This is a genomic window from uncultured Slackia sp. (assembly GCF_934630525.1).
Lineage (GTDB): Bacteria > Actinomycetota > Coriobacteriia > Coriobacteriales > Eggerthellaceae > Slackia.
Genome location: NZ_CAKTVX010000005.1, coordinates 1 through 57,671 on the forward strand (window position 1 = coordinate 1; position 57,671 = coordinate 57,671).

Consider the following 57,671-nt stretch of genomic DNA (forward strand, 5'->3'; position numbering starts at 1 on the left):
CGCCTTCGCCGAAAGTACTGCAGCGCCAGGCTGCGGGAGGACAGGGCGTCGCGCTCATGCAGGGCGCTTCCGCATATCCAGGGCCTTCGGGCCCTTTTTCCTTTTCTGGGGCCGCAAGGCCCCTTTCTGTATCGGGGGCGGCAGGGCCTCTCCCGTATCGCGGGCCGGACCCGAAGCGAGCCTCCGGCCCGTTGCGATTCGTCAAATGCTCGCAGCATTCAACAGGTGGCATTGCGCATGGGCTTCGGCACCTTCTCGAGGTCCTGTCCATTCTGGTCCTTGCCCGCCTTCCTTGGAACCTGCTGAACGCTACGAGCATTTAAGACGGTCGCTACCTCACGAGCTTATGGGCGCCGGTCCAGTTTTCGTGACTTGGAGCCATCTTGCTATGGCCTGTTTGGGCCGCTGGGAGCCTTGCTTGCGTGCTTTATGAGCCGCAGAGTGCTTCGAAAATGATTCTTTATCGCTCACAATTACAGTACGAAGCAAAGAGTGAGTTCTTTGCTCAAGCGAATTGCGCATCGTAATCGCGACGTGAAGGGGAGTGATGTAGATGATGAAATCCATGACGAAGAGAGTAGTGCTCGGCGTGCCGACGGTGGCATTGTCTGCGGCACTCGCGTGCACGTTGGCCGGTTGCGGCGGCGGCACAAATGACGCTGCGAAAAACGAGGCAAACGATACCGCTCCCGCTGCTCAAGAGGCGGAAAATTCCTCAAAAGGCGAGCCTGAGGCGGCTCCTGAGGCCGCGCCCGAAAAGGAAACGTCGATCGATTGCGAGTCGTTCAGCGCAACGGCCGCCGATGGGTGGGAGCTCGTAGACCCCGATAAGTTTGGTCAGGAAGCTAAGTTCTATCCAGAGGGGTCGCAGCACGTTCTGTCGGTTCGTACCGAGAATCGCGATATTCCGACTACGCTTGAATCGCTGCAAAGCGTTTTCGACAACAAGGGCGTTGTTGACGAGGTTGAGACCAATGGCACGACGTGGACCCGTTTCACCATGCCCGACAATAGCGTGCGCCTGCTTGGCGCGTCTTCGAACGGTCGAACGGTCAATGTGACGATTGCTTGGCAAATTGGGTGGGACGCCGCCGTTCCTATGGTTGAAAACATCGTTGTGAAGTAAGCAAACGCACAACCGAGGCTCTATCTGCCCGCGTCGAAAACGTTCGAAACGCGTTGGACGTCCAGGTGCCAAGGCTCTTTCCCATTATGAATTCAGGGTTGGATGGGTTGAGTTTAAGGGTGCCATTCTAGGCTGCAAAGCGAAGGGGAGTGATGGAAATGGTGAAGCCCATAACGAAGAAGGTACTGTTTGGCATGCCCGCGGTTGCGCTGTCTGCTGCGCTCGCATGCACAATGGTCGGATGCGGTGGGGGGCCGACCGACGGCACGCAGGGCGAGCCGGGCGGCGAGGCTCCTGCAGAGCAAAAGGCCTACGAATCTCAGCAGGTCGAGGTGATGGGGTTCACGATTGAATCCCTCGCAGATGGCACGTACTACCGCGGCGATGTTTACAAGCAGGATGGTTTCTATCTGCGCGTAAAGATCACGAACAATAACGAGAAGGCTAAGCAGAGGACTACCGTCGGGCCAATCGCCGCTTTCGGCGAGCTCGAGGCGACCGATCCTACGTTCCATGGCTCGGCTAAAGGCCTGCTTTCTTTCGAGCTCAATAAGCCCGAGGGACTGAGCGAGGGTGCCCAAATTGAGGGCAACCCGTATATCGAGCCTGGTGAAAGCATCGAGTGGGTCTATTTCTGGGAGACTAAAGACAATTATTACGGACCCATTTCTGTTGGATTCTTTGGCAATGTCGCTCCCAGCGAGAACTGTGGCGTGATGCATTTCGATACCACCGACGGCATGACCGACGAGATGAAGGCCGCAAACGCTGAAGCCGAAGCCATCGCGGCAAAGGGCGGCGTCGATTACAGCGCATATAGCGTGACGGCTGCCAAGGGTTGGGCGCTTGTCGAGACCAATGACGATCGCGGCTCCGCTGTATTCAATCCTGACGGGTCGACCAAGCGCTTCCAGACCAAGATTATGTCGCGCGAGCCTTTGGCTGAAGCCGAAGCCATTCAGGGCAACTACAACGGCAAGGGCGTTCTCGACGAAGTCGACGTCAAGGGCGTGACGTGGACGCGTTATACCGCGGAAACCGGTACCGTGTACATGTATGCGAAGGCTCCGTGCGGCAAGACCGTGCATATGTTCTTCGACAATGGCATCACGTGGGACGATGCTCTGCCCATGATGGAAAACGTTGTTCTGAAGTAGGGCGCTTCAGGACGAGTCCCTCGCAATGTTGATAAAGGGCTGGCATCGTGGCGTTTAGCTGGTCCTGACATCGGCCTATGGGGGCCAAAAAAGGAAAACCCGCGAAAGCGGGTTTTCCTTTGTTCTGGGTATTCGTTCGCGCAAAGCGGAAAGGCTAGTTGTCGAACGCGCCTTCGTTCCAAGCTTCGATGTTCTCGATGCGGATGATTGAAGAAACGGCTTTCACGGAATCGAGCGCCTCGAGGTCGGCGCGGGCCTTCTCGATATCGCTTTCCTTGGCAGCGTGCGTCATGTAAATGAGCGTGCAGGTTTCGTCGTCTTCCGATTTCGTCTGGTTGATGTCCGAAATGGAAATGTTGTCATCGGCGAGCACTTTTGTGGTTTCGGCAAGCACGCCGAGCTTGTCAGCCACGGTAAGGCGAATGTAGTAACGCGTCTCCAGGTCGGCGATGTCGCGAATGGCGAGGTTGTGACCGAAAGGCTCGCTTTCGGGAATGATTTCTTTGCCGTGCGCGATGTGGTCGGCAAGCGACATCACGTCGCCCACTACCGCGCTTGCGGTGGGGAAGGAACCAGCGCCCGCGCCGTAGAACATGGTCTCGCCCACGGCGTCGCCGACGATGAACACGGCGTTCATGGCGCCCGAGACGCTCGCGAGTTGATGCGTTGCCGGAATCATGGTGGGGTGCACGCGCACGTCGACGCCGCTTTCGGTGTTGCGCGCAATGGCGAGCAGCTTAATGGCGTAGCCGAATTGGCGCGCCATTTCGATATCGGTGGCGGAAACGTTGCGAATGCCTTGCATGAACACATCGTCGGTGTTCACGCGCGTGCGGAAGCCAATGGAGGCAAGAATCGCGATCTTCGAAGCAGCGTCGAAGCCGTCGACGTCGGCCGTGGGGTCGGCCTCAGCGTAACCCAGGCGCTGCGCGTCGGCGAGCACCTCATCAAAGCCCAGGCCTTCGTTGGCCATGCGCGAAAGAATGTAGTTCGTGGTGCCGTTCATAATGCCGGCAATGGTCAGAATTTCGTTGCCGACCAAGTCGTGCTCGAGCGCGCTCACCACGGGAATGCCGCCAGCTGCGGCCGCTTCGCACTTGATTTGCACGCCGTGGCTGTTCGCGAGTTTAGCCAGGTGCTCAACATGGCGGCCGAGCAGTGCCTTGTTCGCGGAAACCACGTGCTTGCCGTGCGCGAACGAGTCCTCGAAAATTTCCGTCGCGGGATGCTCGCCGCCAATGAGCTCGATCACGATGTCGATATTGGGGTCGCTCGTGACATCTTGCCAGTTGGTGGTGAAGATGTCTGCGATGCCGAGATTCTTCGCTTCTGCATCGTTGCGGCTGCATGCGCGCTTAATTTGAAGGTCGATGCCGTAGTGCTCCACGTAATCGTCGTGGTGGCGCTGAATAAGGCGCACTACGCCTCCACCGACAGTTCCCAAACCAATAATGCCAATGTTGACGCTGCGCATTCGCGCCTCCTTATCTTCGGAGTTCGTGTTCCGCCTATTGTCGCTCATATGCGCGTATTAGCGGCCCGCATTCGGCAAGTGCAAAAAACGAGCAGCTGAATGCATCGCGGTGACGAGTGCCAAAACAGCCGTGGCGTCGAGCACGCGGTCGATGAACGTTGCGATAACGTGCGCGCCTGCCTGGGGCATTCCAATGCCCATGAAATAACTTTCGTAGGCAATTTCGAATGGCGTGGTGATCACTCCGTAGGCGAGCATGTTGGTAAGGACGAGCGAAATCGCCGACTGCAGAACCGCGATGGTAAGTACGGCGCATACTGCCGCACGAAACGTGCCGAGTTTTGCTCGCCAGGCGCGCAGGAAAACGCCGTAGATAAGAACCACCACGGCGCATTCGCCATAGAACAGCAAGTTGCCCGCATTTCCGTTGATGAGCGCCAGAATAAGGCTGTCGATGAAGCCGACAATGAAGCCCGCCGCAGGTTCAAGCGCGAATGCCGCAAGCGCCGTGCCCGTGGTGTCGAGCCATACGGGAAAGCCCAGAAGCGACATCGTGCCATACAGGGCGCAATCGAGCAGAGCGAACGCCGTCATGCATGCGAGGTATTTCCCGACGCGCGGGTTCTTCTGGAAATAGGCTCGAATTGACGCGGGCGTCGCCTTGAGGCTGCTCGGCGCATGCATGCGCGCGAAGGAATTCGTCTCGAAATAGCGCTCGCTGTTCTCGCCAATTTGACGCAACTGGTCGAGGAAGCTGCCCGTGATAATGCCGGCGGGAAGCGCGATTACCAAAATGCCCACAATCGATGCTGCGATAACGATGATTTTGCCCGATTCCGTCGTGGGCGTAAGGTCGCCGTAGCCGATGGTCGTGAGGGTGACGGCTGCCCAATACAGAGCGTCGATGAATGTGTCGAACGTGTCGGGCTCGTTGCAAAACATGAGAAGCGCCACCATGAACACGTACAGGCCCACCAGCACGAGTGCGAGGGTGAGCGTGCGGCGCTCCGATGCGAACGTGTTGACGATAACGGCAAGACGGCGCGAATAGCGCATGATACGCACCACGCGCAGCGCGCGAAGGAACATGAAGCTCGCGGGCAAAACGCCAAGCGAGGGCAGAATGGCGGCGAGGTCGATGAGCGCGGTTACCGTGAACGGGTATTTCACGAAAGCTTTCCAATCGCCCCGGCGACCTTCTTTTATGTCATGGGTGATCCAACGCAGCAGGTAGTCGAAGAACAGGATGTATACCGTGACAAAATCGAGCGCGGTGAACGCGAACTGCCATGCGCTGGGAAGCCGGTCGACGTGGAACATGAGCGGAACGATGCTCGCAAACGCGACGGCGACCAGGAATATGTCGTAAAGACGGCTCGCGCGGTCGTCTTTTTGCGCGATTTGCACGATTTGGAAGATTCTGGTTCTCATAGGGCGCTTTCTTCGAATGGATGATTGAAGTGTAGCCTATGGTGAAGTGTTCGACTGACTTGATTAGGCTGGTCTTCTATAATCCGAGAGGTTTTGATTCTTTTTGCGGAAAGGGTGCGGCAATGGCAAACCATGCGGAATTCGATGCGTTCGTTGAAACGATTGCGAAGCTGCGCGCGCCCGATGGCTGTCCGTGGGATCGCGAGCAGACGCACGCGAGCATTGCGCACAACATGATCGAAGAGGCTTACGAGGCCGTCGACGCCATTGAGGCGCACGATACGGCCCATTTGCGCGAGGAGCTGGGCGACGTGTTGCTGCAGGTGGTGCTGCAAAGCCAAATCGCGGCCGATGCGGGCGAGTTCACGATCGATGACGTGTGCCGCGACATCAACGAGAAAATAGTGCGTCGACATCCTCATATTTTCGGGGAAGTGCAGGCTTCGACGCCTGAAGAGGTGACCGATATTTGGGATGCTGTGAAAATGCGCGAGCGCGAAGCGGCGATGGGCGAGGCGGCTGGTGCGGAAAAGCCCGATGGCCTTCTCGATGGCGTGCCCACGAGCTTTCCGGCGCTCATGCAGGCGCAAAAGATTTCGCGCAAGGCGGTCGCCGTGGGCTTTGAATGGCCCGACGAGGCGGGCGTGTGGGCGAAAGTCGCGGAGGAAATCGAGGAATTCAAGGAAGCCGAAACGTCCGAGGACCGCGAGCTTGAATTCGGCGACATTCTGTTCGCGCTCGTGAATGTGGCGCGCTGGAATGGCGTTGATGCCGAAAACGCGTTGCGCGCGACGTGCGCGAAATTCCGTCGTCGTTGGAGCTTTATGGAAGGTGCGGCATGGGCGCGTGGCGAGCGCCTCGAAGACCTTTCGACCGATGCTCAAGAGGAGTTGTGGCAGCAAGCGAAGGCACGTGAGCGCGAGGTGGCGGAGGCTCGCGAGGCTTAAACGAGTTTTGGGGTCGAGCGTGCCTTCTGACGCGGGGCCGACGGCGGCGCTGTTATGGCCGTGGGCGGTTGCGGAGCGTGGGCTCGCGCGCCGCTTGCGGATAAATAGTCCAGTTCGCACGTTTTCCGCATGTGAAATGGGATGAAGCCTGTAACAATTGCCCATAAGCCGCAATGGCGGCTGATGGGGGTTGCGGGAGAAAGGCTTCCCATGAAGGCGAAAATGATTCATCGGTGCATTCACGTGCTCGATTTGGAAAAATCGCTCGCGTTCTACAAACGCGCATTCGGGCTTGAGGTGGTTCGCGAGATTACTCGCGCAGAAGGCTCTCGCAAGATTGTCTACATAGGAAATGACACCACCGATTTCGAACTGGAGCTCGTGTGGGAAAGCGGCCGCACTGAAGCGTACGACAATGGGAGCAACGATACGCATTTGGCGTTTGCGGTCGACGACGTCGATGCCGCGCGTCTTCTGCATGATGAAATGGATTGCGTGTGCCACGAACTTGGCCGCGACGGCATTTATTTCATCGAAGACCCCGACGGCTGCTGCCTGGAAATCGTGCCCAGCGATTTGTGGGACTAGGCGATTTGCGAGAAGACTGGCCCTATCCGATAATGCATGAAGATAGTTGTTGGAGGGGGATATTCAATGGTTCAGTATCGCGTTCCTCGTGAGGAGCTTCCGTATGATCCCGCTAATCGGGAATCGATTGTCGAGTATGTGCAGAAGCTTGTTGGGCATACGTTGCGCGAATCGTGCGATGTCGATTCGTTTTCGAGCAAGAAGGGGAACAAGGGCAAGCTTGGTCAAGCGATTGAGTATTGCTATTTCGAATATGAACCGAACTCTGCGCAAGAGCCCGATTTCCCCGAAGTTGGTCTTGAATTAAAAACGAACCCAGTTAAACGGAAAAAGGATAAGACGCTTTCGGCGAAGGAGCGTCTTGTTCTGACTTTGATCGATTATTGTACGCTTGTGGATGAGACGTGGGAGAGCTCAACTGTTCGGAGCAAAATGGACGACATGTTGCTCATTACGTTTCTGCATGAGTCCGAAAAGGACGAATTCGATTATGAATTCGAGTTCGTTGGAACGCCGATGATTCCCCTGGAAGACATGGCGGTAATTCACGATGACTGGGAAACCATCGTCGCGAAAGTGAAAGCTGGCCTTGCCCATGAAATATCGGGCGGCGATACGAATTACTTGGAAGCGTGTACAAAAGGCGCAAGCGCTAAAACGGTTCGAAAGCAACCGTATTCGGACATTATGGCGAAACAGCGTGCGTTCGCGCTGAAATCGTCGTATATGACGGCGTTTTATGACAAGAATATTTGCCTCGAATCGATCATGCGTCGTCGCGGCGAAGAATCGATGGGCCTTGAAGACCTGGTGAAAGCTCGAATTGGGGAATATGTTGGTACGACCAATATCGAGCTTGGCAGCCGATTTGGCTTGAATCCTAGGAGCAAGAGCTTCAATGCTCTGCTGACAAAAGCGATGCTTGGAGTTGGTCAGGAAAATGAAATTGCCGAATTTTCGAAGGCGGGTATAACCGTTAGGACAATTCGTCTTGAGCAAAATGGGCGAATTCGCGAGCATATTTCTTTTCCTGCGTTCGAATTCGCCGATTTGCTTGCTGAGACGGAATGGGAAGATTCCGAATTCGGCAAGGTGTGCAACTCAAAATTCCTCTTTGTGGTGTTCAAGAAGAATGAACGGGGTGTCTACGAATTGCGTGGCTGCGAATTCTGGTCGATGCCTGCGGAAATGGTCGATGCTGCTGAGGCGACGTGGAAAGAGACAAGGCACGTGGTTGAAAGAGGCGTCGAGTTTATTCAATGCATGCCTTACTGCAAGGATGGCTATCCAACCATCGAAAATGATCTTCCTGGTTCCGATTTCAACCGCATTGCTCACGTTCGTCCGCACGCCTCTCAACGTGCATACCGTTTTGCGGATGGCACCGTGGTTGGAAACGTCGCAAGGGATGCGAGCGTGTTGCCCGATGGCCGCGCGATGACAAAACAGAGCTTCTGGCTCGATAAAGAAGTCATCGAAAAACTTCTCAAAGACCGTGGGTATTGATTTCGTTGAATGGTGATTTTCGATCTTGCTTCAACTCTGGTGACGCGAGGCTGCCGCTCCGCCTAAAATATTGATTTTTGAATTTGGGCTAAATTTGACCTAGATGCGGGGTTTCGATATGACTATTCGTGTTGCCGAGCTTTTCGCTGGCGTGGGTGGGTTTCGCCTTGCCTTGGATGGCTACGACGACGAGGGCCATGGTTGGCACCTTCCTGCCGCAGGCTCCTATGAAACGATTTGGGCTAATCAATGGGAACCCCCCGGAACCGCCACGAAGCAATTTGCTGCCGACTGCTACAAGCTCCGTTTCGGCGATGACTCAGTGGTAAACGAGGACATCGAAAAGGTTCTTGACCAGGTCGAAGCTGGTGAGATGGTGATTCCCGAGCACGATATGGTCGTGGGCGGTTTTCCGTGCCAGGACTATTCTGTCGCTCGTCCTTTGAGCCAGGCGAACGGAATCGAGGGCAAAAAAGGCGTTCTTTGGTGGCAGATTTATCGTTTTCTGTATCTATGCTCGCCGAAGTATGCCCTGTTCGAGAATGTTGACCGTTTGCTTAAATCGCCCGCCTCGCAGCGTGGCCGCGATTTCGCAATTATGCTTGCTTGTTTGAACGAGCAAGGCTATTCGGTTGAGTGGCGTGTGGTGAATTCAGCCGATTACGGCGCGCCGCAGCGCCGCCGTCGCGTGTACATCTTTGCGCAGAAAAACGCTGAGCCCTGGAACCTTGAAGAACGAGTTTTGCGAAATGGCGTCATGGCGAGCGCTTTGCCCATTGTGCCAGCCGCGACGAAGCAAAATACACTTCATATCGAAGGCGAGCCCTACGAGATTAGCGAGAATTTCGGCAAGGGCCTTAAAGTGTCGCCGTTCTATAAGGCTGGCGCCATGCAAGATGGCGAGGTGTATACGGCTGAGGTAACTGCCGATTATCACGGCCCATTTGAGACTCTGGGCGATGTGCTCGTTGATGATTCCGACGTTCCTGAGTCGTACTTTATTGACGGCAACAAGCTCGAGCGCTGGGAGTATTTCAAGGGCGGAAAGAAGGAAGAGCGCACCCACGCTTCCGGTTTTACCTATATGTACTCGGAAGGTGGAATGGCGTTTCCTGATCCGGTCGATAAACCCTCTCGCACCATTCTGACGAGCGAAGGCGGGGCTGGCGCGTCTCGCACAAAGCACGCGGTGCGCGCACAAGACGGACGCGTCCGCCGATTGGTTCCCGATGAGCTTGACCAGCTGCAGACTTTTCCGAAAGGATGGACGAATAGCGGTATGACCGATGGTCGCCGTGCGTTTTGCATGGGCAACGCCCTGGTGGTGAGCATTGTTCATCGAATCGCTGAGGAGATCGCTCGTCGTGCTGGCGAACAGGCCGTTTCGTAGGAGAGGCATGAAAACAATCAACGTCGTTGCGGCCGTCATTGTGCATGACGGCAAGGTGTTCGCGACTCAGCGCGGGTATGGCGAGTTTGCTGGCGGGTGGGAATTTCCCGGTGGCAAGGTCGAGCCGGGCGAGACCCCCGAGCAGGCGTTGATTCGCGAGATTCGCGAAGAGCTCGAAACGACGGTTTCGGTCGATTCATTCGTGTACCAGGTAGAATACGATTACCCTGCGTTCCATCTGTCCATGGGGTGCTACCTGTGCTCCATCGTGGAGGGGCATTTGCATTTGCTGGAGCATTCGGCGGCGAAGTGGCTCGATGCGGCGAATCTTCGCTCGGTCGATTGGCTGCCCGCCGATATTGAAGTCGTTCATGCCCTCGAGGCTAAAGGAGTGCTTTCCTAAGTTGGCTTTCCCTGGAGAAAAATATCCGCTCGACATGGGCGAGCAAAATTGCCTTATTTCGAACATGCTTGCGTCGGAGAGCCTGCTGCTGCTCATCGGCGTTGTTGGCTCCATGATCGCGAGCGGAATTGCTTCGGGCGATTGGTTCGGTTCGATCATCGGGTTTGGATGGGCGCACGAAATCGCGCTGTCGTGCATGAAACTTTCTGCCATTGACACCATCGTGGCGGCTATTGCCGTGACCGTGATCGCTCTCGCCGTTGCCCACGCCATCGAATTCGTCGCGTTGCACACGACGTCGGGCAGGTTGAGCATCATTGCGAGCCGCCGCGGCCTCAATGGTGAAATTCCGCGCATCGATTCGTACGCTGTGTTCGCGGGCATGGCCGCGGCGGGCTTTGCCGAGGAGCTTTTGTTCCGCTTCGTGCTGGTGGGCGGAGCGGCCGTGCTTTTGGGCCTGTTCATTCCTGCCAAAATCGCCGTTATTGCCTCAATCGTTATTTCCACCGCCGTTTTCGTATATGCGCACGAGGAATATCGCGATTGGTACACGCTGTTGGTGTGCGTGGCGATGTCTCTTGTGATGTGCGTTGCGTTTGCGGTTACCGGCAGCTATATGGTGGTCGCGCTTGCCCATGCGGCGTACGACATCATCGATATCGAAATCGAGGGCTCGCGCATGGTGAATGAGGATGACTACTTCTTTGGCGAGGTTCCGCAAAGCGTGATGCTCGATATGTATGAGGAAATTTGCCGTGAAGAAAACGAGCGCACCAATCGCAAAGAGTAGCGCGCATCGAAATAGGTCGAAAAAAGGAGGAGCCCGCAGAACGATTGTGGGCTCCTCCTCATATAGGGACCGTTTTCCCTTACGCCATAATCTTGCGGAAGAGCTCGACTACCTGGTCGTGGTCGGCTTCGCGCGGATTGCCGGGGAAGCATGCGTCGGCCATGGCGTCGCTGGCCAGCTGCTCGAGGTCGCCTTCGACCAGGCCCGCGCACGTCTTGGGAATTTCGACGTCTTCAGAAAGCTGGCGCACGGCGGCAATGGCGGCGTCGGCGGCTTCTTCGGCGCTCATGCCCGCGGTGTCAACGCCCATCGCGCGAGCTACATCGGCCAAGCGATCGACGACGACAGGCTTGTTGAATTCCATTGCAATAGGCAGAAGCATCGCGCAGGCAACGCCGTGCGGCGTGTCGTAGTGCGCCGAAAGCGTGTGCGCCATGGAGTGGTCGATGCCCAAACCCACGTTGGAGAAGCCCATGCCGGCGACGTATTGGGCGAGCGCCATGCCTTCGCGGCCGCTCGCGGGCACGCCGCTTTTCGCTTCGGCCACCGCGTCGCGCAGGTTTTTCGAGATGAGCTCGATCGCCTTCAGGTGGAACATGTCGGAAAGCTCCCACGCGCCCTTGGTGGTGTAACCCTCGATCGCGTGTGTGAGCGCGTCCATGCCGGTGGCGGCGGTGAGGCTTGCGGGCATGGTCGCCATCATTTCGGGGTCGACAACGGCAACTTCAGGAATGTCATTCACGTCGACGCAGACGAACTTGCGCTCCCTTTCCGTGTCGGTAATCACGTAATTGATGGTGACTTCGGCCGCGGTACCGGCGGTGGTGGGCACGGCAATGGTGAACACGGCATGCTTGGTGGTAGGCGCGACGCCTTCAAGGCTTACCACGTCGGCGAACTCGGGGTTCGTGGCAATGATGCCAATGCCTTTCGCGGTATCCATGGCGCTGCCGCCGCCCACGGCCACGATGCAATCGGCGCCGCTGGCCTTGAAAGCCGCCACGCCCGCCTGCACGTTTTCGATGGTGGGGTTGGGCTTGATGTCGCTGAACATCTCCCACGCGATGCCTGCTTCATCGAGCACGTCGGTTACCTTTTTCGTGACGCCGAAGCGCACCAGGTCGGCGTCGGTTGCTACAAACACTTTCGAGAACTCGCGGCGGGTGATTTCGCCGGGAATTTCCTGAATTGCGCCTGCTCCGTGATAGGAAATGTTGTTTAAAACGAAGCGATTTGCCATAGCTGCCTCCTTGTGTCGACGGGCTGCCGTTGCGCGTTGCGTTTGCGGCGCGTCCCCTTTGGCGTGCCCGATTGCTTGTAAAAACAAGATACTCGTTTGCTCGTTGAGCGAGGCCGAAAATGACGTCGTTTTCGAATTGCCCGCCCGATCGGGAAAGCCTTTTGCAACGAAACATCAACATCGCGTGGCGCTCGCGTGGGCTTGCTTGACACCTGCGTGCGGCGAACTACAATCCTGTTTTAGCACTCAGGCATGTTGAGTGCTAACAATCGCCGCTACCACGCGCGAACGCGGGCCCATCGCCTGCGCCGCCTTGCGCGATACGGCGATTACCAGGGTACAAGCCGCTGGGCGGCAGGAACATAGAAAGGCATGGCCCCAATGAAGAAGTTCAAGACAGAGAGTAAAAAGCTGCTCGACCTCATGATCAATTCGATTTACACGAATAAGGAAATCTTCCTGCGCGAGCTTATCTCCAACGCGTCCGACGCCGTGGACAAGCTCTATTTCAAGAGCCTCACCGACACCGACGTGAAGCTTTCTAAAGATGAGCTGGCTATTCATGTGTCGTTCGACAAAGATGTGCGCACCGTTACCGTGAGCGATTCGGGCATCGGCATGACCAAAGACGAGCTCGAGAAGAACCTGGGCACCATCGCCCATTCCGGCTCCCTCGAGTTCAAGACCGAAAACGACAAGGCCCAGGGCGACGACGTGGATATCATCGGCCAGTTCGGCGTGGGCTTCTATTCCGCATTCATGGTCGCCAAAGAGGTGCGTGTCGTGAGCCGCGCGTTCGGCAGCGATGAGGCGTGGGCATGGGTCAGCGACGGCGTTGAGGGCTACACCATCGAGGAAGCCGAGCGCGCCGGGAACGGCACCGATATCATCCTCACGCTGAAAGACGATACCGACGAGGAAAAATACGACACGTACCTTTCCGAGTGGGGTCTGAAGAACCTTATCAAGAAGTACAGCAACTACGTGCGCTATCCCATTACCATGGATTGCGACAAGACGCGCGAAAAGCCGAAGCCCGAAGACGCCGGCGACGATTACAAGCCCGAATTCGAGCACTACACCGAGCGCGAGACCATCAATTCCATGGTGCCCATTTGGAAGCGCAGCAAGTCCGACGTGACCGATGAGGAATACAACGAGTTCTACAAGTCGAACTTCCACGACTTTGCCGATCCTGCGCGTACGATCAAGGTGCACGCCGAGGGTGCCCTTACCTATGACGCGTTGCTGTTCATTCCGAGCCGCGCGCCGTTCGACCTGTATAGCAAGGACTACAAGAAGGGCTTGGCGCTCTACAGCTCCAACGTGCTCATCATGGATAAGTGCGAAGAGCTTCTGCCCGATTGCTTCAACTTCGTGCGCGGCGTTGTCGATTCGGCCGATCTGCAGCTGAACATTTCGCGCGAGACGCTGCAGCACAACAGCCAGCTGCGTGCCATCGCCAACAAGCTCGAGAAGAAGATTAAGAGCGAGCTCGAGAAAATGCGCGACAACCATCGCGACGATTACGAGAAGTTCTTCGAGCAGTTCGGTCGCGGCCTGAAGTTCGGCATTTACCAGAGCTACGGCATGCAGAAAGGCCTGCTCGGCGACCTGCTGCTGTTCTATTCGGCCAAGCAGCAGAAGATGGTGACGTTCGAGGAATACACCGCCGCCATGCCCACCGACCAGAAGGCGATTTACTATGCCGCCGGCGATTCGACCGACCGCTTGGCGAAGCTGCCTGTGGTGAATTCGGTGCTCGACCGTGGCTACGACGTGCTGTTGTGCACGCAGGACGTTGACGAGTTCACGTTCCAGACCATGCAAACCTGGGGCGAGGGCGAGTCGGCCAAGGAGTTGAAGAACGTCGCTTCGGGCGATTTGGGCCTGGAGACCGAGGACGAAAAGAAGGCCGCCGAAGACGCCACGAAGGAAAACGAAGGCCTGTTCGGCGCTATGAAGGATGCTCTGGGCGACGCCGTGACGAAGGTTGCGGTGTCCACGAAGCTTGCCACGGCCGAGGCCGCGCCGGCATGCATCACCGCCGAGGGCCCTGTGTCGCTCGAGATGGAGAAGATTCTCTCGCAGATGCCTGATATGGGCGAAGCTCCCAAGAGCGATCGCGTGCTCGAGATCAACGCTGCGCACCCCGTGTTCACCACGTTGAAGGCTGCGCAGGAAGCGGGTGACGCCGAAAAGGTGAAGACCTACGCGAGCCTGCTCTACAACCAGGCGCTGCTCGTCGAGGGCATGCCCCTGGAAGACCCGGTTGCCTTCGCGAACGCGGTTGCCTCGCTTATGAAATAGCCTGATCCACAACCTGTTACATGCTCGCAGCGTTTAACAGGTGGAGCGCTATGAGCGCATAACGCCTCTAAAACCCTTGCGATATCGCAAGGGTTTTTGTATTGTGGTGGCATTCTTGTTGGACGAGTTAAAAGGGAAACTCATGCTTTCTGTTTCGGAATGCGCGCAAATTTTGGGAGTGTCGACCGCCCGGGTCAGGCAGCTTATTGCCAACGGCTCGCTTGAAGCTACAAAGGTCGGGCGCTCATGGGTTTTACCGGAAGCTGCGGTCTACGATCGTCTATCGAAGAATCCGTCGTCGGGAAGGCCATCATCTTTGCCGGTCATACCTCACGATGAAGGAATGGCCGACCCCGCCAAAGATCATGCCGATTTGCCGCATCTCTTCGAAGAATGCAAGAAGGCCTTCTCCTTCTGCGTTCCGCTCGACGTTCTTCAGTCGGCCAAAACGCAAGAAGAGGCCGATTTCTACATGGAGCTATCTGATTTCTTTTTGCGTCAAAAACAGCGTGAGCTCGTGAAGCGCGGTGTGTACTGATGACGGACCGACCTACGCTCGTTGTGTTTGCCGGCGTGAATGGCGCAGGGAAATCGACGTTTTATCAATCGAGGCTTTGGTGCGAATGCGATGCCGATTCGCGCATGCCCCGTATCAATCCTGATGAAATAATTGTCGCTGCGGGAAAGGATTGGTCGTCGCCAACCGACCAACTTTGGGCGGGCAAGCAGGCGGTTGGCCGGGTTCGGGATAATTTCGCCCATATGAGGTCATTTAACCAGGAAACGACGCTTGCAGGGAAATCGGCGGTGGCGCGCATTCGGAAAGCGTATTCGCTGGGGTATAGGGTTCGGCTCTTTTATGTCGGCGTGGATTCCCCCGAAGTCGCTTTGGCCAGAATTCGCCATCGCGTGCAAGTTGGGGGTCATGACATTTCGCCTGAAGACGTCGAGCGGCGTTTCTCCGCGAGCATTTCCGCTCTGGGTGAGGTTTTGTCGTACACCCATGAGGCGGTGGTTCTTGACAATACCGACGGCTTCTCCCATCTTGCCGTTTGGAAGCATGGGACACTTTGTTGGTGGTCTTCCGAGAAAGCGAAGGCCCATCCGTGGTTTGCGCGTGCGATTCAACGCGAAGATTGGAGGGAATGAGTCCCCAATTGGAGCTCGCACCTGTCAAACGCTACGAGCGTGTAACAGGTGCGAGCATCGGCGGGCTTTCAGCATCGTTTCAGCATTGGCCGCTTTTCGTAGCGGTGCGTTAACGATTCGGGCTTGCGTGCGCCTTGTCGGGTAGTATGGCAGTTTGTACTGACATATGCGGCGTGTGCCGCATAGGCCGACTCTTGAAGGAGCCCCATGGAATCGTTCGAAATCGTTCTGCTGCTGCTTGGATGCGTTCTTGTTTCAAGCATTTTCGACCAGGTATTTTCCCGCTTGGCCATGCCGCTTGTACAAATCGCCCTTGGCGCGGTGGTCGGTTTCTTCATCGCCGAAGATCCGTCGGTGGTTATTTCCGATCCTGAGCTCTTCCTGCTCATCTTCATCGCACCGCTGCTTTTCGACGAGTCGCGCCACGCCGACAAGGGCGCCCTTTGGAAAAACAAGGGGCACATCATTTCGCTCGCTATTGGCTTGGTGTTCATCACGACGCTCGTGGTCGGCTTCGTGCTGAACCTCATTGTGCCGTCCATTCCTCTTGCTGCCGCCTTCGCGTTGGGTGCCGCGCTCGGTCCCACCGACGCCGCCGCCGTTGCTGCCATGGGCAAAGACGTCAAGCTCACCGATCGCCAAAAGTCGCTGCTTTCGGGCGAGGCCCTGTTCAACGACGCATCGGGCGTCGTGGCGTTCGAGTTCGCCATCGCGGCGGCCATTACGGGAACGTTCTCGCTGTTCAACGCGACGGCTACCTTCCTGTTCGACTTTGTTGGCGGCGTGGTCGTGGGCCTTGCGCTTGCCGCGATCGTCATGTTCGTGCTTGGCCGCGTGCGCGCGCTTGGCCTTGAAACGCCCACGGTGTTCTTGCTGTTTGAAGTGGTCATGCCATTTTTCGCATACCTCACTGCCGAGCACTTCGCCGTGAGCGGCATTTTGGCTGTGGTCGCGGCCGCGCTGTTCATGAAATTCTACCCGAGCTCGCTTACCATCGAGTCGTCTCGCTACGCTGTGGCCAGCGAAAACGTGTGGGAGCTTATCGTATTCGTGATTAATGGCGTCGTGTTCGTGCTGCTGGGCATGAAACTTCCCGAGGTTATTCTGCCTACATGGAACGCATCAGGCAGCCAGGGTGGCGCGTGGCTCCTTGTTCTTATCGTGCTTATCACGGCCATCGTGCTTGGCGTGCGTTTCGCGTGGGTCGTGGTCATGGAGAAGCTCACGCGCAACCGCGAGGGCATCCGTCCGAAAATCAACGCCGATTTCCTGCGCAACGCAGCCGTGGTCACGCTTGCTGGCCCGAAGGGCGCCGTGACGCTTTCGGTCGTTATGTCGCTTCCGTACTTCATTACCGCCACGACGCCGTTCCCCAACCGCGACTTGCTCATCTTCCTTGCGTCGGGCGTTATCGTGCTCACGTTGCTCATCGCGAATTTCGTGGTGCCGCTGCTGGCTCCCGCTGAAGAAAGCGAAGGCGCGTCGCCGCGCTCGAAGGTGGAAGTCGACATCCTGCAGAACGTTATTGACGAACTTCTTGAGAAAGAAACGCCCGAAACAGCGGTGCCTACGCGTGTTACCGTGCAGGCATATCGCGATCGTATGAATTTGGTGCGCGAGCGCGAGGTTTCCGACGACACGCTGCGCGGCATGCGCATTGATGTTCTGGGCGACCAGCTCGAATTCGTGCGCGAAAAAATGGCGTCGGGCGAGGTGAGCCGAGCGGCGGGCGAGCGCTATGCGAGTACGCTCCACCACGGCATTGACGTGCTTAAGCGCGGCTCGTATTCGAAGCTTGCTTCGACGCTTGGCTCGGGCGCTCCTATTGTGGCGGGCGCGGGCGTTGCGCCTGGCGCGGTTATCGCGCGGCCCGATTTGCGCAAGAAAGCCCCGTTCACATGGACGGTTCGCTTCATTGTGGACAAGGTTCGCGGTTCGAATATGACCGATGAATGCAAGCGCGAAATGTCGAAGCTCATCATTGCCGCCGAAGAGCACGCCTTGCAGTATTTGGAAAGCATGGAGCCCGCGCTCGATGCCGAAGGCCGCCATGCCGCGGGGCTCTTGAAGAGCGAATACAACGCTAACCTTGCGGCGTTGCGCTTGCGCGTGGCCCGCGTGGAGGCGGAAGCTGCCGCCGAAGCTCGCGAGGAAGCGCGCGAGGCCGCTGAAGAGAAGTGCGCCGTGGCGCCCGATTCCACGGCGAAGCTCGAGGCCATAACGGGCATCGACATTCCGAAGGTCACTCCCGAAAGCAAGCGCGTGCTCGATGCCGTCGAGGTGCGCAAGGCTCAATTGGAGGCTGTGATGGAGTCGCCTTCCGAAACAGGCACGATTCCGTTCGTCGCGCCCGATTCCGATGATGCCGACCTGGCGACCAAGATGACCTCCGCGGCAAATGCTGTGGCCGATGCGGCATCGGCGGCTTCCGCTGCGCTCGCCGGCGAAGAAACGCATACGGGTCGCAAGGTGCGCGGCACGTTTTTTGGCAAGCGTCGCGTGAAAGCGAAAACGCGCGACATCGAGGCCGAGGCGCTTTCGATGGAGCTCGAACAAATTCGGCTCATGCGCGAGGCCGGCCGCCTTACCAACGCAGATGCACGCGAGCTGCGCGAAGAGGTATATATGTTGCAGATGGGCCTCGAGGCCAGGTAACAAGTGAAGCTTTGCGCGCGCCAGCTGCCTCGCGCTTCGACAGCTCGGGCGCCCGGCAATCCAACGCCCCCCGCTTCGGACGCCGATGCGGGGGGCGTTGGCATTTTGTCGCTCGCGATGCCCGCGCTGTCCAGAGTGCCGCTTTGACCAGCGCCCTTCTGCGAGACGCTAGTTCTCGGTCGCTTCTTCCACCATGCTGATGAGCTCTTGCTGGGAATGCACGTCGAGCTTCGCGTAAATATGGCGCACGTGGGTTTTTACCGTGTTGTGCGACAGCACGAGCTTTTCCTGAATGACGGGGCTCGTGCGTCCGCGCGCAAGCAGCTCGAATACCTCGGTTTCGCGCGCGGTGAGGCGATGCTTCTCGGCAACGGCGGCGCAGGCGGTTTCGAACGCGGTGTCGTCCGATTTTTGCTGAAGGTCTTCCGCAGGTTCAGCTTCTTCAGCGAGCTGCGCTGCGGCTTCTTCGCCGTTCGCGTTCTTCATAAGGCTTTCTGTATGGGCGGGAGTAATGCCCTCGATGGTTTCGGCGAAGCTGTAATTGCGCATGCCGACATAGTTGTATGCGACGAACGCGAACGTAATGGCCATGGTAATCCATGCGGCGACGGTCGCGTTGCTTGCGGATATCCCATTAACGAGCTGCGCGATGGGCGCACCAATGCCAATGCCGAGCCACTGCGTGGCCAGAATCGAGGCGGAAACGGCGACTGCGCCCAGTTTGTTTCGCGCGCCAACGGCGGCGATGAAGCAGTACATGAGCACGTTGAACAGGTCGGACCCCGCGCCGAGAAGCGTGCCGTGAGCTTGCATGTTGAACGGGTCGGCGCCGCCGAAAAGCAGCAGCGGCGTCGTGAGGAAGCCGGCAAATACGAGCAGCATCGACCCCCGATAAAGCGCGTCGGTGGAAATCGAGCCTCGCGCCACAACGGTGATGAGCGCAATCGTCACGGGAACGAATGAGATGAGCGTTCCGGCGGCGGAAAGCTCGTTTTTCGCTCCGCCAAGCGCGAAGCCGCACGCGATGTTGAACAGCAGAATCGAGACGAACGCAAGGCTCGAGAACGACACATAGGAAGAAGGGCTCGTGATATTGAGCACGGTGGGGGCCGTGGAATCGTGGATGCTATTGAGAATTTCACGGGCGCCGCGACGAATGAACAAATAGCTTGCGACGAGCGCCGTGACGAAGGCTACGGTTGCCAGGCCCATGGAAGAGGGAAGTCCGAGCGCCATAAGACCGCAGCGAAACGCGTATTCCAAAACGAACCCTGCAGGAACGGCGATCATGGCGCGCGTCGCTCCTAAGTTGGCAAGCCCGATGCCGGTGAGCACGGCGAGCCATGCGCTGCCAAGGCCGCCAAAGGGAGCGCCAAGAAGGAGCAACGTCGTATTGTTGGTAAGAACGCCTATATAAAGAAGAATCGCCGCGCCGACGGTAGATGCCAGGCATGCTGCCGACCATACGCTCTCTCGCATGAGCGAAGGGCGCACGTAGGCCGCCACGGCAACAGCGATAGAAAATGCCGCACCGCAGTACGTCGATATTTCACGAGCGGGCGGCATAATGAGCGCCACGTTCGGAAAAAGCATCGAGTTGACGATGAATGACGAGAGCAACGCAAGCGTGAGTGCAGCGCATACGCGAAGTGTTGCTGGCGCGGCAACGCGTTCAGTAGTATCCATATCTATTTCCCTCCGCGCAAAAGTGTATAGCAAGACGCTTGATTAGTCTGCTGAAAATCTCACCCTCTGAAGGCTATTTTGAGGTGAGCGATATACGAAATGCCTGTTCAGAGGTGCCTTTATGAACTTCGCGGCCAAGGGGTGACGCAATGCGTCCGCTTCGAGCGTAATCTGCGAGCCACATTCGCAAATCAAACGAGGAGGGCGAAATAATGGAAGAGAAAATCACGAACAAGGGCGTTTCTCGCCGCAACTTCCTTGCGGGCGCTGCGCTGGCTGGCGTTGCTGCCGCAGGCGCGGGTCTTGCTGGTTGTGCTCCGGCGGGCAACTCCGCTAAGGGCGACGCTTCGAAGGGCGCCGCTGCTGCAGAGACCGACGCTCCCGCATGGCTGGGCGTTGAGCCTGAGGTTGCTGAGTCTGATATCAAGAAGACCGAGGAGACCGACTTCCTTATTATTGGCGCTGGCACCGCGGGCATGTGCGCCGCTGGTACGGCTGCCGACCTTGGCATGAAGTTCATCCTTGCCGACAAGAACGACAAGGTCACCGAGACCCGCGAGTACTGGGGCATCGTGAACTCCAAGGCCGCTGTTGCTCAGGGCGGCGAAGTTGACGGCATGAAGCTGCTCAACGAGCTCACCCGTTACGCTTCCGGCAAGTGCAACCAGGACGTTATCAAGATGTGGATCGACGAATCCGCCGAGCTGTTCGACTGGATCGATCCTCTGATGCAGGCAGCTGGCAAGCAGGCTGTTGTCGATATGCCTCCCGCGCACGCAACTGGCGGCACCGACTACATGCTGCCTGTTCTGCAGCACATCTACCTCACCCCGTACTCCGCCCCCATGCGCAACGACGTTCTGCTCTCCCATGTTCAGGAGAAGTCTGCCGACAGCGTTCGCTGGGGTTACGACCTGGTGAAGCTCGTTCACGAAGAGGGCAAAGTTTCCGGCGCTATCTTCAACACCTCTGAGGGCTATGTTCAGGTGAACGCCAAGAACACCCTGCTCGCCACAGGCGGCTACCCGGCCAACCCGACCATGATGAAGGCTCTGCAGCCTGCCGCTGTCGGTTGCTGTACCGCTTCGAGCTTCAACCCTGCCGACACCGGCACCGGCCTGAAGGCTGGCCTGTGGGCTGGCGGCGTCAAGGACCCCGATCCCGCGCCGATGGTCTTCGACCGCGGCGCTGTCGAGGTTGGCGTTGACTGCGGTTACATCGGCAAGGGCGATGAGGCTGCATTCCCTGGTACCATCTTCCAGGAGAACATTGGCAGCCAGCCGTTCATGAAGGTCAACCGCAACGGTGTGCGCTTCGCTAACGAGTCCACCCCGTACGACACGCTCTGCTTCCAGGCTGCTCAGCAGCCCGGCGGCGTGTGGTGCTCCATCTTCGACGCCAATGCGCCTGAGGACATCATCCGCTTCTCGACCATCGGCTGCTCCGCATTCGCCAACCAGATGATGGCCGCCGGCATGCCTCTCGAAGAGTTCGTCGCAACTTCCCGCGACGCTGGCTTCCTGAAGAAGGCCGACACCATCGAAGAGCTCGCTGACAAGCTGGGCTTCGAGGGCGAGTCCAAGAAGGCCTTCCTCGAGCAGGTCGAGCGCTACAACCAGCAGTTCGACGCTCAGGCCGACGACGACTACGGCAAAGAGGCTTATCGTCTGTCCGCCATTCGCACCGCTCCGTTCTACGGCCTGTGGTTCGGCGGCACGCTGCTCACCACCATCGACGGTCTGCGCATTAACTCTGAGTGCCAGGTTCTCGATGAGAAGGGCGCTGCTATCGAAGGCTTCTATGCTGCAGGCGACGTTTCCGGCAGCTTCTTCAGCGGCAACTACCCCGAGTACATCGTGGGCGTTGCTTCGGGCCGTTCTTCGACCCAGGGCCGTCACGTCGCTCGCAAGCTCGGCGGCGACCTGTAAGTCTCGGTATATGCCGGCGGTTTAATCGCCGCCGGCTCCGAGCCCAGATACCAAGCTTCGCTGGCCGCTTCTTTCGCCGACCCCTTCGGCTTAAGGCTCTCCTTGGCCAGCTTGGTTTTTGATATCTGGTTTCCGACGCCTGGCTTCCAATACCCGGTCCTGGCGTCTGGTTCCCTCCCTTTTTCCTCAAATAACTCGGGCGAGCCCCTTTCTTTCTCCCCAAGCTCGCCATTTCAATACCGTTGCCCGCACTCCCTCCCTCCCCGCGGGCAACGGCTTTTCTGTATTGTGCGGCCGTGAAAGCGCCGGTCTAACAACCCCTCACTGAGATTTAGAAAGCCTCATTCGATTACCGTCGAGTGGGGCTTTTGCTGTGTGGGGCGACCCAAAACCACAATATGTAGGTATCACTCGTACATCTTCCCTATATGGGGCATATAAATAATCATTCAAAGTGACAGTTAAGTAACGTGCAAAATAAATTGTCAGATAAGTTGACAATGAGGCACTTAGATTTTATATTGCCAAATGTACCAAGAAGGCTCCAAGGCCGCGGAAAGAAAAAGCCGTGGGCTTCGAGCCAAACAAGCAAGGTAAGAACAGTCGGTGGCAATGCCACCAGCGGGGCTGCTGGATGCGGCTTCGTCAACGAGAAAGGGCTGAATAGATATGGGCAAGATTCTGGGTATCGACCTGGGCACCACGAACTCCGCGATGGCGGTTATGGAGGGCAATGAGCCCACCATTCTGGTGAACGCCGAAGGCGATCGCACCACTCCGTCGGTCGAGGGCTTCCGCAAAGACGGCGAGCGTGTTGTCGGCAAGGCCGCCAAGAACCAGGCTGTCACCAACCCCGAGAACACCGTTGCGTCTGTGAAGCGCTTTATCGGCCGCAGCTATGACGAGACCTCCGAAGAGCGCAAGACCGTCGCCTACAACGTGGTGAAGGGCAAGGATGGCCGTTCCGTCGTCGATATCGATGGCAAGGAATACACCCCCGAGGAAATTTCGGCTATGGTTCTGCAGAAGCTGAAGGCCGACGCCGAGAAGCGCGTGGGCCAGCCGATTACCGAGGCCGTCATTACCGTTCCTGCATACTTCAACGACGCTCAGCGTCAGGCCACCAAAGACGCTGGCAAGATCGCTGGCCTCGACGTGAAGCGTATTATCAACGAGCCTACCGCTGCGGCTTTGGCTTACGGCCTCGACAAGGTGAACAAGGATCAGAAGATCCTCGTGTTTGACCTTGGCGGCGGCACGTTCGACGTTTCCGTGCTTGAGCTCGGCGACGGCGTGTTCGAAGTTCTGTCCACCGCTGGCGACAACCACCTGGGCGGCGACGACTGGGACCACCGCGTCATCGACTGGATGGCCGACAAGTTCGCTGCTGACAACGGCGGCATCGACCTGCGCAAAGACAAGATGGCTCTGCAGCGCCTGAAGGAAGCTGCCGAGAAGGCGAAGATGGAGCTTTCCTCCACCACGCAGGCTTCCATCAACCTGCCGTTCATCACGGCTGACGCTACCGGCCCGAAGCACCTCGACTACACGCTGACCCGCGCTGAGTTCGAGCGCATCACGAAAGACCTGCTCGACCGCTGCAAGCAGCCTGTTGAGCGTGCGCTGAAAGATGCCGATCTTGGCACGGGCGACATCGACGAGGTCATTCTCGTTGGCGGCTCCACCCGTATGCCGGCTGTTCAGCAGCTCGCTGAGACCATGACGGGCAAGAAGCCGAACATGTCGGTGAACCCCGACGAGGTCGTCGCTATTGGCGCAGCTGTTCAGGGCGGCGTGCTTTCCGGCGATGTCGAAGGCATTCTGCTTCTCGATGTCACCCCACTTTCCCTGGGCGTTGAGACCATGGGCGGCGTGATGACCAAGATGATTGACCGCAACACCACCATCCCGACCCGCAAGACCGAGATTTACTCCACGGCTGCCGACAACCAGACGTCCGTCGAAATTCACGTTCTGCAAGGCGAGCGCCAGATGGCCAACGACAACAAGACCCTTGGCCGCTTCCAGCTCACCGGCATTCCTGCGGCTCGCCGCGGCGTGCCCCAGATTGAGGTCACGTTCGACATCGACGCCAACGGCATCGTGAACGTTTCCGCTAAAGACCTGGGCACCGGCAAGGAGCAGCAGATCACCATTTCCGGTTCCACGGCTCTGTCCGACGACGAAGTCGACCGCATGGTGAAAGACGCCGAGGCTCACGCCGACGAGGACGCGAAGCGCAAGGAAGAGATCGAGGCTCGCAACAACTGCGACTCCCTCGTGAACGCTACCGAGACCACGCTCAATGAGCTGGGCGACAAGGTTCCCGCCGACAGCAAGTCCACGGTTGAGGCTGCTATCGCCGAAGCCAAGACTGCGCTTGAGGGCACCGACATCGATGCCATCAAGGCTGCCACCGAGAAGCTGCAGCAGGCAAGCTACAAGCTGGCCGAGGTTGCTTACAGCAACCAGGACGCTGCCGCTGCCGGCGCCGCGGGTGCTGCTCCCCAGCAGGATGACGGCCCCATCGAGGCCGACTACGAGGTCGTCGACGACAAGAACGAAGGGAAATAATCATGGGCAAGGACGGTAAGAACAAAGCCGCCCAGGAGCCTCGTGAGATTCCTATCGACGGCGCAGATGAAGTAACCGAAGGGGCGGCTGAAGCGGCCGCCCCGGCCCCCGAGGCCGAACAGGTTGAAGCTGCCGAGGCCACCGAGGCCGAGGCTGATTCCATCGAGGAAGAGGCTGAAGCGGTTGTGGCCGACGCTGAGCGCGTCGCCAAGGCCGAAGCTGAAGCGGCCGCCATGCGCGATAAGTACCTTCGCCTTCAGGCGGAATGGGACAACTATCGCAAGCGCACGGCCGAAGAGGCTGGCGAGATGCGCGTTCGTGCTGCTGAAAAGCTCATGGGCGATTTGCTTCCCGTGATGGACGACTTCGAGCGCGCTATCGCGCACGCCGAAGCCAATGGCGATGCCGGCCTGCTCGACGGCGTGAAGGCGATTTCGACCAAGCTTTCCGAATCGCTCGGCAAGCATGGCCTTGAGACCATCGACCCCGCGGGTGAGGCGTTCGACGCGCTTGAGCACCAGGCCGTAGGCCAGGTCGAAGACGCGAGCGTGCCCGACGAGACCGTGGCGCAGGTGTACCAGAAGGGCTATCGCCTGGGCAAGAAGGTTATTCGTCCGGCAATGGTCACCATCTCCACTGGCGGCCCGAAGCGCGAAGTCGAAAGCGACGACGCAGAATAGTATGTATTGGAAGGCGGGCACAGTGCTCGCCTTCTTTGTAGAAATTGCACGTCAGAATAAAAGGAGGTGGCGCAGTTGGCAGCCACGCCGGACTACTACAAGACGCTCGGGGTTTCCCGCAGCGCCACGGACGAAGAGATTAAGAAGGCCTATCGCAAGCTTGCACGCACGAACCACCCCGATGCAGGCGGCGATGAGGAAAAGTTCAAGGAAATCAACGAGGCCTACGAGGTCTTGAGCGATAAGAAGAAGCGCAAGCTTTACGACCAATACGGAACCGCCGATGAACAGCGCATTCCCTATGGTTGGGGCGGCGGCGCCGGCGGCGCTGGGGCTTCGGGGTTCGGTGGCTTTGGCAGCTGGGCCGACATTCTGGACAGCATTCGTCGCGGTGAAGGCGTGGCGGGCGCTGGCGGCTTCAACGTTGATGACATTTTCGGCGGAGGCGGCTTCGGCGGCTCGGGCTTCGGCGGGCAATATCAGCCGCAGCCCCAAAAGGGCCGCGATATGAACGTGACGCTCAACGTGAGCTTCGACGAGGCATTCAACGGCTGCACCAAGAAGGTGAGCGTGCGCAACCCCCAGGGCGGCGTCGAAACGCTTGACGTGAAGGTGCCCGCCGGCGCGGTCGATGGTGGCCGCGTGCGCTTCCGCGGCAAGGGTGCTGCGGGTGCAAATGGGGGCCCGGCCGGCGATTTGCTCGTGACTACGAAAATCAGCGAGCATCCGCTGTATTCGCGCCATGGCGCCGACGTGCTCATGACGGTGCCCATCACGGTTTCCGAAGCTGCGCTCGGTGCGAAAATCGTGATTCCCGTGCCCGACGGCACGAAGATCCGCGTAAGCGTTCCCGCCGGTTCCCAAGACGGCACCGAGCTGAAAATCAGCGGCAAGGGTGCCCCGAACGTGAAGGGCTCGGGCAACGGCGCGTTGCGCATTACGTTCCATGTGGAAATCCCCAAGCACATGACCGAGCAGCAAGAGCAGGCCATGATCGATTTCCAGGCGGCTTGCGAGCATGCGGGCCAAAACGTTCGCGAGCATTTAGGCGTGTAGGAGATAGCAATGGCAGACAGGCACACACCTCTCTATATGATCGGCGTCGCGGCCCAGCTGGCGGGCGTGCACCCTCAAACGCTGCGCATTTACGAGCAAAAGGGCCTCGTGAGCCCTCAGCGCACGAGCGGCAACACGCGCATGTATTCGCAAGCCGACATCGAGCGCCTTGAGCTTATCAACGAGCTCACGAGTGAGGGCATCAACCTTGCGGGCGTCATTCGAATTTTGGATTTGAAGGGCCGCCTCGACGAGCGCGATGAGGAAATCGACGACTTGCACAAAAAGGTGCGTCGCCTGGCCGACCGCGTGCATGAGCTCGAAACGCGCGAAAGCGTGTCGCGCCTCATGCTTCCCGCGAGCACGCAAAACATCGAGGTGCGTTAGCGCGCCAACCTGTTAAATGCTCGTAGCGTTTAACAGGTTTTATTCGAAACCAATTCTCTCCATCTAGGAAGGAGATAGTTTTATGAGACTCGACAAACTTGCAGTAACCGCTCAAGAGGCCTTCCAGGCCGCTATGGGCATCGCGAGCGACGCCGACACGTCGTCGGTCGAGCCGATTCATCTGCTGAAAGCCCTACTCGATGCGGGCGAGAACAATATTTCGGCCATCATCAAGCGCGTGGGCGCCGACCCTGCGATGCTTTCGGGCGAAGTCGATAAGGCCATTGCCAATGGTCCCAAGGTCACGGGCGGCGTGATGGGCATGCCCCTTCCGTCGCAGGGTCTCATGAACGCCATCGACAACGCGGTGAAGGCCGCCGAAAAGATGGGCGACTCCTACGCGACGAGCGAGCATCTGCTCATCGCCCTTACCGAGGACAAGGGCCAGGCGGGCAAGATTCTCAACGGCGCGGGCGTGACGCGCAAAAACATCGAGGAAGCCTACGACGACCTTCGCGGTGACACCCGAGTGACCGACCAGCAGAGCAAAGCCGAGCTCGATGCGCTGAACCAGTACGGCCAAAACCTCACTCAGCAGGCGCGCGAGGGCAAGCTCGATCCGGTCATCGGCCGTTCCGACGAGATTCGTCGCACCATTCAGGTGCTTTCGCGCCGCACGAAGAACAACCCTGTGCTCATTGGCGAGCCGGGCGTTGGCAAAACGGCAATCGTCGAGGGCTTGGCCCAGCGAATCGTTGCGGGCGACGTGCCGTCGAGCCTGAAAGACCACGATGTTATCGCGCTTGACCTGGGCGCTATGGTTGCGGGCGCGAAGTACCGCGGCGAGTTCGAGGATCGTTTGAAGGCGGTTCTGCGCGAAGTGAAGCAGAGTAACGGCCGCATCATTCTGTTCATCGACGAGCTGCATACCATCGTGGGCGCTGGTTCCACGGGCGATTCGTCTATGGACGCGGGCAACATGCTCAAGCCCGCATTGGCGCGCGGCGAACTGCATGCCATCGGCGCGACCACGCTCGACGAGTACCGCAAATACATCGAGAAAGATGCCGCGCTTGAGCGCCGTTTCCAAACGGTGCTCGTGGGCGAGCCCACCGTGGAAGACACCATCGCCATTTTGCGCGGCCTGAAGGAGAAGTACGAAATCCACCATGGCGTGCGCATCACTGATTCGGCGATCGTCGCTGCGGCTGAGCTTTCGAACCGCTACATTTCCGACCGCTTCCTTCCCGATAAGGCCATCGACCTTATGGACGAAGCTGCCAGCCGCCTGCGCATCGAGATCGACTCCATGCCGCAGGAAATCGATGCTGCTCAGCGTAAATATACGCAGATGCAAATTGAGGAGCAGGCGCTCATGAAGGAGAGCGACCCGGCGAGCGCCGAGCGCCTGGAAGAGCTGCGCAAGCAAATGGCCACGTCGAAAGAATGGCTTGATGCGCGCAAGGCCGAATGGCGCAACGAGAAGGACGTCATCGAGAAGGTACAAACCTTGAAGGCCGATATCGATGCGGCCCACGTTGACGAGGAGAAGGCTACGCGTGAAGGCGACCTGGTGAAGGCCTCCGAGATTCGCTATGCGAAGATTCCCGAGTTGCAACGCCAGCTGGCCGAGGCCGAAGAAGCCGTGAACGCCAAGCAGGGCGACGGCGCCATTTTGAAGGAAGAGGTTTCCGACGAGGAAATCGCCGAAGTCGTGAGCGCGTGGACGGGCATTCCCGTGTCGAAGATGATGCAGGGCGAAATGGCCAAGCTTGTTGACCTGGAAGACCAGCTGCACAAGCGCGTCGTGGGCCAGGATGAGGCCGTCTCGGCGGTCGCCGGCGCCATTCGCCGCAATCGCGCGGGGCTTTCCGACCCTGACAGGCCCATTGGCAGCTTCCTGTTCCTGGGCCCCACGGGCGTTGGCAAAACCGAGCTCGCGAAGGCGCTCGCTGAATACCTGTTCGACACCGAGCGCGCCATGGTGCGTATCGACATGTCTGAATACATGGAGAAGTTCAGCGTGCAGCGCCTGATCGGTGCCCCTCCGGGATACGTGGGCTATGACGAGGGCGGCCAGCTCACCGAGGCCGTTCGCCGCCGTCCGTATAGCGTGATTCTGCTCGACGAAATCGAGAAGGCGCACCCCGATGTCTTCAATATTTTGCTGCAGGTGCTCGACGATGGCCGCCTGACCGACGGCCAGGGCCGCGTGGTGAGCTTCAAGAACGCGATCATCATTATGACGAGCAACATTGGCTCGCAGACGATTCGCGATTTTGCGGCTGACGCACAGGAGGAGGCCAAGGAGCAGGGCGCCACGATGGGCGACTTGGTCCAGGATATGATGCAGGCCGATGCCGCTGGCTTTGCGAAGAAGATGGCGGAATTCCAGGCCGCAATGCAGGAGAACCTGCGTGCGACCTTCAGGCCCGAGTTCCTGAATCGTATCGACGATGTGATTACGTTCAAGCCGCTTTCGTCCGAGAACATCGAGAGCATTGTTGCTCTGCAGATCAAGGACGTGCAGGCGCGTTTGGCCGATCGTCGCATCGAGCTCGATGTGAAACCTGCCGCCATCGAATCGCTTGCCATCGACGGCTTCGATCCGGTGTATGGCGCGCGTCCGCTGAAGCGTTTGGTGCAGCGTGAGGTCGTTGACCGTGTGGCGAACGAAATCGTCGCCGGCCGCGTGATGGAGGACTCGAAGGTCACCATCGATTCCGATATCGTCGACGGCTACACCTGCAAGGTCGAAAACCCGCAGGCCGCTTCTGGCGAGCAGACCTACGAGGTGCCCTCTGAATAAAACGGTGCTGGTGCAGGCGAGGGCTCACGGCGCAACGGGATTCGGCGCGGCGCCTGGACCGCGAGGCTTGTGGCGCAATGCGTGAAGCACGGTGGTGCTGGGCTTGGGCGTAGCGGTTGGGCTCGAGAGGTTCGGCCGTGGCGCCTGGGTGCAACGAGCGCTCGTGTGATATGCGGAAATGCTCCGTTCGAGAAATCGAGCGGAGCATCTTTTTACGATGAGGCGGGTGCGTTCTTGCTCGAATCCTGCTCAGCTTCTACTCCAAGCATGTCGAACAGCTCCTGGCGCGTATGGATGTCGAGCTTCTGATAGATGTGGCGAACGTGGGCCTTTGCCGTGCCGTTCGCGATGAACAGCTCGCGCTCGATGATGCCGACGGTCTTGCGCTGCCCAAGGAGCAAGAGCACCTCTTCTTCTCGCGTCGACAACTTGTATTCACGCGCGACGGCCGCTACGCGCGTTGCGAGTTCGTGCTTCTTTTCGGCGGGCGATTTCTCTCGCGGTTCCGCTGCGGGGTTTGCTTGCTCTTCGGGCACAACCGGAACGGCGCCCCAATTGCTCGAAAGCTCCTTTTCCGACATGAAAATCATCGTAGCGGCAACGATGGAAATGACCGCAAGCGTGCTCGTAATAACCTCGACGTTCGCGGGAACAACGCCGATTGACCCCAGTGCTTGGCTCGTGTCGCGGCCGAGCAGCATGAAAATCTGCCGAACGCCGCGCTCGATGCCGAAGAGCCAGATGGGCGAGGCACCATAGCGATAGCAGATGCTGGTCATGATGATCATGATGAGTATCGACTGCATGGTGTAGCCGGCGGAGATACAGAATGAGCTCACCGATTCGCTGAACAAATTGAATGCGGGAAGCAGCAGGAATGCCGCCACGGTAATAGGCAGCGCCCCTTGGTAGATGAGCCCAAAATCGAAATGCTTTCCGCGAATGCTTACGCCAAGGAAAATCGCGAGCGCGGCGAAGAGCGTTCCAGGCGACGAGTGCGGGCCGAACCCTCCTGAATAGGAGCGCATTTCAAGGAGGCCGTAGGCGAATGCGTATGCGGCCATAAGGAATACGGCTTTCCAAGGAACGGAAAAGCCAGTCGCTTCGCGATGAGCGGGCCGATCCGATTTCGAGATATGCAGAAGTGCCGAATGGGCGCAGAGCAGGGAGACGAGCGGAAGAAGCGCCGTCATAACGAAGAGCCATTCGAATTTAAAGCCTTCATATATATAAATGACGAGTGCTCCCGCCACGATGGAAAGCGAATAATAGGCCGCAACGCGAAATGGGTTGAGGCTGCCGTAAATTTCGCTCCATATGACGATCATGAGCGCGATGCCCACGCCGCCAATGATTCCCGATGCCGTTCCAAGTTCGGCTGCGATATTCGGCGCGTAGAATGCCGAAAACGAGAGCGTCGTAGACGCAGTGAGTAAAACGCCCGTTATGGTAAGAGCGTTGCGTCGGCCAACGAGTGTCTTGATTTTGTTGGCGAAAATCGCGCATAGCACCACGGTGAACACCATGATCGAGTCGAAAAGGTCGCGAGGTGTCGCCATGTCGAAGGGAAAAGGCACGAACGTGCCCACGAAAGCGATTTCGATCCAAGCTCGATAGACGCCGAGGCCCAAGAAGGCAAGCGGCACCATGGGGATACACCCGAATAGCAACGAGTCTTTGGGCTCTTCGACTAGACTTTCGTCCAGCTCATCACAATTGTCGTTTTTTATAGGTTCAATTTCATGCGTATTGCACGGCGTTTGTTTCGGCACAATCCCTCCCCGATAGTGCGTTCGAGAACTATTTTTGCACGTCGGCCGAGGGTTATATAGGGGGGTTATAGAAAAATAACCCTATAAAATCGACTTCGGTCGATGCTTCGCCTCTTGTTCCAGCCTAGATTTCGGGGGGTTCCGAAGGGGAACGGCGGTGGTCTGTCCGAGTGAGAGCGGGCCGCCAACGAGAAACAACAGGAGGGATATCATGGAACTTTCACGTCGCGATTTGTTTAAATTCGGCGGCATCGCAGCCGTTGGGGCGGCCGGTGCAGGCATGCTCGCGGGCTGTGCTCCGTCGGGCGGGTCGTCGAAGGGCGCTTCGACCACCGCTTCTAAAGATGCCGACGGTTTGCCGAGCTTCTTCCAGGCCCCCGAAGCCATCAAAGACGTCAAAGAAACGAAGGAATTCGACGTGGTCGTAATTGGCGCAGGTGCCGCAGGCGTGCCATGCGCGCTGGCCGCCGCCGACGCGGGCGCGAAGGTTGCGCTCATTCAGAAAGAGAGCCAGGCGGTTTCTCAGGGCAATACGTGCGACTCGCTCGAGGCTTCCACGAGCGCTGCTGGCAAGGCGGCTGTGATGTCGTGGCTCACCGAACAGTGCGCATGGCGTTCGCACCGCGATCAGCTCGAGCTGTGGGCGAACAATTCTGGCGAAGCCCTGCATTGGTTGTGGGACAAGGCAACCGAAGCTGGCTGCCAAGTCGTCGACACCACCAAGAAATGGACGAGCAATATCTCGGTTATTGACGAACAGCCTGTTTCCTACTTCGCATTTGATTTTGGTCCGAAGCCCTACAACACCGGCAACGGCATGCGCGATCTGTGCGATTACTACAACGGAAAAGACGGCCTGGAGATTTTCTATTCCTGCCCCGCAGAGCAGCTCGTGAAAGACGGCGATAAAGTCGTGGGCGTCATCTGCAAAGATGGCAGCGACTACGTGCAATTCAATGCGAAAAACGGCGTCGTTGTCGCAACGGGCGACTACACCAACGACGACGAGATGATGGCCTACTACAATCCTGATATGGCGCACCTCGATCGCAAAGAGACCAACAAGACTGGCGATGGCCAGAAGATGATGGTATGGGCGGGCGGCCGCATGGAAAGCGTGTGCGGATCCAAGGTTCAGCACGACTTCGATGCTGGCCCGGGTTCCATGGCCGACATGCCGTTCCTGACCGTGAAAAATGACGGCACCCGTTTCTGCAATGAGGCGCGCAGCGCCATGGCCTATAACGGCAACTTCCTTACGAGCGAGGAAGACAACGGCTATTACACGCAGGTGTTTGACTCGAACTACATGACCGACTGCGCCGACTGGCCGGGCAAGCTCTATGATCCCGAGGCAATTAAGGCTTACATGCCTGAAGAGCCGGGCGAGAAGACGGGCGTGTATCCCGATTTGGCCGCGACTTTCAAGGCCGACACCATCGAGGAACTCGGCAAGAAGCTTGGCCTCACCGATGTGGACGCGTTTGTGAAGACGGTTGCTCGCTATAACGAACTCGTCGATGCTGGCGTTGACGAGGACATGGGCAAGCCCGCCAAGTGGCTGAAGCCTATCAAGCAGGCCCCCTTCTATGGCATCCATCGCCACATTCGCCTGTCCACCATCGTTCATGGCGTGAACGTCAATGGCGAGATGCAGGTGCTCGACAAGGACGGCAACCCCATCGAGGGCCTGTACTCCATCGGCAACTGCGCCGGCAACTTCTTCGGCAGCCCCGACTATCCCATGGACTTGCCCGGCCTTTCTCTCGGCCGTTGCCATACCCAGGGTTATGTTGTTGGCAAGATGCTCGGCTCCAAGTAATCGCTGCTTGAACAATTCGCATCGCTTTTCATGCGGCACCCCTCCCATACGGTCGCGTGCAAAAGCAATCCAGGCCCCGTTCGGCGTTGTCCGGACGGGGCTTTTCTTGTTTGGGGGGCGTCGGTTTAAGTTGGCAATGGCTCAAAAAGGAATCGAAACCGAGGGTAACTTTTTGCTTGTATATACCCCATGGGGGTATATAATGCGTATCGTGCAATGCAGGACGGGGAGCGAGGCCCTCTTCTTCCTACATTCGTGCCTTTTAAGGAATGGAGCCGCCATGGCCGAAGAGATGAAACAGTGCTGTGCGTGCCGGCATAAGGAAACCGAGCGCGCCGATGAACTGCAACGCGATTTGACCAAGCGCTTGAATCGTGCGATTGGCCAGCTCAATGGCGTGAAAGACATGATTGCCGACAATCGCTACTGCGGAGATGTGCTCGTGCAGCTCGTGGCGGCGGAATCGGCCGTGCATCGTATTGCCGAAATCGTTTTGCAAGACCACATGGAAACATGCGTGGTCGAGCAGGTGCGTGCCGGCAACGTTGAGGTGGTCGATGAGGCCATGCGACTCATCAAGAAATTCATGTAGCCGCAAAGAGCCAACTGATGAAAAACTAAGCGCGGCCTCGTGGTACAGATTGCCCTGAAGACTCCGCCCGCCCGAGAGGAGCGGCCTTGTGGCCGTGACTGAGGGTAGGCGGGTTCTGAAAGGCGGGATGTCCGCGAGGGCGTGCTGGCCGGGAGCAAATATGAAGCAGACGTTCGATATAACGGGAATGACATGCGCCGCATGCAAGGCGCGCGTCGAGAAAGCCACGGCATCGGTCGATGGCGTGGCCGAAGTCGCCGTGAACCTGTTGAAAAATAGCATGGAGGTTGCCTATACCGACGATTCGCCAGATGCGGTTGCCCAGGTGAATGCAGCCATTAGCGCCGCCGTTGACAAGGCGGGCTACGGCGCTGAGCCGCGTGCCGCGGCGGGCGAGGGCGCGCAATCTGTTGCACAGGGCGGCGTTTCTGCGGCAAAGGCCGCGCGAGAGTCCGCAAACAAGAAGGCGGCCGAAGCCGAGGCGGCCATGCGCCATCGCCTGATCGTGTCGTTCGTGTTCGCCATTCCGCTGCTCTATCTTTCTATGGGCCATATGTTCAGCTGGCCGCTTCCCGCGTGCTTTTTGGGCCACGAGAGCATGATCACGTTCGCATTCACGCAGTTCTTGCTGCTCATTCCCGTTATCGCGGTGAACTTCAAGTATTTCAGCGGCGGTTTCAAAAGCCTCGTGCATGGCGCCCCCAACATGGACTCGCTCATTGCGCTTGGCGCAACGGCATCGACCGTGTATGGCATCGCGGCCATTTACCGCATTGGCATCGGAATGGGCGCGGGCGACATCGATGCGGCGCATATGGCCGTGATGGATTTGTATTTCGAATCGGCCGGCATGATTTTGACGCTCATCACGCTGGGCAAATACTTCGAGGCGCGCGCGAAGGGCAAAACGACCGACGCGATTTCGTCTCTTCTCGATCTTTCCCCTAAAGTCGCAACGCGGCGCGAGGGCGAAGCTGAGGTTGAAGTGCCTCTTGAGCAGGTGCAGGTCGGAGACGTGCTCGTGGTGCGCGCGGGCCAGGCGGTGCCGCTCGACGGCACGGTCGTCGAGGGCTCGGCCGCGGTGGACGAATCGGCGCTTACGGGCGAAAGCGTTCCCGTGGAAAAGCAGCCGGGCGATGGCGTGATTGGCGCGACCATTTCGAAAACGGGATGGTTCGCCATGCGCGTCGATCGCGTGGGCGACGACACGGCGCTTGCGGGCATCATTCGCATGGTCGACGAGGCGACTTCGACCAAAGCTCCCATCGAGAAGCTTGCCGATAAAATCAGCGGTATTTTCGTGCCCGCGGTCATCGGCATTGCGCTCGTGACGTTCGTCGTGTGGATGCTCGCGTCGGGCGATGTGTCAACCTCGCTCACCCATGCGGTTTCGGTGCTCGTGATTAGCTGCCCGTGCGCGCTCGGCCTGGCAACGCCGTGTGCCATTATGGTGGGTACGGGCCGTGGCGCGCGTGCCGGCATTTTGGCGAAAACGGCCGAAGCGCTCCAAACTGCCCATGATGTGAAAACCGTAGTGCTCGACAAAACGGGCACTATCACCAAAGGCTCGCCGGAAGTCACCGACATGCTGTGCGCCACGGGCGTGGAAGCGAATGAGCTGCTCCGCGTCGCGGCGGCCCTCGAGAAAAAATCGGAGCATCCGCTTGGCCGCGCGATTGTTTCGCGTGCGGAAAGTATGGCCCTTCGCGTCGCCGAGGCGAGCGAATTCCGCCAAATTCCCGGCGGAGGCGTTGCGGGCGTGTACGACGGAGCGGTGTGCGTAATGGGAAATGCCCAGCTCATGCGGCAGCATGGCGTGTACTTGGGCGAATTCGAGCACGAAGCCGAACGTTTGGCCGACGAGGGCAAAACCCCGCTGTTCTTGGCGGTGGGTGCTGGCGTGGTGGGCGTTATCGCGGTTGCCGATACCATGAAGCCCACGAGCGCCGCCGCCGTGTCGGAGTTTCACGATATGGGCGTGCGCACGGTTATGCTCACGGGCGACAATGAGCGCACGGCGCGGGCCATTCAGCGCGTGTGCGGGGTGGACGAGGTCGTTGCCGGCGTTTTGCCCGAAGGCAAAGAGCGCGAGGTTGCGCGCCTATCGAGCGAGGGCGCCGTAGCGATGGTCGGCGATGGCATTAACGACGCGCCGGCGCTCGCTCGCGCGGATGTTGGCATTGCCATTGGCGCAGGTGCCGACATCGCCATTGAGTCGGCCGACATGGTGCTCATGAAGAGCGACTTGCTCGATGTGCCCGCGGCCATTCAGCTCTCGCGCGCGACCATGCGCACCATTAAGCAGAACCTGTTCTGGGCACTTATCTACAACGCGATTTGCATTCCCGTTGCGGCGGGCGCATTCTCGTGGGCGGGCCTTACGCTCAATCCCATGATCGCGGCCGCGGCCATGAGCCTAAGCTCGGTGTGCGTGGTGAGCAATGCGTTGCGTTTGCGCACATGGAAGCCCCGTTTTTCCAATCATGTGCAGGAAGAGGCATCGCGTCGCTCCCTTCCTGAAGACGAAATCGTCGTTCGCGAAATTGCGTACAGATTGCCGGAAGGCATTCAAAATACCCTCGAAAGAAAGGAACCGTCCATGGAAAAGACTCTGCATGTTGAAGGCATGATGTGCCAGCATTGCGTAGCTCACGTGAAGAAGGCGCTCGAAGGCGTCGCGGGCGTGGCGAGCGTCGACGTCGACCTTGATGGCAAGAAGGCCACCGTGCAGCTCGTCGAAGACGTTGCCGACGCCCAGCTCGTCGACGCCGTGGTCGACGCGGGCTACGAAGCCCACATGGCATAATGGCCCATTAATTCAACGGTTCCGTAACTGCGCGGCCAAGAGTTCGTTTCAAATGCGCGTTTGCGGGGTAGCGTGTGGGTTCGTGCGTATAATGAAGTCAAACATACCTTCTTACGAATCGAGGATCCCATGACCGAATTCGAGAACACCAAGCAGGCCGAAGGCGCCGCTCCCGAAAAACCCGCTGCGCCCGCCCAGCCTGCAACCGTTCCGCCGCTGCAGGGCATGCCGACCCCGCCCCAGGCCGCAGGCCAGGTTCCCCCTTCGGGCAACCCTTATGCGAACGCCTCTCAGAAGCAGCCTTCCGGCCAGGCTCCGTTCTACGGCGCGCCCGCCCAGCAGCCTCAGCAACCCCAGGCCGTTCCGCAGAACATGCCGGGCATGCCGCTGCTCTATCTTACGGGCGGCATGAAATTCGGCTGGGCTGCGTGCGGCTTCTTCCTTGGCCCTATCGCTATTCTGCTCGCGTGGCTCACGAACCAGAGCAATTTCCCCCAGGCGAAATCCGATGCGGTCAAATTCTCGCTCATCGGCTTTTTGGCGACGTTCGCCGTGTGGGTGCTGGTCCTCGTTTTGTTCAGCGTGGCCGCATGCTCTGCGTTTACCTACGGACCTTCGTACTACTCGTACTACTAAATTATTTGGCGCGTGTTTCGCAAGGGACGCTCAAAGGCTCGCCGTTCAGCGCGGCGGGCCTTTTTGTCGCTTGCGACGTTGTGATATCGTGTTTTTCAGTGCGCCGTTACGCTATCGTTGCTGGCGCTTTGTTTATGGATGCTAAACTGCACTTTCAGGTCTCAACCGAAAGAGAGGGTGTCATGGCCGAAATGGCTTCAACCGCTGCATGCTCAAGCGTCACGTTTGGTGACGCCGACGTCGAAGAAATTCTCTATAGCGAACAAGCGATTCACGAGCGAGTGGCGCAAATCGGCCAGCAGATTACTGAAGACTATCGCGACGTGGCATTCGCGGAAACGCCGCACGGCGACCCCGCGATTCTTATGGTGAGCGTGCTTCGCGGCGCTGCCATTTATATGTCCGACCTCGCGCGTCAGATCGACCTTCCTTTCGAGATGGACTATATGGCCGTGTCTTCTTACGGAACGGGCACGAAGAGCTCCGGCGTCGTGCGCATTCTGAAAGACCTCACGTCGAACATCGAAGGCCGCCACGTGATTATCGCGGAAGACATTCTCGATTCGGGCCTCACGCTGAAGTACCTGCTTCGCGTGCTTGAGTCTCGCAATCCCGCATCGATCACCGTTGCGGCGCTTTTGAAGAAGCAAAACCCCGAGCAGGCCGAAATCGACTGCAAGTATGTAGGCTTTGAGTGCCCCGACGCTTTCATCGTGGGATACGGCCTCGACTACGCCGAGCGTTATCGCAACTTGCCTTACATCGGCATTCTGAAGCCGGAAGTGTACCAAGGAAAATAATGAGCGAAACACACCAGCAAAACGACAACCAAACGCAGCAGCCTGCGCCGGCGGCTCCCGAAAGCCAGCCGCAACAGCCGCAGGCGCCGCAGCAGCAGGGCCAGCAGCAAAACCCTTACGGCAATGCGCCGCAGCAGGGCCACGACCCCCAAGGCCAACAGTTCCAGGGCCAGCGCGGCTCTTCTATGTTCAACATCGACCCGAAAGACGCCAAGCAAATGATGTCTCGCCCGCCGCAGCGCGTGAGCATTATTTCGGCCATTCTGTTCTTCGTCGTGGCGATGTTCATCGGCAGCCAAATGATGACGATGATGAATGGCGCCGAAACCGACACGCTCATCACCTCGGAATTCGTACAGGCCGTTGAGCAGGATCGCGTGCAAAACGTGGTCTACGATGCCGGCAGCTATACCGTCACGGGCACCTATTATCCGGCCGCAACCGCCGGCTCCACCGCGTCCGATGCGTACAACAACGCCATTGGTGCGCTGAATGCCCAGGTCCAAGGCGTGCTTGGCACCGATGCTCCCACGGTTGACACCACCAACCTCGATGCGAAGAGCGTTGGCACCCCGCGCAAGTACACGTCTACTTACGTGGGCCAAGACTCGCTCATGCAGCTTCTGAAGAGTCATCCCGATGTTGAGTATCAGGTGAAACTGCCCGACGGCATGGGCGACTTCCTTATGAGCCTGCTGCCCACGCTGCTCCTCATCGGTCTTATGGTCTTCTTCTTCGCCCAAATGAACAAGGCGAACAATTCGCAAATGTCGTTTGGCAAGGCGAAGGCGAAGGAATACACCCAAGAGCACCCCGATGTGCGCTTCGACGACGTTGCTGGCGAAGACGAGGCGGTCGAGGAGCTTCAGGAAATCAAAGACTTCCTCGTGAACCCGAAGAAGTACCAAGACCTCGGCGCGAAAATTCCGCGCGGCTGCCTGCTCGTAGGCCCTCCGGGCACGGGCAAAACGCTGCTTGCGCGCGCCGTCGCGGGCGAGGCCCAGGTGCCGTTCTTCAGCATTTCGGGTTCTGAATTCGTCGAAATGTTCGTGGGCGTTGGCGCAAGCCGCGTGCGCGACCTGTTCAAGCATGCCAAGGAATCGGCTCCCTCGATCATCTTCATCGACGAGATCGACGCCGTTGGCCGCCAGCGTGGCGCTGGTTTGGGCGGCGGCCACGACGAGCGCGAGCAAACCTTGAACCAGCTGCTCGTCGAGATGGACGGCTTCGAGAAGAATGAGGCCGTGGTGCTCATCGCCGCGACGAACCGTGTTGACGTTTTGGACCCGGCTCTGCTTCGTCCGGGCCGTTTCGACCGCCAAATCGTGGTTGACGCGCCCGACGTTCGCGGCCGCGAGAAGATTCTTGCGGTGCACGCGAAGAACAAGCCCATCGGTCCCGATGTCGACCTGCCGCGCATCGCGAAGCTCACGAGCGGCATGACCGGCGCCGACCTCATGAACCTCATGAACGAAGCCGCGCTGCTCACCGCTCGCCGCAACAAGTCGCACATCTCCATGGCCGAGGTCAACGAATCCATGGAACGCCTGATGGCCGGTCCCGAGCGCAAGAACCGCGTGATGAACGAGAAAACTCGTCGCACCATTGCGTTCCACGAATCGGGCCATGCCCTGGTTGGCCACTTGCTGCCAAACGCCGACCCGGTGCATAAGATCACCATCGTGCCGCGCGGCCGCGCGCTGGGCTACACCATGTCGATTCCTGACGAGGATAAATTCCTCGTGAGCCGAAACGAGATGTACGACGAACTCGCCGTGTTCTTGGGCGGTCGCGTTGCCGAGGAAATCTTCTGCGGCGACATCACGACCGGCGCGAGCAACGACCTGGAGCGCGCCACGAAGATGGCCCGCCAGATGGTCGTGAACTACGGCATGTCCGACGCGCTGGGCCAGCAGACGTTCGGCCAGCCGAACCACGAAGTCTTCCTGGGCCGCGATTATGGCAACACCCAGGATTACTCGCCTGAAACCGCTCAGCGAATCGACGAGGAAGTCGCGCGCCTCATGAAGCAGGCGCACGATACCGCCTACGAAATTCTCTCGCAGCGTGCCGACCAAATGCACACGATGGCCGAAGTGCTGCTCGATCGCGAGACGGTCGACGGCGCGGCGTGCGAAGCTTTGCTCAACAACACGTGGGCCGAGTTCTCGAAGAAGGAAGCCGCTGGCGAAATTCCTCCCGACGAGGGCTTCACGCTCGTGGAGCCTGTCGGCAAGCAGGAGGAGCCGCAGCTCGCTTCGCCGCAGCAGGCAGCTGAGCCGCAGGGCGATTCTTCGCAGCAGTAGGCTTTTGCCGCAAGGGGGATTGCGGCGCATGACACAACCAAGGGGCGCGTCCCCTCGCTTTCGGGCGAGGGGACGCGTTTGTGCGTATATAAGAAAGGAAGAAACCGAGCATGATGTGGAAATGCGCGAAGTTCGAATTCGACTCCACGCGCCCCGTCGTTATGGGCATTTTGAACGTGACGCCCGATTCGTTCTCTGACGGTGGCCAGCACAACGGTTTTGCTGAAGCAGTGGCGTATGCGCGCCAAATGGTCGACGAAGGCGCTCAGATTATCGACGTGGGCGGCGAGTCGACGCGCCCGGGTTCGGCGGAAGTGTCCGTCGAAGAGGAGCTCGCGCGCGTGCTCGATGTAGTGCGCCAGCTGGCCGATTTGGGCTTGTGCGTGAGCATCGATACGCGCCATGCCGAAGTTGCTCGCGCGTGCGTAGAAGCTGGCGCGGCGATTATCAACGACGTAACGGGTTTCCGCGACCCCGCCATGGTCGAAGTCGCCAAAAACTGCGATGCGGGCCTTGTTGTCATGCATATGCTCGGCGAGCCCGCCACCATGCAGGACAATCCGCATTACGACGATGTCGTGGCTGAGGTCAAAGAATACCTGGGCAGCCAGGCCGCCATGCTCGAAGCAGCCGGCGTTGCGCGCGAGCGCATCTGCGTCGATCCCGGCCCTGGCTTCGGCAAAACCGCGAGCCAGACCATGGAGCTCATGCGCAACTTCCACGAGTTCAACCGCTTGGGCTATCCCACGATGGTCGCCGTTTCGCGCAAAAGCTACATCGGCTCCGCGTATGGCATAAGCGAGCCTGCGCAGCGCGACGAGGCGTCGGCGCAAGAGGCCCTAATGGCATGCGAGCTGGGCGCTTCGGTAGTGCGCGCCCATAACGTACCCGAAACCATGAAGGCGCTCAAAAACCTGCGTCCTTATGTGATTTTGGGCCTTGGCTCCAATGTGGCCCTCGTGGCGAACCCCGGCGAGGAAACCGAGGGAAAAATCGCGAACCTGGAACAGGCCATCACGGGCCTGTGCTCCATTCCCGATACGCAAATCATCGACATCTCGAGCTACTACGAAAGCGAGCCTGCGTACTACGAAGACCAGGATACCTTCGTGAACGCCGTGGTGCTTGCGCGCACGGGCGTGCCGCCGAAGGAACTTTTGAAGTATTTGCACGCAATCGAGAACAGCCTGGGCCGCACGCGCGAAATCGAAAACGGCCCCCGCACGCTCGATTTGGACATCGTCGATTACCAGATGTACGTGGGGCAAACCGATGAGCTCACGCTGCCGCACCCGCGCGTGTGCGAGCGTGATTTCGTGGTGAAGCCGCTGCTCGAGCTTTTGCCGAACCATGTGCTCGCCGACGGCACGCCCGTCGTCGCCGAAGGCGCGGTGTACGGAAAGGCAACCAAGCTATAAGCTTGCGACCTGTGCAAAGCGCTCATTCATCGGTATTTCTTTCGCAGGTTGCCTTTGGGCGTGAGGTTCACGCGAACCCCATGCCAGCTTGCTACACTTCGAAGACTTTTCCGCTGAATAATGCGCGATTTTGTCCACGCGGACGATGGTGCGCTCGACGATGTAAGGAACTTCATGAACTTCGATATCATTTATAAAGATGTGACTGGCTCGACCAACGATGACGTGTGGGATCTTGCCAATCATGGCGCGCATTCGGGCGTCGCGGTGCGCGCGCTGCGCCAGGAATCGGGCCGCGGTCAATGGAAAACGCGTCCGTGGGTGAGCCCTGAAGGCGGGCTGTATTTCTCGGTGCTGCTTGAACCTCGCATTCCCGAGGAAGAATTCCCTTCGATGAGCCCCCGCCTCGCCGAGGCTGTGGCGCGCATCGTGCGCAGCATTGCGGGCGTGACCGAAAATGAGGTATGGGTTAAGCCTGCCAACGACGTGATGTGTGAAGCGGGCAAACTGTGCGGCATGTCGCTTGACGCGAAAGACGGCAAAGTGGTGCTCGGCGTTGGTTTGAACGTGTTCCATCCGAAGGAGCCCATCGTGACCGACGGCCGCAACGTCGCCGCGTATGTTTGCGACTTGGGCACGGAGGAGTCGCGTTCTTTGCCGTTCGCAAATGCGCTTTCGAACCCGCTTTTGCGCGTGCAATACCTCGACGCCGTGATGCAGGGCTTGCTTGGTGCTATCGACCTGGAGCTTTCTGCCATCGAGTGCGAGCATATCTAAAATAAAACGAACGAATAATCGCAAGAAGGGCGTGTATGACTGAAGAAAAGATGATGGGCGAAGCGCGCGGGGGCAAGCCCCAAGCGGCTGACGAGAAGGAAAACGAGCGCGTCACGCGCATGGGCTCGGGCAATATTCCGGCCCTCGTAGTCGAATTCGCGGTGCCCGCGATTTTGGGCATGCTCGTGAACGGCGCGTACAATATTATCGACTCGGTATTCCTCGGTCATGGCGCAGGCGAAATCGGCCTTTCTGCCGTCAGCGTGGCAACGCCGATCATGACGGTGTTCATGGCGATTTCTATGCTCATCGGCGCAGGCGGCAACGCGTTGTGCGCGCTTCGTTTGGGCGAAGGCAAACACAGCGAGGCCGAGCACGTTTTGGGCAATACGTTCACGCTCGGCGTGCTGGTATCCATTCTGCTCGCGGTGCTCGCTCACATTCCCGCATGCATCGAGCCGCTGCTCTCGCTTTCTTCGGCCACCGATACGGTGCGCCCCTATGCTCGCGACTTCATCCAGATCATCAGCCTGGGCTGCGTCTTCCAAATCGTTGGCATGGGCATCAATAACTTCATTCGTACCTGCGGCGCGCCCAACAGGGCGTTTCTCACGATGCTCATCGGCGCGGTGGGCTGCACCATTTTCAACGCGATTTTCGTCATGGGCATGGGCCTGGGCGTCGTCGGCAGCGCGTGGGCGACCGTGTGCGGCCAATGCGTCAGCTGCATTACCGTGGTGTGGTACTTCACGAAGACTCCTGGCGTGCCGCTGCGCCTGCGCCGCAAGTATCTTGCGATGAATGGTGCGCTTGTGCGCAAGATTCTTGCGCTGGGCACGGCTTCGTTCGTGCTGCAGATTGGAGCCGCTGTATCGCAGGTCGTCACCAACTACGCGCTCGTGAAATATGGCGCCATGAGCCCCATCGGCGCCGACAATGCGCTCGCCGCCGTCGGCGTGGTCGGCCGCGTGGCCATGTTTACCATTCTGCCGCTTATCGGCATGTCGATCGCCGTGCAGCCGCTTTTGGGCTTCAACTACGGCGCGAAGCTATGGCATCGCGTGAAAAAGACGCTTGCCGTGGGCATGCTGGGCGCCACGATCATCGGCACGGTGCTGTGGGTGCTCATCATGGTGTTCGCTGCGCAGATCATCGGATTCTTTGGCATTACCGACGCAGCGCTCGTCGACCTGTCGGCGTTCGCGTTGCGCGTGAACCTTATTTTCCTGCCCATCATCGGATTCCAAATCGTCGGTTCGAATTACTTCCAGGCCACCGGCCAGCCCACGAAGAGCATTATTCTGTCCATGACGCGCCAGATTCTGTTCCTTGTGCCGCTCACGCTCATTTTGCCTGAGGTGCTGCCGGGCATTCTGCCGATGTTCGATGGCCTCGACGCGGTGTATATGGCCGTGCCGTGCTCCGACTTCTTGGCGATTTTCACCGTGGGCGCATTCGTGCTCGTTGAGCTGCATCGTCTGAACAAGCGTATCGCCGAATCGAAGTCGGCGGCTCAGCCCGTCGCAAACGAACAAGGCGCTCAGCAGCAAGAATAGGGGATATTCATGGGGGAGCCGAAACTTCGCCTGCAAGGGGTGTCGCAGGTGTACGAAGGTGCGCGCGGTGAAACGTGCGCGCTTCAGAATATGGATATTGACGTGGTTCCAGGTGAGGCTGTGGCGATTCTGGGGCCTTCTGGCTGCGGAAAATCGACGAGCCTGCTCATTGCGGCGGGCTTGCGCATGCCTACGCAGGGTGCCGCGTTCGTTGATGGCGCGCGCGTTGCGGGGCCGCGTTTGAACACGGCTCTGATTCTGCAAGATTTCGGCCTTCTTCCCTGGAAAACCGTTGCGGAAAATGCGGGCCTCGGCTTGCAGATTCGTAAAATGCCGAAGCGCGAGCGAGCCGAGAGGGTTGCGCGCGCGCTCGAGCAGGTGGGTTTGGCCGATTTCGCCGACGCGTTTCCCGCGGAGCTTTCAGGCGGCATGCGCCAGCGTTTGGCCATGGCGCGCGCCCTTACGTGCGATGCCGATTTGCTGCTCATGGACGAGCCTCTTTCTGCGCTCGACGCGCTTCTGCGCGAAGAAATGCAAGACATGTTGAAGCGGTGCTGGCGCGAGCAAGGCTACGCGCAGGTGCTCGTGACGCATTCCATTGAGGAAGCGGTGTACTTGGGCCAGCGCATCGTGGTTATGTCGCCGCGACCGGGCCGCGTGGTGCACGTGCTGGAAAATGCCGAGATGCAGCAGGAAAACTGGCGCGCTGCCGATTTGTTCTTCGAGCGCTGCCGCACCTTGCGCGAAATGCTGCGCGGCATTGTGGCGAAAGGGGAGGTGGCCCATGCGTAAGCATCCTGTTTTGGGCCGCATTGCGGGCTATGCGTTCGCCATCGTGTTCATTCTTGCTGGTTGGCAGCTTACCGCCATGGCGGTGCACAATCCGGTACTGCCTGGGCCTTTTGACGCGTTTCCCATGGTGGCGCAGTATTTCGATGAGCTGTGGCCGGCGTTTCTTGTGAGCCTTTACCGCGTGGTGGTCGCGATGCTCATCGGCACGGTGCTCGCCATTCCTTTGGGACTCGCGTGCGGTCGCTCTCCGCGCGCCGATGCGATATTCGCGCCCATTTTGTATTTCCTTTATCCGCTGCCGAAGGTCGTGCTGCTGCCCGTGCTCATCGTGCTGCTGGGTTTGGCCGATGCGCCGAAGATCGTGCTCATCGCGATTACCGTGTTCTTCCAAGTGCTCGTAACCGTGCGCGATGCATCGAAGAGCGTGCCCGAGCAGAGTATTCTCTCTATGCGCTCACTTGGCGCGAGCAGGCTCGATATCTATCGCCACGCTATCGTTCCCGCTACATTGCCCGAGCTGTTCACGGCATTGCGCATTTCGAGCGGCACCGCGGTTGCGATTCTATTCTTCGCCGAGGGCATTGCGGGCTCTACGGGGCTGGGCTATTTCATCGTGAATGCCTGGGCGTTGCTTGCCTACCCGAAGATGTTTGCGGGCATTATCGCCATGGCGCTGCTTGGCGTGATTTTGTATGAGCTGTTCGATATCGCGGAACGACGCCTGACGCGTTGGAGGCGCGTGTAGAGGGACGATTCCAATCGTTCTTGGCTTCGGAGCGCTCGACATGCGTGCGCCCAAGACCACAGCCGGCTACCGCTCGCTTCGCTCGCTATGCGCCGCCTTGGCGGTGTTTCACTCGCGATAAAGAGCATAAGTGAATACCGACGGTCTTAGGCGCACGCATTCCGAGCCTTCCGAGGCATATACGTGTGGCCCCCATCGGCTTTGTTTGCTGATGGGGGCCACATTCGTTTACGGGGTTTGGTTGCGCAGCTCTTTGGTGCTTGGTCGCGCTAATGAATATGCTCGTGGACGCTGGGGAGCGAAACGACGAAGCACGCTCCGCCGCCGGCTGCATTGAACGCCTCGATGGTGCCGTCGTGGCCTTCGACGATGCCCTTCACGATGGAAAGGCCCAATCCCGTGCCGCCGGTGTTGCGTGCGCGGGAGTTGTCGCCGCGATAGAAGCGCGTGAACAAGAGTTTCGGGTCGATATCGCCAAAGCCTGGGCCGTCGTCGATGACGCTGATGACCGATTTGTCTGCCAAGCCCGCAAGGCGAATCGTTACGTGCCCGCCCTTACCCACGAAGCGGCTCGCATTGGCGACCAGGTTGTAAATGACCTGCTGAAGGCGGTCGGGGTTGCCAAGCACGTCTGGCGCTTCGCCTTCGATTTTCAGCTCGGCGCCGTTTTCCTCGAAAATCGGATTCATCGCATCGGCCACGCGTTCGGCGACGTCATGCAAATTCACGCGCTTCATAATGACCTGGTCGGTGCCTTCTTCAATATGCTGAAGGGTGAGCAGGTCATTCGAAAGGCGCGTAAGGCGCTCCGACTCGTTGATGATGGTTTGGCAGAAGCGCTCGCGCAGCGCGGGCGGCATGTCGGGGTCCATAAGGGTTTCGGCGTTGCCGCGAATGGCCGTAAGCGGCGTGCGCAGCTCGTGGGCCACGTCGCTAATGAAGCGCGTTTGTCGGTTTTCCTGCACGGAAAGGTCGCTCATCTGGGCTTTTGTTTTTGCGCTCAGGGCAACGAAGTCTTCGGCGAGCTTGTCGGCCTCGTAGAGCTTGCCTTCCGGCTTAATATCGACGCGCGCATCTCCGTGAAGGATCGCCTGCGCGCGCACGTGCAAATCGGTAAGGGGCTCGGCCAGGTAGTGACCGATGACGAGGCTCAGCGTGAATGCGAACGTCGCGCCCGCAAACAGGAACCAGAGCAGCAGGCCTATATCGGGAATGCCGAAAATGCACACCAGGAAAAAGGTGAGTATCGAAGCCGCCACGGCGAAAATAGTGGCCAAAACGGCATAAAACGATTGAAGGCGTCTCATAATGAAACGCCTTTCGTCAGCGGCGCTGTGCGTAATGTGTCATTCATCGTGAAAGGGCGCCTATGCTTTCAGGCGGTAGCCGTAGCCGCGCACGGTCTCGATGATGCTCGGGTCGAAGCCTGCTTGCGAGATTTTGTCGCGCAGGCGCTTGATGTGCGTGTCGACCGTCTTCGTTTCGGTGATGTATTCCCAGCCCCAGGCTTCGCGCAGCAAATCTTCGCGGGTCACGACTTTGCCGGCGTCTTTCATAAGGGCGGCAAGCAGTTCGAACTCGCGCGGGGTCAAATCGATGGGGCCATTGGGGCCAACGGCCGTGTGGCGGTCTTCGTCGAGCGTGATTCCGGCAGCCACGAGCGCGCCGCTATCGGGCGCCTCAAGGGTGCCACGGCGAAGCAGGGCGCGAACGCGGGCGATGAGCTCGCGCACGCCGAAGGGCTTGGCCAGGTAATCGTCGCCGCCGATTTCGAGGCCGACGACCTTGTCGAGCTCGGTGTCGCGCGCCGAAAGGAAGAGCACGGGCGCTGTGGTGCGGCTGCGCAGGCGGCGGCACAGTTCATAGCCGTCCATGCCGGGCAGCATAATGTCGAGTACGAACAGGTCGTAATGCTTGCGCGTCGCCTGCTCGAGCGCGTCTTCGCCGTTGTTGGCGACATCAACTTTGAATCCCTCTTTCATGAGGGAGTAGGAAACGAAGTCGGTAATGGACTGCTCGTCGTCGACGACGAGGATTGAGGCGGCTTCTTCGGTCATGGGTGCCGCTCCTTTCGTGCTGGGGTTGTTTGTGGGCGCAATCGCGCCCGTTCAGCTACTCGAATCATAGCACGCCGCATGCCCCAGCATGCCCGTTCACCATTCGGTTGACGCGCTGTAAGGTTGGTGTTTCGCGTCAGTTGATTTCGTTGCTTGCGCGATTGCGGCGTGTGCCGTTTCGGCCTTGTAGCGAAAACATGGGGTTTCACGCGGTCGCGTTGCCGCGTTGCCGCGCGAAAGTCGCACCTCTCCTGGGTTTTGCGCTTTTGCTCGTTCCTTTCGCCCGAGCTTTCGGCTCGCTCACAGCGGCCTTGTGCCGTTTCCCTGCGAATCTGCGCCGAGTTCGTGGCGCGGGACTTTGCCTGCGCCGCCGTCGTTACAATGGGCTTCGTTGCGATAAGAGAAAGCCGCAGGAAGAAAGGGCCCGACGTGCTGACTGACATTGAAATTGCCCAAGCTGCAACCCCCGAGAAAATCACCGTGATCGCCGAACGTGCTGGCGTGCCCGAGAAGTATCTCGAGCAATACGGCAACTACAAGGCGAAGGTCGACTACAACCTGCTTACCGACGAGGCTCATACTCCCGGCAAGCTCGTGCTGGTTACGGCCATTAACCCCACGCCTGCGGGCGAAGGCAAAACGACCACCACGGTCGGCTTGGCCGACGCCATGCGTCGCATTGGCAAGAACACCCTGGTCGCGCTGCGCGAGCCGTCGCTCGGCCCCGTGTTCGGCATTAAGGGCGGCGCGGCTGGTGGCGGATACGCCCAGGTCGTTCCCATGGAAGACATCAATCTGCACTTCACGGGCGACTTCCACGCCATTGGTGCTGCGAACAACCTGCTTGCCGCTATGATCGACAACCACATTCACCAGGGCAACGCGCTCGGCTTCGATGTGCGCCGTATCACGTGGAAGCGCGTAGTCGACATGAACGATCGCCAGCTGCGCCACATCGTGTGCGGCATGGGCGGCAAGGCTTCGGGCGTGCCCCGCGAGGACGGTTTCGACATTACCGTCGCTTCCGAAATCATGGCGATTTTCTGCCTGGCTACGAGCATTTCCGACCTCAAAGAGCGTCTGGCCCGCATTGTTGTTGGCTACACGCGCGCCGATGAACCCATCACCGCTGGCCAGCTGAACGCCCAAGGCGCCATGTGCGCGCTCCTGAAAGACGCGTTGAAGCCGAACCTCGTGCAAACGCTCGAAGGCACGCCGGCATTCATCCATGGCGGCCCCTTCGCGAATATCGCCCATGGCTGCAACTCGATCATTGCTACGCGCATGGCCATGGCGCTGGGCGATTACACCATTACGGAAGCCGGTTTCGGCGCCGACCTTGGTGCCGAGAAATTCCTCGACATCAAGTGCCGCTTGGCGAACCTGAAGCCCGATGCTGTTGTGATTGTCGCGACCGTTCGCGCGCTCAAGAATCACGGCGGCGTGCCGAAGGCCGAGCTGAATGAAGAAAACCTTGAGGCGCTTGAGGCGGGCCTTCCGAACCTGCTGCAGCACGTGGAAAACATCACCACGGTGTACAAGCTTCCCTGCGTGGTCGCCATCAACGCGTTCCCGACCGACACGAAGGCCGAGCTCGATTTGGTCGAGGCCAAGTGCAAGGAACTCGGCGTGAACGTGGCTCTTTCCGAAGTGTGGGCCAAGGGCGGCGAAGGCGGCGAAGAGCTGGCTCGCGAGGTTGTGCGCCTGTGCGAAAACGGCGACGATGAAGGCCGCAGCGCCGAGACGTTCGAGTTCGCCTATGGCGACGAGGGCGGCATCGCCGAGAAGATCGAGGCCGTTGCGAAGAAGGTGTATCGTGCCGACGGCGTCGACTTCACGCCTGCCGCGAAGAAGCAAATCAAGCACCTGGAGTCCATGGGCTTTGGCGAGTTCCCGGTCTGCATGGCGAAGACCCAGTACAGCTTCAGCGACGACCAAACCCTGCTTGGCGCGCCGCGCGGCTTCCGCATCACGGTGCGCGAGGTGAAGGTGTCGGCTGGCGCCGGCTTCGTGGTGGCGCTCACGGGCAACATCATGACGATGCCCGGCTTGCCGAAGCATCCTGCGGCCGAGAATATCGACGTCGATGAAACCGGTAAAATTACGGGTCTGTTCTAACGAACAGGGCCTATGCCGGCGCGGCATTGGGCTTTGGTGGCATGCTTCGAGGCCAGGCTGCGGCTCGCGTACCGAAGTTGCGCGCCGCCTCGCTTTCGCCTGAATCGCGCTCGCCCAAACCCTGGCTTGCCGACATTTGTTCGACCTGGGTTTTTAATGGGTCAAAGGGACTGCGCCTTTGACCCATTCTTCTTTATTTGGAACTCGTTTGAGAATGGGCCGCGGGGCGGTCTTTTGGCTTATTGAGGATGCTTCTATGGTGAATACTGAATTTGTCGATGCGCTGGCTTCCGATGCTGCTGTGCCCGGCGGTGGCGGCGGCGCGGCGTATGCTGGCGCGCTCGCTGCGGCGCTCGGTGCCATGGTGGGAAACATTACGGCGGGAAAGTCGAAATTCGCCGACATCGCCGACGACATGCGCGCATCGGTTGCGGAGCTTGATGCGGCGAGAGTTCGCTTGTTCGAGCTCATCGACGAAGACGCCGAGGCGTTTTCCCAGCTCGCGGCCACATGGAAGCTTCCGCGTGCGACCGAGGAAGAAAAGGCCGCGCGCCATGCGGCCGAGCAGGCGGCGCTTGTGGGGGCGTGTGAGGTTCCGTTGCGCATCATGCGCGTGTGCGCGGCTGTAATCGAGTCCGACGAACTCCTCGCGAACAATGCGAGCAAGCTTGTGCTTTCCGATGTGGGCGCTTCGGCGATTTTGGCGAAAGGTGCCCTGCAGGCAGCGGCGCTTAATGTGCATATCAACACGAACCTCATGGACGATGCGGCCCAGGCTGCCGCGTTCAACGAGGAATGTGCGCAACTTTTAACGCAGCCGTGCGATGCGGCCCAGGCGATTTACGATAAAGTAGCTGCTGCTATTAAATAATCGCGGACAGCGTATGAACCCACAATGCCCGTCGCGGAAAAGTGACGGGCATTGTTTTTTGGCGAAGCTTGCCCCTGGAGAGCCTTGGGACGTTTTTTAGAGTCGCGCCAGGGAGGGTTCCGCGTTTCGTATGCCGCAAAAGAAGAAAGAACCGTCATGGCGAAATTGCTGCTTGGAAAGCCTGTTATTGACTCGCTGCGAGAGGAATTGAAGGGGCGCATTGCTGCGCTCGAAGAACGCGGCGTGAAGCCCGGTCTTGCGATTGTGCGCGTGGGTGCGCGCCCCGACGATTTGGCCTATGAGCGCACAGCGCTCAAGCGCGCCGCCGGCCTGGGCATTCGTGCTCGCACCATTACGCTTCCAGAAAACGCATCCCAAGAAGAGCTCATGGATGTAATCGCCTGGGTGAACTCCGATCCGTCGATTCACGGCTGCCTCATGTTCCGTCCTCTGCCGGCCCAGTTCGACGAGGAAGCCGTTTGCGATGCGCTCGATCCCGCGAAAGACGTGGACGGCATTGGCCGCGGCTCCATGGCTGCGGTGTTCACGGGCCGAGGTCCCGGATATGCTCCCTGCACGGCTGCCGCCTGCATTGAAATGCTCGATGCGTATGACATTCCCATCGCAGGCAAGCGCGTGGTTGTCGTGGGGCGCAGCTTGGTTGTTGGCAAGCCCGTGAGCGTGCTTCTGCTCGATCGCCACGCGACGGTAACCACGTGCCACTCGCGAACGAGCAATCTGCCCGCTATCGTGCGCAAAGGCGATGTCGTGATTCTTGCCACGGGCCGCGCAAAGGCGTACGGTCGCGATTTCTTCCATCCCGGCCAGACGGTGCTCGATGTGGGCATTAACGTTGACGAGGCGGGCAACCTGTGCGGCGATGCCGATTTCGACGCGATTGAGCCGATTGTCGACGCCATCACTCCCGTCCCGCGTGGCATTGGCGGCGTGACCACGAGCATGCTCATGAAACACGTGGTGGAGGCTGCCGAAAAAACCTGCTAAATGCTCGTAGCGTTTAGCATGTCTTGTCGGCGCGGTAAGCCGGCGGATGAGGCCGAGGGGCGTCCGCCGCAAATGCCCGCTCGGCTACCGCTCGCCTTTGGCTCGCTATGCGCCTCGCTGCGGTTTCCTGTTTTTAAGGGGTATGAGAAACCGAGCATTCGCCGCGGACGCCCCTCGGTCCCATCCGCGGCGATGCGGCACGCGTTGCGGCTGCTCTTCTTCCTTCTTTACACAAATTTTGCATGCGCCTAACGTCGAATGGGCCGCCCGTCCGTAAAGTTTCTTCTCGGTTTTAATTCGGGAAGAAAGGGCGCTCGTGGCCGAGGCTTCAAACGAAACGAAAATCGCGGTTTCAGACCTCGATTTGCACTATGGCGCGTTCCATGCGCTGCACGGTATAACGATGAATATGCCGCGCAATCAAATTACCGCGTTCATTGGCCCGTCGGGCTGCGGAAAGTCGACCTTCCTGCGCTGTCTCAATCGCATGAACGACACGATTGAAGGTTGCCGAGTCGAGGGCTCGGTTAAGCTCGACGGCCAAGAGCTCTACAGCAAAGAAACCGACGTCAACCTGCTCCGCAAGCGCGTTGGCATGGTATTCCAAAAGGCGAACCCGTTCCCTATGAGCGTATACGACAATGTGGCGTTCGGCCCGCGAACCCATGGCATCAAGGGGAAGGCCGAGCTCGACGAGATTGTTGAAACCGCGCTTCGCAAGGCGGCGATTTTCGACGAGGTGAAAGACCGTCTGAAGAAAAGCGCCCTCGCGCTTTCGGGCGGCCAGCAACAGCGTTTGTGCATTGCCCGCGCGCTCGCGGTTGAGCCTGAAGTGCTGCTTATGGACGAGGCGACGAGTGCGCTCGACCCCATTTCCACGGGGCGCATCGAAGAGCTCGCCATTGAGCTCAAGCGCGATTACACGGTGGTCATGGTGACCCACAACATGCAGCAGGCCGCGCGCGTGAGCGACAAATGCGCGTTCTTCCTGCTCGGCGACCTGGTTGAATTCGACGACACCAAAACCCTTTTCGATTGCCCCAACGACAAGCGCACGGAAGACTACATCACGGGAAGGTTCGGCTAAGCCATGGCACGCACGGTATTGGATTCTCAACTGCAATTGCTCGATGCCCAGCTGCTGGTTATGGCGTCGTCGACGGAAGACGCCCTGCGCACGAGTATCGCGGCGCTTGCCGCCCGCGACGCCGAAGCGGCGAATGCGGTGGTCGATGGCGATGACGACATCGACCACCAGGAACGCGAGGTCGAGGGCTTGTGCGTGAAGCTGCTGCTCACCCAGCAGCCCGTTGCGACCGATCTGCATCGCGTGTCGGCGGCGCTAAAAATCGCGGGCGATTTGGAGCGCATTGGCGACCAGGCGACCGACATCGCCGAAATTGCGCTCACCCTGCAAGGGGCGCTCGATGAGGAGCTCTCGGCGCATTTGCGCGAAATGGGCGATCGGGCCTGCATTATTCTGCATGATGCTACCGAGGCGTTCGTGGACCGCGACGCCGAACGCGCGCGTGCGACGATTGGGGAAGATGCGCAGATCGATGCGCTCTTCGAAAGTGTGAAGGCCGATGTGGTGCGTGGCATTCAGGGCGAAGGCGGGGTTGCGTCGAACCTCGTCGAGGCGCTTATGCTCGCAAAATACCTTGAACGCGTGGGCGACCACGCCCAAAACATCGCCGAATGGGTAGAATACGCACTGACTGGCCGTTATAAAGGAGAGGTTCTCGGATGATCTATTACCTCGAGGATGACGAACAAATTCGAAATCTGGCGCTTTATACGCTCGAGCAAACGGGCCATGCCACGCGTGGTTTTTCGCGCGCGTCGGAAATGGACATTGCGCTCGCGAGCGAGGTGCCCGATTTGTTCCTTCTCGACGTAATGCTTCCCGACGAAGACGGCATTTCGGTGCTCAAGCGCCTGCGCGCCGATGCACGCACTGCCAACGTGCCCATCATGATGCTCACCGCGAAGTCGACCGAATTCGATACGGTCTGCGGGCTCGATGCGGGCGCCGACGACTATTTGGCGAAGCCCTTCGGCATGATGGAGCTCATTTCGCGCGTGAACGCGTTGCTGCGCCGTCACGAGCGCGATGTTCAGGCCGGCCAGCGCGAACCGGGCTCAGCGACCGACGAAGACGCGCTCGAGGCGGGCCCCATCTGCTTGGATGTTGCTCGCTACCAGGTAACGGCGGCCGGCGCGGAGGTACAGCTCACGCATAAGGAATTCGAGATGCTGCGCTACCTTATGGAGAATCGCGGCATCGTGGTGTCGCGCGACTTGCTGCTCGACCGTGTGTGGGGTTACAGCATCGCGGGCGAAACCCGCACGGTTGACGCCCATGTGCAAACGCTGAGGAAGAAGCTTTCCGAGGCATGCCCCGAGGCGGCGTCGTATATCGAAACGGTGCGCGGCGTTGGCTACCGCCTGAAGGCGTAGGCCGCCTATGGTCGTAACCGCGGTTCCCGACGAGGAAAAAGCGTCCCCTGAAACCGAAAAGTCCGCGAGGCGAAAGCGTCCCTTCACGCACCACTCGCTTGCCCATAACGCGGCGGCGGCCATCATGGTCGCGACAACGGCGGTGGCGCTCGTGTGCGTCGTTGCTTTTGCCGCGGCGTCATACGCCACGCTCGACGCGCGCGCATCCGAGGGAATCACCGACGAATCCCATCGCTATGCTTCTTACATAGAGGCCGCCCAGCTCGATGGCGATGAATTGCTCGACTTTCTTGATGAGCAGTCGGAGCTTATGGGGAGCGACATGCGCGTCACGCTCATCGCGAGCGATGGCACGGTGCTTTTCGACAACGACGTGGCTGATGTGTCGACCCTCGAAAGCCATGCTGGTCGTCCTGAATTCGTTCAGGCGGAGCTCAATGGCGAAAGCAGCGCGGGCCGCTATTCAGAAACCCTGCAAGAGGTCACGCTTTATCATTCCGTTCGCCTCCACAATGACGATGTGCTGCGTTTCGCCACCACGCAATCGAGTGTGTGGGGCATGATGCTGCATATGCTGGGGCCTTGCGCCGTGGTTGTGGCGCTCGCGCTTATCGCGGCGGCCGTAGGGTCGCGCTTTCTGGCGCAGGTCATTTCGACCGATCTTATGCGAATCGATTTGGATCGACCCCTTGAATCGGATGCGCCGATCGAGCTTGCCCCTTTGCTCACGCGGCTCGATGCGCAGCATAAGCGCCTCGAGGCCCAGGCGAGTGAGCGCCGTCAATATACGGCGAACGTGTCGCATGAGCTCAAGACGCCGCTTACGGTTATTTCGGGTTATGCGGAAATCATCGCCGCCGGCATCGCGAAAGACGAAGACGTAAGGTCGTTCGCGCACACCATCCACAGCGAATCGCAGCGCATGCGCAGCATGGTCGACGACATTATTTCGCTCTCGAAGCTCGACGACATGGGAAAAGGCGGCGCATCGGGCGATGATTTGGGCGTCGATATGAACCAGAGCGTTTCGCTCGAATCGCTTGCGAATGATGCGTGCGAGCGCTTGCGTCCTTATGCGGAAGACCATGCGGTGTCTCTCACGTGCGAGATTGAGCGCAGCGGCAACGAGCCCGTGGTTGTGCGCGGAAACACGCAGATTTTGAACGAGATGGTGCGCAACCTGGTCGAAAACGCGATTCGCTACAACGTTGAAGGCGGACGCGCGCAGGTTGCGGTTATCGGAGCGGCCGAAGGATCGGCCATCGTGCGCATGAGCGATACGGGTATCGGCATTCCGCCGGAGCTTCGCGAGCGCGTGTTCGAGCGCTTCTATCGCGTCGACGAAAGCCGCTCGAAAGAAACGGGTGGCAGCGGATTGGGCCTCGCCATCGTCAAACACGCCGCGCAGGTGCATGGCGCGAAAATCACCGTGATGGGCAATGATCCCCAAGGCACGATAATCGAAGTGCACTTTCCGGCGAAATAAGCCGTCAGTCCTGAAAACCTGTTAGATGCTCGCAGCGTTTAACGGGTTTTTTGTTTGCCCATGGATATGAAACGCCGGGCTGAGTGAGCGTGCTAAACGCTGCGAGCATACAACTGGTGCGAGCATTTAACAGGTTCGAGCGTTTAGCGGGCTGGGAATGCTTTACCCGTCTTTGACGTTGCCCTGACGTGAGCATGACGCGTGCCCTTCAAGATGAGAACCCATGGAAGGGAACCATCATCCGAAAGGAACGCACATCATGCAAAACTACTCCATGAGCCGCCGCCGCTTCCTCACCGTCGCGGGCAGCACCGTTATTCTTGCCGGTCTGGGCGGCTTGGTTGGATGCTCGAGCAACTCCAATTCCGGCTCGGGCGATAATGCCGCTGCATCGACCGAGACCAAGGCGCTCGCGGGCTCCATTACCGCGGTTGGCTCCACTGCGCTTCAGCCGCTCGTTGAGGCTGCGGCCGAAAAGTTCCAGGCTGAAAACTCTGGCGTCACCATCACCGTGCAAGGCGGCGGCTCTGGCCAGGGCATTACGCAGATCGTGCAGGGCGCGGTGCAGATCGGCAACTCCGACGTGTTCGCCGAAGAAAAGCTCGACAACAAGTCCGATGCCGAAAAACTCACCGATAACAAGGTGTGCGTTGTGGGCATGGGCCCTGTGGTGAACAGCGAAGTCTCCATCGACGATATCAAGATGGACGACCTGAAGAAAATCTTTACGGGCGAAATCACCAACTGGAAAGAGGTTGGCGGCCAGGACCTCGAGATCACGGTTATCAACCGCGCATCCGGTTCCGGCACGCGCGCGGTGTTCGAGAAGGCTGTGCTCAACGGCACCAAGGTGCCTGACAGCTTCAAGCCCCAGGAGCAGGATTCCTCGGGCACGGCGGCCAAGATGGTCAAAGACACCCCGGGCGCGATTTCCTACCTGGCGTTCTCTTACTACGACAGCAGCATCAAGGCGCTTTCCGTTGACGGCGTGAAGCCCGAAACCTCTACGGTCGAGACCAACGACTGGAAGATCTGGGCTTACGAGCACATGTACACCGCCAAGGATGCCGACGAGGCCACCCAGGCGTTCATCGACTTCATGATGAGCGACGAGGTCCAGGGCAGCCTGGTTTCCGAGAACGGCTACATCTCGGTTTCCGGCATGAAGGTTTCCCGCGACGCCGACGGCAATGTGACCAAGCTTTAATTCGCGAAAATTCAGCCCGGCTGCACGTGGCGCGGTCGGGCTTTTTGCGCGTTCGGCGCAAGCTTGAAGGGCGCGATGCCGAAGCGGCGGCTACTCGCTTCGGCTCGGGCCCGCGTATGTTTGAAAGGCGGGTTTAAAGCAGTGGCATCTCTGTCGAAAAAGAGACTCGACAATGTGGGCCGCGCGCTTTCGGGCGCATGCGTGACGCTCATCGTGTTGCTTGTGGCAACGCTCGTGTTTATGGTTGCCCAGCATGGTTTGGCCACATTTTTCGTCGATGGCGTTTCGCCGGCGGCGTTTTTCACGGGAACCACGTGGAACCCGCATCAGGCCGATGCGTCGGGTGCGCCTACAGTGGGCGCGCTGCCCATGATCGTCGGATCGTTCTCGGTTACGCTGCTTTCCACGCTGCTTGCCTTGCCGTTCGCTCTGGGGTCGGCCATTTTTGTGGTTGAGATTTCGCCGAAGTTCGGCCGAACGGTGTTCCAGCCGGTCGTCGAGTTGCTCGTCGGCATTCCGTCGGTCGTATATGGCCTTATTGGCCTCACGATTGTCGTCGCATGGTGCCGTGGTTGGTCAAATACCACAGGGTTTGGCATCTTCTCGGGATCGATCGTGCTCGCCGTGATGATCCTTCCCACAATTACGTCGCTTTCCATCGATGCGCTCACGGCCGTGCCGAAGGCATATCGCGAAGGCGCCTATGGCGTGGGCGCGAGTCGATGGCAGACCATTTGGCATGTGGTGCTGCGTGCGGCCATGCCCTCGCTGTGCACGGCAGTGGTGCTGGGCATGACCCGCGCGTTCGGCGAGGCGCTTGCCGTTCAGATGGTTATCGGCAACGCGGCGCAAGTGCCCGACGGCCTATTCACCCCTGCGTCAACCCTTACGAGCGTGCTGACCATGGGCATTGGTAATGAGATGATGGGCACGGTGTATTCCGATGTGCTGTGGTCGCTTGCCTTGCTGCTTTTGGCGATGTCGTTCGTGTTCATTTCCATCATTCATTTCATCGAGCGCAAGGGAGGCCTGAACGCCAATGGTCGCTAGTGTTGTCGAAATGGCCGCCGAGGAGGGTGCCACAGGAACGTGCGCGCCCCAAGGTGCGCCGAAGCGAGTGCAAAGCGAGAAGGCGGAAGGCGCCCTTGCTCGCCGTATT

At 59.0% G+C, this 57,671-nt stretch carries 46 protein-coding genes (1 of these 46 running past the window's edge); 39 read left to right on the forward strand and 7 right to left on the reverse strand.

The genetic code is table 11. The annotated features are described in order from the left end of the window. Nucleotides 1-565: 565 nt before the first annotated feature. On the forward strand, nt 566-1,126 hold the full coding sequence (locus tag Q0D41_RS05395) for a hypothetical protein (RefSeq protein ID WP_294376341.1): 561 nt from the start codon (nt 566-568) through the stop codon (nt 1,124-1,126). A 158-nt stretch (nt 1,127-1,284) separates the two neighbouring features. Continuing rightward, nucleotides 1,285-2,283, forward strand: a complete 999-nt coding sequence (locus Q0D41_RS05400) for a hypothetical protein (RefSeq protein WP_294376344.1) — start codon at nt 1,285-1,287, stop codon at nt 2,281-2,283. A gap of 154 nt (nt 2,284-2,437) precedes the next feature. Here the strand turns inward: Q0D41_RS05400 and Q0D41_RS05405 are convergent, their stop codons facing one another. Together Q0D41_RS05405 and Q0D41_RS05410 are read right to left on the reverse strand one after the other, a co-directional pair. Further along, complete coding sequence (locus Q0D41_RS05405; protein ID WP_294376347.1) at nt 2,438-3,757, reverse strand: homoserine dehydrogenase; 1,320 nt, start codon at nt 3,755-3,757, stop codon at nt 2,438-2,440. A 57-nt stretch (nt 3,758-3,814) separates the two neighbouring features. After that, entirely contained in the window at nt 3,815-5,188 is a 1,374-nt protein-coding gene (locus Q0D41_RS05410) for an ion transporter (RefSeq protein WP_294376349.1), read from the reverse strand. A 122-nt stretch (nt 5,189-5,310) separates the two neighbouring features. Between Q0D41_RS05410 and mazG the strand changes: the two genes are divergently transcribed. The 6 genes from mazG to Q0D41_RS05440 all read left to right on the forward strand — a co-directional run bounded on the left by mazG (nt 5,311) and on the right by Q0D41_RS05440 (nt 10,812). Then, complete coding sequence (gene mazG, locus Q0D41_RS05415) at nt 5,311-6,135, forward strand: nucleoside triphosphate pyrophosphohydrolase (RefSeq protein WP_294376352.1); 825 nt, start codon at nt 5,311-5,313, stop codon at nt 6,133-6,135. Nucleotides 6,136-6,345: 210 nt separating this feature from the next. Beyond that, the gene (locus Q0D41_RS05420) at nt 6,346-6,723 is read left to right on the forward strand and encodes a VOC family protein (protein WP_294376354.1); all 378 of its coding nucleotides are present in this window, start codon (nt 6,346-6,348) and stop codon (nt 6,721-6,723) included. A 66-nt stretch (nt 6,724-6,789) separates the two neighbouring features. Then, nucleotides 6,790-8,229 carry a Sau3AI family type II restriction endonuclease gene (locus tag Q0D41_RS05425; RefSeq protein WP_294376356.1) on the forward strand — a complete coding sequence of 480 codons (1,440 nt, stop codon included), beginning with the start codon at nt 6,790-6,792 and terminating at the stop codon, nt 8,227-8,229. A 118-nt stretch (nt 8,230-8,347) separates the two neighbouring features. Further along, complete coding sequence (gene dcm / locus Q0D41_RS05430) at nt 8,348-9,619, forward strand: DNA (cytosine-5-)-methyltransferase (protein ID WP_294376360.1); 1,272 nt, start codon at nt 8,348-8,350, stop codon at nt 9,617-9,619. Between the two features lie 7 nt (nt 9,620-9,626). Then, nucleotides 9,627-10,022, forward strand: a complete 396-nt coding sequence (locus Q0D41_RS05435; protein WP_294376363.1) for a (deoxy)nucleoside triphosphate pyrophosphohydrolase — start codon at nt 9,627-9,629, stop codon at nt 10,020-10,022. 34 nt (nt 10,023-10,056) lie between these two features. Continuing rightward, nucleotides 10,057-10,812 (forward strand): CPBP family intramembrane glutamic endopeptidase, encoded by a 756-nt coding sequence (locus Q0D41_RS05440; protein WP_294376366.1) that lies wholly within the window; start codon nt 10,057-10,059, stop codon nt 10,810-10,812. 79 nt (nt 10,813-10,891) lie between these two features. Here Q0D41_RS05440 and fucO read toward each other — a convergent pair whose 3' ends face one another. Next, nucleotides 10,892-12,052: a lactaldehyde reductase gene (fucO, locus tag Q0D41_RS05445; RefSeq protein ID WP_294376367.1), complete on the reverse strand. Its 1,161-nt coding sequence runs from the start codon at nt 12,050-12,052 to the stop codon at nt 10,892-10,894. Nucleotides 12,053-12,433: 381 nt separating this feature from the next. Between fucO and htpG the strand changes: the two genes are divergently transcribed. From htpG to Q0D41_RS05465, 4 genes are all read left to right on the forward strand, one after another. Further along, entirely contained in the window at nt 12,434-14,362 is a 1,929-nt protein-coding gene (htpG, locus tag Q0D41_RS05450) for a molecular chaperone HtpG (RefSeq protein ID WP_294376370.1), read from the forward strand. A 40-nt stretch (nt 14,363-14,402) separates the two neighbouring features. Next, nucleotides 14,403-14,900, forward strand: coding sequence for a helix-turn-helix domain-containing protein (locus Q0D41_RS05455; protein WP_294376375.1), 498 nt, complete (start codon nt 14,403-14,405; stop codon nt 14,898-14,900). Next, entirely contained in the window at nt 14,900-15,511 is a 612-nt protein-coding gene (locus Q0D41_RS05460) for a zeta toxin family protein (protein WP_367113811.1), read from the forward strand. Before Q0D41_RS05455 ends, Q0D41_RS05460 begins: the two co-directional genes overlap by 1 nt. Before the next feature lie 207 nt (nt 15,512-15,718). Next, nucleotides 15,719-18,166: a sodium:proton antiporter gene (locus Q0D41_RS05465; protein WP_294376382.1), complete on the forward strand. Its 2,448-nt coding sequence runs from the start codon at nt 15,719-15,721 to the stop codon at nt 18,164-18,166. Between the two features lie 168 nt (nt 18,167-18,334). Here the strand turns inward: Q0D41_RS05465 and Q0D41_RS05470 are convergent, their stop codons facing one another. Then, nucleotides 18,335-19,852 carry a response regulator transcription factor gene (locus Q0D41_RS05470; RefSeq protein WP_294376387.1) on the reverse strand — a complete coding sequence of 506 codons (1,518 nt, stop codon included), beginning with the start codon at nt 19,850-19,852 and terminating at the stop codon, nt 18,335-18,337. Nucleotides 19,853-20,064: 212 nt separating this feature from the next. Between Q0D41_RS05470 and Q0D41_RS05475 the strand changes: the two genes are divergently transcribed. The 6 genes from Q0D41_RS05475 to Q0D41_RS05500 all read left to right on the forward strand — a co-directional run bounded on the left by Q0D41_RS05475 (nt 20,065) and on the right by Q0D41_RS05500 (nt 29,286). After that, entirely contained in the window at nt 20,065-21,780 is a 1,716-nt protein-coding gene (locus Q0D41_RS05475; RefSeq protein ID WP_294376390.1) for an FAD-binding protein, read from the forward strand. 669 nt (nt 21,781-22,449) lie between these two features. Then, nucleotides 22,450-24,354: a molecular chaperone DnaK gene (dnaK, locus tag Q0D41_RS05480; RefSeq protein ID WP_294376392.1), complete on the forward strand. Its 1,905-nt coding sequence runs from the start codon at nt 22,450-22,452 to the stop codon at nt 24,352-24,354. A gap of 2 nt (nt 24,355-24,356) precedes the next feature. Continuing rightward, entirely contained in the window at nt 24,357-25,034 is a 678-nt protein-coding gene (grpE, locus tag Q0D41_RS05485) for a nucleotide exchange factor GrpE (protein WP_294376394.1), read from the forward strand. Between the two features lie 75 nt (nt 25,035-25,109). Then, nucleotides 25,110-26,090 carry a DnaJ C-terminal domain-containing protein gene (locus tag Q0D41_RS05490; protein ID WP_114614744.1) on the forward strand — a complete coding sequence of 327 codons (981 nt, stop codon included), beginning with the start codon at nt 25,110-25,112 and terminating at the stop codon, nt 26,088-26,090. Nucleotides 26,091-26,099: 9 nt separating this feature from the next. Next, nucleotides 26,100-26,477, forward strand: coding sequence for a heat shock protein transcriptional repressor HspR (locus Q0D41_RS05495; protein ID WP_114614710.1), 378 nt, complete (start codon nt 26,100-26,102; stop codon nt 26,475-26,477). Nucleotides 26,478-26,610: 133 nt separating this feature from the next. Continuing rightward, entirely contained in the window at nt 26,611-29,286 is a 2,676-nt protein-coding gene (locus tag Q0D41_RS05500; protein ID WP_367113815.1) for an ATP-dependent Clp protease ATP-binding subunit, read from the forward strand. A gap of 212 nt (nt 29,287-29,498) precedes the next feature. Here the strand turns inward: Q0D41_RS05500 and Q0D41_RS05505 are convergent, their stop codons facing one another. After that, entirely contained in the window at nt 29,499-30,935 is a 1,437-nt protein-coding gene (locus tag Q0D41_RS05505; RefSeq protein WP_294376406.1) for a response regulator transcription factor, read from the reverse strand. Nucleotides 30,936-31,269: 334 nt separating this feature from the next. Here Q0D41_RS05505 and Q0D41_RS05510 point away from each other — a divergent pair, with 334 nt between their 5' ends. The 11 genes from Q0D41_RS05510 (at nt 31,270) to Q0D41_RS05560 (ending at nt 45,308) form a co-directional block, all read left to right on the forward strand. Continuing rightward, complete coding sequence (locus Q0D41_RS05510; protein ID WP_294376409.1) at nt 31,270-32,880, forward strand: FAD-binding protein; 1,611 nt, start codon at nt 31,270-31,272, stop codon at nt 32,878-32,880. Between the two features lie 280 nt (nt 32,881-33,160). After that, on the forward strand, nt 33,161-33,472 hold the full coding sequence (locus tag Q0D41_RS05515; protein WP_294376410.1) for a metal-sensing transcriptional repressor: 312 nt from the start codon (nt 33,161-33,163) through the stop codon (nt 33,470-33,472). A gap of 160 nt (nt 33,473-33,632) precedes the next feature. Beyond that, nucleotides 33,633-36,278 carry a heavy metal translocating P-type ATPase gene (locus Q0D41_RS05520; protein WP_294376413.1) on the forward strand — a complete coding sequence of 882 codons (2,646 nt, stop codon included), beginning with the start codon at nt 33,633-33,635 and terminating at the stop codon, nt 36,276-36,278. A 129-nt stretch (nt 36,279-36,407) separates the two neighbouring features. Further along, on the forward strand, nt 36,408-36,914 hold the full coding sequence (locus tag Q0D41_RS05525) for a hypothetical protein (RefSeq protein WP_294376415.1): 507 nt from the start codon (nt 36,408-36,410) through the stop codon (nt 36,912-36,914). Nucleotides 36,915-37,096: 182 nt separating this feature from the next. Then, on the forward strand, nt 37,097-37,714 hold the full coding sequence (gene hpt, locus Q0D41_RS05530) for a hypoxanthine phosphoribosyltransferase (protein ID WP_294376418.1): 618 nt from the start codon (nt 37,097-37,099) through the stop codon (nt 37,712-37,714). Nucleotides 37,715-37,932: 218 nt separating this feature from the next. Further along, nucleotides 37,933-40,020, forward strand: coding sequence for an ATP-dependent zinc metalloprotease FtsH (gene ftsH, locus Q0D41_RS05535; RefSeq protein ID WP_288484993.1), 2,088 nt, complete (start codon nt 37,933-37,935; stop codon nt 40,018-40,020). 110 nt (nt 40,021-40,130) lie between these two features. Further along, nucleotides 40,131-41,438, forward strand: a complete 1,308-nt coding sequence (gene folP / locus Q0D41_RS05540) for a dihydropteroate synthase (protein ID WP_294376421.1) — start codon at nt 40,131-40,133, stop codon at nt 41,436-41,438. Nucleotides 41,439-41,612: 174 nt separating this feature from the next. Then, nucleotides 41,613-42,215: a biotin--[acetyl-CoA-carboxylase] ligase gene (locus tag Q0D41_RS05545; protein ID WP_294376423.1), complete on the forward strand. Its 603-nt coding sequence runs from the start codon at nt 41,613-41,615 to the stop codon at nt 42,213-42,215. 50 nt (nt 42,216-42,265) lie between these two features. Beyond that, on the forward strand, nt 42,266-43,771 hold the full coding sequence (locus Q0D41_RS05550; protein ID WP_294376681.1) for an MATE family efflux transporter: 1,506 nt from the start codon (nt 42,266-42,268) through the stop codon (nt 43,769-43,771). Nucleotides 43,772-43,780: 9 nt separating this feature from the next. After that, entirely contained in the window at nt 43,781-44,563 is a 783-nt protein-coding gene (locus Q0D41_RS05555; RefSeq protein WP_294376425.1) for an ABC transporter ATP-binding protein, read from the forward strand. Further along, nucleotides 44,556-45,308 carry an ABC transporter permease gene (locus Q0D41_RS05560; protein ID WP_288484991.1) on the forward strand — a complete coding sequence of 251 codons (753 nt, stop codon included), beginning with the start codon at nt 44,556-44,558 and terminating at the stop codon, nt 45,306-45,308. The genes Q0D41_RS05555 and Q0D41_RS05560 overlap by 8 nt, the downstream gene beginning before the upstream one ends. Nucleotides 45,309-45,577: 269 nt before the next feature. On the opposite strand, the gene Q0D41_RS05565 is transcribed toward Q0D41_RS05560, so the two are convergent. Next, nucleotides 45,578-46,615: a cell wall metabolism sensor histidine kinase WalK gene (locus tag Q0D41_RS05565; RefSeq protein WP_294376433.1), complete on the reverse strand. Its 1,038-nt coding sequence runs from the start codon at nt 46,613-46,615 to the stop codon at nt 45,578-45,580. Between the two features lie 60 nt (nt 46,616-46,675). Then, complete coding sequence (locus tag Q0D41_RS05570; RefSeq protein WP_114614702.1) at nt 46,676-47,365, reverse strand: response regulator transcription factor; 690 nt, start codon at nt 47,363-47,365, stop codon at nt 46,676-46,678. A gap of 429 nt (nt 47,366-47,794) precedes the next feature. Here Q0D41_RS05570 and Q0D41_RS05575 point away from each other — a divergent pair, with 429 nt between their 5' ends. From Q0D41_RS05575 to pstA, 10 genes are all read left to right on the forward strand, one after another. Next, nucleotides 47,795-49,483 (forward strand): formate--tetrahydrofolate ligase, encoded by a 1,689-nt coding sequence (locus Q0D41_RS05575; protein WP_294376437.1) that lies wholly within the window; start codon nt 47,795-47,797, stop codon nt 49,481-49,483. Nucleotides 49,484-49,739: 256 nt separating this feature from the next. After that, nucleotides 49,740-50,354 carry a cyclodeaminase/cyclohydrolase family protein gene (locus tag Q0D41_RS05580; protein WP_294376440.1) on the forward strand — a complete coding sequence of 205 codons (615 nt, stop codon included), beginning with the start codon at nt 49,740-49,742 and terminating at the stop codon, nt 50,352-50,354. A 156-nt stretch (nt 50,355-50,510) separates the two neighbouring features. Continuing rightward, nucleotides 50,511-51,359 (forward strand): bifunctional 5,10-methylenetetrahydrofolate dehydrogenase/5,10-methenyltetrahydrofolate cyclohydrolase, encoded by an 849-nt coding sequence (locus Q0D41_RS05585; RefSeq protein WP_294376442.1) that lies wholly within the window; start codon nt 50,511-50,513, stop codon nt 51,357-51,359. Nucleotides 51,360-51,675: 316 nt separating this feature from the next. Next, a complete protein-coding gene (gene pstB, locus Q0D41_RS05590; RefSeq protein WP_294376445.1) occupies nt 51,676-52,446 on the forward strand; it encodes a phosphate ABC transporter ATP-binding protein PstB in 771 nt (256 codons plus the stop codon). Nucleotides 52,447-52,449: 3 nt separating this feature from the next. Next, nucleotides 52,450-53,109 carry a phosphate signaling complex protein PhoU gene (gene phoU / locus Q0D41_RS05595; RefSeq protein ID WP_294376448.1) on the forward strand — a complete coding sequence of 220 codons (660 nt, stop codon included), beginning with the start codon at nt 52,450-52,452 and terminating at the stop codon, nt 53,107-53,109. Continuing rightward, nucleotides 53,106-53,819: a response regulator transcription factor gene (locus tag Q0D41_RS05600; RefSeq protein ID WP_294376451.1), complete on the forward strand. Its 714-nt coding sequence runs from the start codon at nt 53,106-53,108 to the stop codon at nt 53,817-53,819. Before phoU ends, Q0D41_RS05600 begins: the two co-directional genes overlap by 4 nt. Nucleotides 53,820-53,826: 7 nt before the next feature. After that, complete coding sequence (locus tag Q0D41_RS05605; RefSeq protein ID WP_294376454.1) at nt 53,827-55,305, forward strand: cell wall metabolism sensor histidine kinase WalK; 1,479 nt, start codon at nt 53,827-53,829, stop codon at nt 55,303-55,305. Nucleotides 55,306-55,564: 259 nt separating this feature from the next. Next, on the forward strand, nt 55,565-56,512 hold the full coding sequence (locus Q0D41_RS05610) for a phosphate ABC transporter substrate-binding protein PstS family protein (RefSeq protein WP_294376456.1): 948 nt from the start codon (nt 55,565-55,567) through the stop codon (nt 56,510-56,512). A 141-nt stretch (nt 56,513-56,653) separates the two neighbouring features. Further along, nucleotides 56,654-57,562: a phosphate ABC transporter permease subunit PstC gene (pstC, locus tag Q0D41_RS05615; RefSeq protein ID WP_294376459.1), complete on the forward strand. Its 909-nt coding sequence runs from the start codon at nt 56,654-56,656 to the stop codon at nt 57,560-57,562. Next, nucleotides 57,552-57,671, forward strand: the beginning of a protein-coding gene (pstA, locus tag Q0D41_RS05620) for a phosphate ABC transporter permease PstA (protein WP_294376461.1). 873 nt of this gene lie beyond the right edge of the window; the window shows 120 of its 993 coding nt (coding positions 1-120); its start codon is at nt 57,552-57,554; its stop codon lies beyond the right edge, outside the window. Before pstC ends, pstA begins: the two co-directional genes overlap by 11 nt.

What these genes read in the sequence shown, in the direction of transcription:
- folP (WP_294376421.1), top strand. Translation starts at nt 40,131, where the DNA reads ATGATGTGGAAATGCGCGAAGTTCGAATTCGACTCCACGCGCCCCGTC.
- Q0D41_RS05545 (WP_294376423.1), top strand. Translation starts at nt 41,613, where the DNA reads ATGAACTTCGATATCATTTATAAAGATGTGACTGGCTCGACCAACGAT.
- Q0D41_RS05405 (WP_294376347.1), bottom strand. Translation starts at nt 3,757, where the DNA reads ATGCGCAGCGTCAACATTGGCATTATTGGTTTGGGAACTGTCGGTGGA.
- Q0D41_RS05570 (WP_114614702.1), bottom strand. Translation starts at nt 47,365, where the DNA reads ATGACCGAAGAAGCCGCCTCAATCCTCGTCGTCGACGACGAGCAGTCC.
- Q0D41_RS05440 (WP_294376366.1), top strand. Translation starts at nt 10,057, where the DNA reads ATGGGCGAGCAAAATTGCCTTATTTCGAACATGCTTGCGTCGGAGAGC.
- Q0D41_RS05435 (WP_294376363.1), top strand. Translation starts at nt 9,627, where the DNA reads ATGAAAACAATCAACGTCGTTGCGGCCGTCATTGTGCATGACGGCAAG.
- dnaK (WP_294376392.1), top strand. Translation starts at nt 22,450, where the DNA reads ATGGGCAAGATTCTGGGTATCGACCTGGGCACCACGAACTCCGCGATG.
- Q0D41_RS05460 (WP_367113811.1), top strand. Translation starts at nt 14,900, where the DNA reads ATGACGGACCGACCTACGCTCGTTGTGTTTGCCGGCGTGAATGGCGCA.
- Q0D41_RS05470 (WP_294376387.1), bottom strand. Translation starts at nt 19,852, where the DNA reads ATGGATACTACTGAACGCGTTGCCGCGCCAGCAACACTTCGCGTATGC.
- Q0D41_RS05505 (WP_294376406.1), bottom strand. Translation starts at nt 30,935, where the DNA reads ATGGTGCCGCTTGCCTTCTTGGGCCTCGGCGTCTATCGAGCTTGGATC.
- Q0D41_RS05510 (WP_294376409.1), top strand. Translation starts at nt 31,270, where the DNA reads ATGGAACTTTCACGTCGCGATTTGTTTAAATTCGGCGGCATCGCAGCC.
- grpE (WP_294376394.1), top strand. Translation starts at nt 24,357, where the DNA reads ATGGGCAAGGACGGTAAGAACAAAGCCGCCCAGGAGCCTCGTGAGATT.
- Q0D41_RS05525 (WP_294376415.1), top strand. Translation starts at nt 36,408, where the DNA reads ATGACCGAATTCGAGAACACCAAGCAGGCCGAAGGCGCCGCTCCCGAA.
- Q0D41_RS05410 (WP_294376349.1), bottom strand. Translation starts at nt 5,188, where the DNA reads ATGAGAACCAGAATCTTCCAAATCGTGCAAATCGCGCAAAAAGACGAC.
- Q0D41_RS05400 (WP_294376344.1), top strand. Translation starts at nt 1,285, where the DNA reads ATGGTGAAGCCCATAACGAAGAAGGTACTGTTTGGCATGCCCGCGGTT.
- ftsH (WP_288484993.1), top strand. Translation starts at nt 37,933, where the DNA reads ATGATGTCTCGCCCGCCGCAGCGCGTGAGCATTATTTCGGCCATTCTG.
- Q0D41_RS05465 (WP_294376382.1), top strand. Translation starts at nt 15,719, where the DNA reads ATGGAATCGTTCGAAATCGTTCTGCTGCTGCTTGGATGCGTTCTTGTT.
- Q0D41_RS05610 (WP_294376456.1), top strand. Translation starts at nt 55,565, where the DNA reads ATGCAAAACTACTCCATGAGCCGCCGCCGCTTCCTCACCGTCGCGGGC.
- Q0D41_RS05515 (WP_294376410.1), top strand. Translation starts at nt 33,161, where the DNA reads ATGGCCGAAGAGATGAAACAGTGCTGTGCGTGCCGGCATAAGGAAACC.
- Q0D41_RS05395 (WP_294376341.1), top strand. Translation starts at nt 566, where the DNA reads ATGACGAAGAGAGTAGTGCTCGGCGTGCCGACGGTGGCATTGTCTGCG.
- phoU (WP_294376448.1), top strand. Translation starts at nt 52,450, where the DNA reads ATGGCACGCACGGTATTGGATTCTCAACTGCAATTGCTCGATGCCCAG.
- htpG (WP_294376370.1), top strand. Translation starts at nt 12,434, where the DNA reads ATGAAGAAGTTCAAGACAGAGAGTAAAAAGCTGCTCGACCTCATGATC.
- Q0D41_RS05495 (WP_114614710.1), top strand. Translation starts at nt 26,100, where the DNA reads ATGGCAGACAGGCACACACCTCTCTATATGATCGGCGTCGCGGCCCAG.
- mazG (WP_294376352.1), top strand. Translation starts at nt 5,311, where the DNA reads ATGGCAAACCATGCGGAATTCGATGCGTTCGTTGAAACGATTGCGAAG.
- Q0D41_RS05555 (WP_294376425.1), top strand. Translation starts at nt 43,781, where the DNA reads ATGGGGGAGCCGAAACTTCGCCTGCAAGGGGTGTCGCAGGTGTACGAA.
- dcm (WP_294376360.1), top strand. Translation starts at nt 8,348, where the DNA reads ATGACTATTCGTGTTGCCGAGCTTTTCGCTGGCGTGGGTGGGTTTCGC.
- Q0D41_RS05560 (WP_288484991.1), top strand. Translation starts at nt 44,556, where the DNA reads ATGCGTAAGCATCCTGTTTTGGGCCGCATTGCGGGCTATGCGTTCGCC.
- hpt (WP_294376418.1), top strand. Translation starts at nt 37,097, where the DNA reads ATGGCCGAAATGGCTTCAACCGCTGCATGCTCAAGCGTCACGTTTGGT.
- Q0D41_RS05605 (WP_294376454.1), top strand. Translation starts at nt 53,827, where the DNA reads ATGGTCGTAACCGCGGTTCCCGACGAGGAAAAAGCGTCCCCTGAAACC.
- Q0D41_RS05420 (WP_294376354.1), top strand. Translation starts at nt 6,346, where the DNA reads ATGAAGGCGAAAATGATTCATCGGTGCATTCACGTGCTCGATTTGGAA.
- Q0D41_RS05565 (WP_294376433.1), bottom strand. Translation starts at nt 46,615, where the DNA reads ATGAGACGCCTTCAATCGTTTTATGCCGTTTTGGCCACTATTTTCGCC.
- Q0D41_RS05520 (WP_294376413.1), top strand. Translation starts at nt 33,633, where the DNA reads ATGAAGCAGACGTTCGATATAACGGGAATGACATGCGCCGCATGCAAG.
- Q0D41_RS05585 (WP_294376442.1), top strand. Translation starts at nt 50,511, where the DNA reads ATGGCGAAATTGCTGCTTGGAAAGCCTGTTATTGACTCGCTGCGAGAG.
- Q0D41_RS05600 (WP_294376451.1), top strand. Translation starts at nt 53,106, where the DNA reads ATGATCTATTACCTCGAGGATGACGAACAAATTCGAAATCTGGCGCTT.
- fucO (WP_294376367.1), bottom strand. Translation starts at nt 12,052, where the DNA reads ATGGCAAATCGCTTCGTTTTAAACAACATTTCCTATCACGGAGCAGGC.
- Q0D41_RS05500 (WP_367113815.1), top strand. Translation starts at nt 26,611, where the DNA reads ATGGGCATCGCGAGCGACGCCGACACGTCGTCGGTCGAGCCGATTCAT.
- Q0D41_RS05550 (WP_294376681.1), top strand. Translation starts at nt 42,266, where the DNA reads ATGATGGGCGAAGCGCGCGGGGGCAAGCCCCAAGCGGCTGACGAGAAG.
- Q0D41_RS05580 (WP_294376440.1), top strand. Translation starts at nt 49,740, where the DNA reads ATGGTGAATACTGAATTTGTCGATGCGCTGGCTTCCGATGCTGCTGTG.
- Q0D41_RS05425 (WP_294376356.1), top strand. Translation starts at nt 6,790, where the DNA reads ATGGTTCAGTATCGCGTTCCTCGTGAGGAGCTTCCGTATGATCCCGCT.
- Q0D41_RS05475 (WP_294376390.1), top strand. Translation starts at nt 20,065, where the DNA reads ATGGAAGAGAAAATCACGAACAAGGGCGTTTCTCGCCGCAACTTCCTT.